This window comes from Pseudomonas sp. SIMBA_067, assembly GCF_046534675.1.
Taxonomy (GTDB): Bacteria; Pseudomonadota; Gammaproteobacteria; order Pseudomonadales; family Pseudomonadaceae; genus Aquipseudomonas; species Aquipseudomonas putida.
This window is the reverse complement of sequence record NZ_JAWRYH010000002.1, coordinates 340,631-396,449: the sequence shown is the minus strand read 5'-3', so window position 1 is coordinate 396,449 and position 55,819 is coordinate 340,631. Positions and strand designations below refer to the sequence as shown.

At 63.7% G+C, this 55,819-nt stretch carries 51 protein-coding genes, 1 other RNA gene and 1 pseudogene (2 of these 53 cut by a window edge); 29 read left to right on the top strand and 24 right to left on the bottom strand.

Annotated features, from left to right (window positions below):
• The 6 genes in view from SB765_RS07090 to lptM are tightly spaced (at most 13 nt apart) and all read right to left on the bottom strand, a layout consistent with a single transcriptional unit that may run on beyond the window.
• Positions 1-541 carry the 5' portion of an HAD family hydrolase gene (locus SB765_RS07090; protein ID WP_197864492.1) on the bottom strand. 155 nt of this gene lie to the left of the window's left edge, so the window shows 541 of its 696 coding nt (coding positions 1-541); it begins with the start codon at positions 539-541; the stop codon falls past the left edge of the window.
• A complete protein-coding gene (xerC, locus tag SB765_RS07085; protein WP_019473713.1) occupies positions 538-1,437 on the bottom strand; it encodes a tyrosine recombinase XerC in 900 nt (299 codons plus the stop codon). The genes SB765_RS07090 and xerC overlap by 4 nt, the downstream gene beginning before the upstream one ends.
• Positions 1,437-2,147 carry a DUF484 family protein gene (locus SB765_RS07080; RefSeq protein ID WP_049273680.1) on the bottom strand — a complete coding sequence of 237 codons (711 nt, stop codon included), beginning with the start codon at positions 2,145-2,147 and terminating at the stop codon, positions 1,437-1,439. The genes xerC and SB765_RS07080 overlap by 1 nt, the downstream gene beginning before the upstream one ends.
• A 13-nt stretch (positions 2,148-2,160) precedes the next feature.
• Positions 2,161-2,991 (bottom strand): diaminopimelate epimerase, encoded by an 831-nt coding sequence (gene dapF, locus SB765_RS07075; protein WP_410931117.1) that lies wholly within the window; start codon positions 2,989-2,991, stop codon positions 2,161-2,163.
• Positions 2,992-2,995: 4 nt separating this feature from the next.
• Positions 2,996-4,243 (bottom strand): diaminopimelate decarboxylase, encoded by a 1,248-nt coding sequence (gene lysA / locus SB765_RS07070; protein WP_258910787.1) that lies wholly within the window; start codon positions 4,241-4,243, stop codon positions 2,996-2,998.
• Between the two features lie 9 nt (positions 4,244-4,252).
• Positions 4,253-4,471, bottom strand: coding sequence for an LPS translocon maturation chaperone LptM (gene lptM, locus SB765_RS07065; protein ID WP_341797088.1), 219 nt, complete (start codon positions 4,469-4,471; stop codon positions 4,253-4,255).
• A 190-nt stretch (positions 4,472-4,661) separates the two neighbouring features.
• Between lptM and cyaY the strand changes: the two genes are divergently transcribed.
• From cyaY to rnk, 3 genes are all read left to right on the top strand, one after another.
• Entirely contained in the window at positions 4,662-4,994 is a 333-nt protein-coding gene (cyaY, locus tag SB765_RS07060; RefSeq protein ID WP_341797087.1) for an iron donor protein CyaY, read from the top strand.
• Position 4,995: 1 nt separating this feature from the next.
• Positions 4,996-5,223 carry a DUF1289 domain-containing protein gene (locus SB765_RS07055; RefSeq protein WP_341797086.1) on the top strand — a complete coding sequence of 76 codons (228 nt, stop codon included), beginning with the start codon at positions 4,996-4,998 and terminating at the stop codon, positions 5,221-5,223.
• Between the two features lie 143 nt (positions 5,224-5,366).
• Entirely contained in the window at positions 5,367-5,777 is a 411-nt protein-coding gene (gene rnk / locus SB765_RS07050) for a nucleoside diphosphate kinase regulator (RefSeq protein WP_016502183.1), read from the top strand.
• Positions 5,778-5,807: 30 nt separating this feature from the next.
• Here rnk and SB765_RS07045 read toward each other — a convergent pair whose 3' ends face one another.
• Positions 5,808-8,657 carry a class I adenylate cyclase gene (locus tag SB765_RS07045; protein WP_410931116.1) on the bottom strand — a complete coding sequence of 950 codons (2,850 nt, stop codon included), beginning with the start codon at positions 8,655-8,657 and terminating at the stop codon, positions 5,808-5,810.
• Positions 8,658-8,823: 166 nt separating this feature from the next.
• Here SB765_RS07045 and SB765_RS07040 point away from each other — a divergent pair, with 166 nt between their 5' ends.
• Entirely contained in the window at positions 8,824-9,276 is a 453-nt protein-coding gene (locus SB765_RS07040) for a YaiI/YqxD family protein (RefSeq protein WP_019473824.1), read from the top strand.
• 28 nt (positions 9,277-9,304) lie between these two features.
• Here SB765_RS07040 and elbB read toward each other — a convergent pair whose 3' ends face one another.
• Positions 9,305-9,973 carry an isoprenoid biosynthesis glyoxalase ElbB gene (gene elbB / locus SB765_RS07035; RefSeq protein ID WP_341797083.1) on the bottom strand — a complete coding sequence of 223 codons (669 nt, stop codon included), beginning with the start codon at positions 9,971-9,973 and terminating at the stop codon, positions 9,305-9,307.
• A 112-nt stretch (positions 9,974-10,085) separates the two neighbouring features.
• Between elbB and SB765_RS07030 the strand changes: the two are divergent.
• Positions 10,086-10,712 (top strand): annotated as a pseudogene (locus SB765_RS07030) (sterol desaturase family protein); the annotation flags it as partial.
• A 501-nt stretch (positions 10,713-11,213) separates the two neighbouring features.
• Here SB765_RS07030 and SB765_RS07025 read toward each other — a convergent pair.
• Entirely contained in the window at positions 11,214-11,858 is a 645-nt protein-coding gene (locus SB765_RS07025) for a DedA family protein (protein ID WP_341797082.1), read from the bottom strand.
• 213 nt (positions 11,859-12,071) lie between these two features.
• Here SB765_RS07025 and ppk1 point away from each other — a divergent pair, with 213 nt between their 5' ends.
• Positions 12,072-14,327, top strand: coding sequence for a polyphosphate kinase 1 (gene ppk1, locus SB765_RS07020; protein WP_049275804.1), 2,256 nt, complete (start codon positions 12,072-12,074; stop codon positions 14,325-14,327).
• On the opposite strand, the gene ppx is transcribed toward ppk1, so the two are convergent.
• Positions 14,314-15,816 (bottom strand): exopolyphosphatase, encoded by a 1,503-nt coding sequence (gene ppx / locus SB765_RS07015; RefSeq protein WP_341797081.1) that lies wholly within the window; start codon positions 15,814-15,816, stop codon positions 14,314-14,316. The genes ppk1 and ppx overlap by 14 nt on opposite strands.
• A 256-nt stretch (positions 15,817-16,072) precedes the next feature.
• Here ppx and trxA point away from each other — a divergent pair, with 256 nt between their 5' ends.
• The 5 genes from trxA (at position 16,073) to SB765_RS06990 (ending at position 21,420) form a co-directional block, all read left to right on the top strand.
• Positions 16,073-16,399, top strand: a complete 327-nt coding sequence (gene trxA, locus SB765_RS07010) for a thioredoxin TrxA (RefSeq protein ID WP_012274768.1) — start codon at positions 16,073-16,075, stop codon at positions 16,397-16,399.
• Between the two features lie 228 nt (positions 16,400-16,627).
• Positions 16,628-17,887 carry a transcription termination factor Rho gene (rho, locus tag SB765_RS07005; protein WP_003253661.1) on the top strand — a complete coding sequence of 420 codons (1,260 nt, stop codon included), beginning with the start codon at positions 16,628-16,630 and terminating at the stop codon, positions 17,885-17,887.
• Between the two features lie 201 nt (positions 17,888-18,088).
• Entirely contained in the window at positions 18,089-19,555 is a 1,467-nt protein-coding gene (gene ubiD / locus SB765_RS07000) for a 4-hydroxy-3-polyprenylbenzoate decarboxylase (protein WP_016489755.1), read from the top strand.
• Positions 19,555-20,523, top strand: a complete 969-nt coding sequence (locus SB765_RS06995; RefSeq protein WP_410931115.1) for a CDP-6-deoxy-delta-3,4-glucoseen reductase — start codon at positions 19,555-19,557, stop codon at positions 20,521-20,523. Before ubiD ends, SB765_RS06995 begins: the two co-directional genes overlap by 1 nt.
• A gap of 246 nt (positions 20,524-20,769) precedes the next feature.
• The gene (locus SB765_RS06990) at positions 20,770-21,420 is read left to right on the top strand and encodes a gamma-glutamylcyclotransferase (RefSeq protein WP_341797079.1); all 651 of its coding nucleotides are present in this window, start codon (positions 20,770-20,772) and stop codon (positions 21,418-21,420) included.
• Between the two features lie 32 nt (positions 21,421-21,452).
• Here the strand turns inward: SB765_RS06990 and SB765_RS06985 are convergent, their stop codons facing one another.
• Complete coding sequence (locus SB765_RS06985) at positions 21,453-22,430, bottom strand: NADPH:quinone oxidoreductase family protein (protein WP_410931114.1); 978 nt, start codon at positions 22,428-22,430, stop codon at positions 21,453-21,455.
• Between the two features lie 146 nt (positions 22,431-22,576).
• Here SB765_RS06985 and SB765_RS06980 point away from each other — a divergent pair, with 146 nt between their 5' ends.
• A complete protein-coding gene (locus SB765_RS06980) occupies positions 22,577-22,981 on the top strand; it encodes a flagellar basal body-associated protein FliL (protein ID WP_016489751.1) in 405 nt (134 codons plus the stop codon).
• Positions 22,982-23,078: 97 nt separating this feature from the next.
• Here the strand turns inward: SB765_RS06980 and SB765_RS06975 are convergent, their stop codons facing one another.
• The 4 genes from SB765_RS06975 to SB765_RS06960 form a co-directional block, all read right to left on the bottom strand.
• Positions 23,079-24,191 carry an ABC transporter permease gene (locus SB765_RS06975; RefSeq protein ID WP_410931113.1) on the bottom strand — a complete coding sequence of 371 codons (1,113 nt, stop codon included), beginning with the start codon at positions 24,189-24,191 and terminating at the stop codon, positions 23,079-23,081.
• A 1-nt stretch (position 24,192) separates the two neighbouring features.
• Positions 24,193-26,913: a ribosome-associated ATPase/putative transporter RbbA gene (gene rbbA / locus SB765_RS06970; RefSeq protein WP_410931112.1), complete on the bottom strand. Its 2,721-nt coding sequence runs from the start codon at positions 26,911-26,913 to the stop codon at positions 24,193-24,195.
• On the bottom strand, positions 26,910-27,869 hold the full coding sequence (locus SB765_RS06965; protein WP_341797076.1) for an HlyD family secretion protein: 960 nt from the start codon (positions 27,867-27,869) through the stop codon (positions 26,910-26,912). Before SB765_RS06965 ends, rbbA begins: the two co-directional genes overlap by 4 nt.
• Positions 27,870-27,964: 95 nt before the next feature.
• On the bottom strand, positions 27,965-28,414 hold the full coding sequence (locus SB765_RS06960) for an EVE domain-containing protein (RefSeq protein ID WP_341797075.1): 450 nt from the start codon (positions 28,412-28,414) through the stop codon (positions 27,965-27,967).
• Positions 28,415-28,593: 179 nt separating this feature from the next.
• Between SB765_RS06960 and SB765_RS06955 the strand changes: the two genes are divergently transcribed.
• Positions 28,594-28,746, top strand: coding sequence for a hypothetical protein (locus tag SB765_RS06955; RefSeq protein WP_016489747.1), 153 nt, complete (start codon positions 28,594-28,596; stop codon positions 28,744-28,746).
• Positions 28,747-28,764: 18 nt separating this feature from the next.
• Here SB765_RS06955 and SB765_RS06950 read toward each other — a convergent pair whose 3' ends face one another.
• The 4 genes from SB765_RS06950 to SB765_RS06935 form a co-directional block, all read right to left on the bottom strand.
• A complete protein-coding gene (locus tag SB765_RS06950) occupies positions 28,765-29,373 on the bottom strand; it encodes a 5-formyltetrahydrofolate cyclo-ligase (RefSeq protein WP_341797074.1) in 609 nt (202 codons plus the stop codon).
• Positions 29,374-29,458: 85 nt separating this feature from the next.
• Positions 29,459-29,638, bottom strand: a non-coding RNA gene (gene ssrS, locus SB765_RS06945) — 6S RNA.
• A gap of 17 nt (positions 29,639-29,655) precedes the next feature.
• Positions 29,656-29,976 carry a cell division protein ZapA gene (locus SB765_RS06940; RefSeq protein WP_049278290.1) on the bottom strand — a complete coding sequence of 107 codons (321 nt, stop codon included), beginning with the start codon at positions 29,974-29,976 and terminating at the stop codon, positions 29,656-29,658.
• Positions 29,973-30,155, bottom strand: a complete 183-nt coding sequence (locus tag SB765_RS06935; protein ID WP_029886233.1) for a TIGR02449 family protein — start codon at positions 30,153-30,155, stop codon at positions 29,973-29,975. Before SB765_RS06935 ends, SB765_RS06940 begins: the two co-directional genes overlap by 4 nt.
• A gap of 181 nt (positions 30,156-30,336) precedes the next feature.
• Between SB765_RS06935 and SB765_RS06930 the strand changes: the two genes are divergently transcribed.
• From SB765_RS06930 to gcvP, 10 genes are all read left to right on the top strand, one after another.
• Complete coding sequence (locus SB765_RS06930) at positions 30,337-30,891, top strand: YecA family protein (protein ID WP_410931111.1); 555 nt, start codon at positions 30,337-30,339, stop codon at positions 30,889-30,891.
• 21 nt (positions 30,892-30,912) lie between these two features.
• On the top strand, positions 30,913-32,247 hold the full coding sequence (pepP, locus tag SB765_RS06925) for a Xaa-Pro aminopeptidase (RefSeq protein ID WP_341797073.1): 1,335 nt from the start codon (positions 30,913-30,915) through the stop codon (positions 32,245-32,247).
• Entirely contained in the window at positions 32,244-33,443 is a 1,200-nt protein-coding gene (gene ubiH, locus SB765_RS06920) for a 2-octaprenyl-6-methoxyphenyl hydroxylase (protein ID WP_410910977.1), read from the top strand. Before pepP ends, ubiH begins: the two co-directional genes overlap by 4 nt.
• Positions 33,440-33,922, top strand: coding sequence for a DUF4442 domain-containing protein (locus tag SB765_RS06915; RefSeq protein WP_016489741.1), 483 nt, complete (start codon positions 33,440-33,442; stop codon positions 33,920-33,922). Before ubiH ends, SB765_RS06915 begins: the two co-directional genes overlap by 4 nt.
• Before the next feature lie 9 nt (positions 33,923-33,931).
• Complete coding sequence (locus SB765_RS06910; RefSeq protein WP_410910978.1) at positions 33,932-35,149, top strand: 2-octaprenyl-3-methyl-6-methoxy-1,4-benzoquinol hydroxylase; 1,218 nt, start codon at positions 33,932-33,934, stop codon at positions 35,147-35,149.
• A 220-nt stretch (positions 35,150-35,369) separates the two neighbouring features.
• A complete protein-coding gene (locus SB765_RS06905) occupies positions 35,370-36,371 on the top strand; it encodes an extracellular solute-binding protein (RefSeq protein ID WP_341797071.1) in 1,002 nt (333 codons plus the stop codon).
• A 163-nt stretch (positions 36,372-36,534) separates the two neighbouring features.
• Entirely contained in the window at positions 36,535-38,157 is a 1,623-nt protein-coding gene (locus tag SB765_RS06900; RefSeq protein ID WP_410910979.1) for an ABC transporter permease, read from the top strand.
• Positions 38,158-38,280: 123 nt separating this feature from the next.
• Complete coding sequence (gene gcvT, locus SB765_RS06895; protein WP_049278298.1) at positions 38,281-39,363, top strand: glycine cleavage system aminomethyltransferase GcvT; 1,083 nt, start codon at positions 38,281-38,283, stop codon at positions 39,361-39,363.
• 51 nt (positions 39,364-39,414) lie between these two features.
• Positions 39,415-39,798: a glycine cleavage system protein GcvH gene (gene gcvH / locus SB765_RS06890; protein ID WP_341797069.1), complete on the top strand. Its 384-nt coding sequence runs from the start codon at positions 39,415-39,417 to the stop codon at positions 39,796-39,798.
• Positions 39,799-39,993: 195 nt separating this feature from the next.
• Positions 39,994-42,867: an aminomethyl-transferring glycine dehydrogenase gene (gene gcvP, locus SB765_RS06885; RefSeq protein WP_341797068.1), complete on the top strand. Its 2,874-nt coding sequence runs from the start codon at positions 39,994-39,996 to the stop codon at positions 42,865-42,867.
• A gap of 30 nt (positions 42,868-42,897) precedes the next feature.
• Here gcvP and SB765_RS06880 read toward each other — a convergent pair whose 3' ends face one another.
• The 3 genes from SB765_RS06880 to SB765_RS06870 all read right to left on the bottom strand — a co-directional run bounded on the left by SB765_RS06880 (position 42,898) and on the right by SB765_RS06870 (position 45,481).
• Complete coding sequence (locus SB765_RS06880) at positions 42,898-43,212, bottom strand: DUF2388 domain-containing protein (RefSeq protein ID WP_016502153.1); 315 nt, start codon at positions 43,210-43,212, stop codon at positions 42,898-42,900.
• Positions 43,213-43,300: 88 nt separating this feature from the next.
• The gene (locus SB765_RS06875; RefSeq protein WP_410910982.1) at positions 43,301-44,974 is read right to left on the bottom strand and encodes a GspE/PulE family protein; all 1,674 of its coding nucleotides are present in this window, start codon (positions 44,972-44,974) and stop codon (positions 43,301-43,303) included.
• A gap of 201 nt (positions 44,975-45,175) precedes the next feature.
• Complete coding sequence (locus tag SB765_RS06870; RefSeq protein ID WP_410910983.1) at positions 45,176-45,481, bottom strand: hypothetical protein; 306 nt, start codon at positions 45,479-45,481, stop codon at positions 45,176-45,178.
• Between the two features lie 126 nt (positions 45,482-45,607).
• On the opposite strand from SB765_RS06870, the gene SB765_RS06865 reads away from it, so the two are divergent.
• A complete protein-coding gene (locus SB765_RS06865; protein WP_016502150.1) occupies positions 45,608-46,078 on the top strand; it encodes an Lrp/AsnC family transcriptional regulator in 471 nt (156 codons plus the stop codon).
• A 172-nt stretch (positions 46,079-46,250) separates the two neighbouring features.
• On the opposite strand, the gene SB765_RS06860 is transcribed toward SB765_RS06865, so the two are convergent.
• Positions 46,251-47,618: a CYTH domain-containing protein gene (locus SB765_RS06860; RefSeq protein ID WP_410910984.1), complete on the bottom strand. Its 1,368-nt coding sequence runs from the start codon at positions 47,616-47,618 to the stop codon at positions 46,251-46,253.
• Positions 47,619-47,733: 115 nt separating this feature from the next.
• On the opposite strand from SB765_RS06860, the gene argE reads away from it, so the two are divergent.
• Positions 47,734-48,876 carry an acetylornithine deacetylase gene (gene argE / locus SB765_RS06855; RefSeq protein WP_410931110.1) on the top strand — a complete coding sequence of 381 codons (1,143 nt, stop codon included), beginning with the start codon at positions 47,734-47,736 and terminating at the stop codon, positions 48,874-48,876.
• A gap of 124 nt (positions 48,877-49,000) precedes the next feature.
• A complete protein-coding gene (gene argA / locus SB765_RS06850) occupies positions 49,001-50,299 on the top strand; it encodes an amino-acid N-acetyltransferase (protein ID WP_016489729.1) in 1,299 nt (432 codons plus the stop codon).
• Between the two features lie 88 nt (positions 50,300-50,387).
• Here the strand turns inward: argA and SB765_RS06845 are convergent, their stop codons facing one another.
• On the bottom strand, positions 50,388-51,764 hold the full coding sequence (locus SB765_RS06845) for a glutamine synthetase family protein (protein WP_016502146.1): 1,377 nt from the start codon (positions 51,762-51,764) through the stop codon (positions 50,388-50,390).
• Between the two features lie 574 nt (positions 51,765-52,338).
• Between SB765_RS06845 and SB765_RS06840 the strand changes: the two genes are divergently transcribed.
• The 3 genes from SB765_RS06840 to SB765_RS06830 all read left to right on the top strand — a co-directional run.
• The gene (locus SB765_RS06840) at positions 52,339-53,697 is read left to right on the top strand and encodes a glutamine synthetase family protein (RefSeq protein ID WP_016502145.1); all 1,359 of its coding nucleotides are present in this window, start codon (positions 52,339-52,341) and stop codon (positions 53,695-53,697) included.
• A gap of 48 nt (positions 53,698-53,745) precedes the next feature.
• On the top strand, positions 53,746-55,107 hold the full coding sequence (locus SB765_RS06835; protein WP_019473410.1) for an aspartate aminotransferase family protein: 1,362 nt from the start codon (positions 53,746-53,748) through the stop codon (positions 55,105-55,107).
• Positions 55,108-55,276: 169 nt separating this feature from the next.
• Positions 55,277-55,819: the 5' end (the start) of a polyamine ABC transporter substrate-binding protein gene (locus tag SB765_RS06830; protein WP_016502143.1), read on the top strand. Its footprint extends 555 nt past the window's final position; only the first 543 of its 1,098 coding nucleotides appear in the window; its start codon is at positions 55,277-55,279; the stop codon falls past the right edge of the window.

Below are 55,819 nucleotides of genomic sequence, written 5' to 3'. Positions count from 1 at the left end.
CGCCGATGTGAACGGCGGCGCTGGCGTCCGCCTCGCCGCGGCGCAGGGCTTCCAGGAACGGTGCCGGGTCCGGCTTGCCGATGCCGAGGTCTTCGGCGCACAGGGCAAAGCGAAAGTAGTCCGCCAGCCCCAGCCGGCTCACATCGGCATTGCCGTTGGTGACCACGCCCAGGGTGTAGTGATGGCGCAAGATCTCCAGTACCGGCTGCACCTCGGGGAAGATCTCCACCTGGTGGCGAGCGTGCAGGAACACTTCAAAGCCTTCGTTGGCAAGCGACTGCGCTTGCTTTTCGCTGTAGCCGACCTCTTCCAGGGCATGGAACAGCACCCGTCGGCGCAGGGCGCTGATGCGGTGCTTGAGGCCGGGCTCGGCCTGCACCAGGCGCTCGCGGATGGCGAACAGGTGCTCCACCGGCACGCCGCCCAGGATCGGGGCGTTGGCTTCGAGCCAGTCGCGCAGCACGACTTCGGCGCTGGCGATGACCGGCGCGGTGTCCCACAGGGTGTCGTCGAGGTCGAATGTGATCAGCTTGATGCTCATGAGTCTGTGCCTTTGCTGCGTTTGGCCCGAGGGTGGGCGCTGTCGTACACCGCGGCCAGGTGCTGGAAGTCCAGGTGGGTGTAGATCTGCGTGGTACTGATGTCGGCATGGCCGAGCATCTCTTGCACCGCCCGCAGGTCCTGGGACGATTCCAGCACATGGCTGGCGAAGGAATGGCGAAGCATGTGCGGGTGCAGGTGCTGGCCCAGCTCGCGCTCACCCGCCTTCTTCACCCGTTGCTGCACAGCCCGTGGCGTGATGCGGTTGCCCTGGCGGGTGATGAACACTGCGCGGTCACGCGGGTTGCCGATGCCGCGCAGGCGGTACCAGGCCTGCAGCGCCTCGCGGGCCTTGCGGCCAACCGGCAGAACGCGGGCCTTGCCACCCTTGCCCAGCACCTGCACCAGGCCGGCGGCGAGGTCGATGTGATCGAGGTCGAGGTTGGTCAGCTCGGACAGGCGCAGGCCAGACGAATAAAACAGTTCAAGAATGGCCTGGTCACGGCGGGCGATGAAGTCGTCGTCGACGCCGCCATCAAGCAGCTGCAGGGCGCGGTCGGTGTCCAGCACCTTGGGCAACCGGCGCTCACCCTTGGGCGCGCTCAGGCCGGTGGCCGGGTCGTGCTGGCACAGGCCTTCGCGGTTGAGGTAGCGGTACAGGCCGCGCACCGCCGACAGCAGCCGGGCCAGGCTGCGTGAAGACTGACCGTGGTGGTGCAGGCGGGCGATCAGCTGGCGCAGTTGCTGGATCTGCAGCGCCTGCCAACCGGCAATGCCGTGTTCCTTGCAGTAGCCGATGACCTTGTCCAGATCGCGCCGGTAGCCCACCAACGTATGCTCCGACACCTGGCGCTCGTTGCGCAGGTGTGCGCAATAAGCCTCCAGCTGGCGTTCCATCAGCGTACCGAGCGCAGGGTCTGGGTAACGCGCGGTACAACGCGGCCGAGCACTTCGGCGATGTAGCCGAGGAACAGGGTGCCGACGCTGCTCTTGTAGTGTTGCGGGTCGCGGCTGCCGATCGCCAGCACCCCATGCAGCCCCTGGTATTCGAGGGTGGCCACTGCGCTGGAGCCCACTTCTCGGCGCTGTTCTTCACCAAACAGGAACGCCAGCTCATGTTCACGCAGGTTGCCACTGACCGTCTTGCCGCCGCCCAGCAGGGCACCGATGGCCTGTTGCGCTTCGGCGTTGCTGACCCAGCGTCCGACCGGCGCAACGTTGTCGCCGAACAGGATGAGGCTGACGAAGGGCACCTGGAATTCCTGGCGCAGGCTGTCTTCGACCGCCATCACAACTTCTTCCAGGGTACCGGCGTCGAGCAGGTCGAGGATCAGCCGTCGGGTCTTGTCGAACAGCCGGTCGTTGTCGCGGGCCACGTCCATCAGTTGCGACAGGCGATGGCGCATCTCGATGTTGCGGTCACGCAGCAGCTTGAGCTGGCGTTCCACCAACGACACGCTGTCGCCACGCTGGTGCGGGATGTGCTGTTCGATCAGCAGCTCGTCGTGCTCGGCGAAGAAGGTGGGGTGGGCGCGCAGGTAGGCGACCACCGCTTCGGCATCGAGCTCGGCGGACTGCTGGGGTACAACCTTGGGCTGATCGGTCATGGCGGTTACTCGCTTAGAGACGAACCTGTCCTTCGTAGACGCGCACGGCAGGGCCGGTCATCAACACGGGCTTGCCGGGGCCGGCCCATTCGATGTGCAGGCGGCCACCGGGCAAGTCGAGGGACACCGGGGAATCCATCCAGCCTTGGCTGATCGCTGCCACGGCCGCGGCGCAAGCGCCGGTGCCGCAGGCCTGGGTTTCGCCCGCGCCGCGTTCCCACACGCGCAGGTTGGCGCGGTGGCGGTCGATGACCTGGAGGAAGCCGGCATTCACCCGCTGCGGGAAGCGTGGGTGGTTTTCGATCTTCGGGCCCAGCTCATGCACGGGGGCAGTATGCACGTCGTCGACGCGCAGCACGGCATGCGGGTTCCCCATGGACACGGCGGCAATCGAATGCAGCTGGCCGTCGACTTCCAGTGGGTAGTTCAGCGCCTGCTTGTCAGCGACAAAGGGGATTTCGGCAGGAATGAACCGCGGTGGGCCCATGTCGACACTCACCTGGCCGTCGTTCTGCACGTCCAGCACGATGATGCCGCTTTTGGTTTCCACGCGGATACGCTTTTTCGCGGTCAGGCGCTTGTCCAGCACGAAACGGGCGAAGCAGCGCGCACCGTTGCCGCACTGCTCCACTTCAGAGCCGTCGGCGTTGAAGATGCGGTAGCGGAAGTCCACTTCCGGGTTGTTCGGCGCCTCGACGATCAGCAACTGGTCGAAGCCGATGCCGGTATGGCGGTCACCCCATTGCTTGGCGTGCTTTGGCTGGATATGCGCGTGCTGGCTGACCAGGTCGAGGACCATGAAGTCGTTGCCCAGGCCGTGCATCTTGGTAAAACGCAGCAGCATGGGCTTACTCCGGCAGCAGGCTTTCGCCAGCGTACAGTTCGGCGATGGTCTCGCGGCGGCGTACTTCGAACGCCTGGTCGCCGTCGACCAGGATTTCAGCGCAACGGCCACGGGTGTTGTAGTTGGAGCTCATGACAAAACCATAGGCGCCCGCGGACTGCACGGCCAGCAGGTCGCCTTCGGCCAGGTTCAACACGCGGTCCTTGCCGAGGAAGTCGCCAGTCTCGCAGATCGGGCCGACCAGGTCGTAGGCACGGCCTTCGCCTTCGCGTGGGATGACCGCGCTGACACCCATCCAGGCCTGGTAAAGGGCCGGGCGAATCAGGTCGTTCATTGCCGCATCGATGATGGCGAAGTCCTTGTGTTCGGTGTGCTTGAGGTATTCCACGCGGGTGAGCAGCACGCCGGCGTTGGCCACGATGTAGCGGCCCGGCTCGAACACCAGGGCCAGGTCGCGCTTGCCTACGCGTTCGCGAATAGCCTTGATGTAGTCGGCCACCAGCGGTGGCTCTTCGTCGCGGTAGCGCACGCCAACGCCGCCACCCAGGTCCAGGTGGCGCAGGTGGATGCCGCAGTCGGCGAGGCGATCGACCAGGTCCAGCAGGCGGTCGAGGGCATCGAGGAACGGTTCCACGGTGGTCAGCTGCGAGCCGATGTGGCAGTCGACGCCAACCACTTCCAGGTTCGGCAGCTGCGCAGCACGCACGTAGATGGCCTCGGCGTCGGCGATGGCGATGCCGAACTTGTTTTCTTTAAGGCCGGTGGAAATGTACGGGTGAGTTCCTGCGTCAACGTCCGGGTTGACCCGCAGCGACACCGGGGCAACCTTGCCCATCTCGGCCGCCACGACTTGCAGGCGCTCCAGCTCGTCGGTGGACTCGACGTTGAAGCAGTGCACACCCACTTCCAGGGCGCGGCGCATGTCTTCGCGGGTTTTGCCGACGCCGGAGAACACCACGCGGTCGGCGCGCCCGCCAGCAGCCAGCACGCGCTCCAGCTCACCGCCGGAGACAATGTCGAAACCTGCGCCCAGGCGCGCCAGCACGTTCAGCACGCCAAGGTTGGAGTTGGCCTTGACCGCGAAGCACACCAGGTGCTCGGTGCCTTGCAGGGCGTCGGCGTAGCTGCGGTACTGGGCCTCGATGTGGGCGCGCGAATACACATAGGTGGGGGTGCCGAAACGTTCGGCGACGGCCGACAGGGCCACCCCTTCCGCGAACAGCTGACCGTCGCGGTAGTTGAAAGCGTTCATCTGGTTTCCTTACTGCGCAGGCGACTGCTCGGGCTCGGACTGCAGCTCGGGCTGCTGCGCTGGCGCCGGGGCCGCGGCCGGCTTGGCTTTGGGCTGGTGCTGGTGCGACTTGTGCGCTTTGCCGTTATCGCCGTCTTCAGGCAGGTACAGCGGGCCTTTCTGGCCGCAGGCCGAAACGAGGCAGGCAACAGCGACCAGCGCCGCGAAGGAGGAAATCAGGCGCTTCATGGGTGAAATCCTTAGAAAAATGCAGTATTGCGCCCGAGTATACCGAGCGACCGGCGGCTTGCCTATGCAAGGGCCGGTCCGCCGGGCGGGCGATTCTTGCCGCCTGCAATGGCTAAACTTTGCATTCGGCGCCAAGCGCCCGTATCTTGCCCGGCTTGCCTGTAACGCAGCCAATTTCGAGGTTCCTGCAATGAGTTTGAGTGAAGCGCGTTTCCATGATCTGGTCGACGCGACCCAACAGGCGTTGGAAGACCTGTTCGACGAGAGCGGCTTGGACCTGGACATGGAGAACTCCGCCGGTGTTCTCACCGTCAAGTTCGAAGGTGGCGCCCAGCTGATCTTCAGCCGCCAGGAACCGCTGCGCCAACTGTGGCTGGCCGACCGTTCGGGTGGTTTCCACTTCGACTACGACGAAGAGAGCAAGAAGTGGGTGTGCGAGAAGAGCGACGAACTGCTGGGCGAAATGCTCGAACGCATCGTCTGGGAGCGGGCTGGCGAGAAGCTGGACTTCGACGAGATCTGACATGAGCAGCGTCCAGGCCCGGCCACCCAAGCCGCTCTACAGCAACGTCAGCCCCGCCGTGCCATCGCCGTGCATCAGCGTTTGCCGGCTGGACGAGCAGCGGGTGTGCACCGGCTGCCAGCGGCATGTGGAGCACATTCGCGAATGGCGTTCAGCCGATGACGAACGGCGTCGGCAGATCTGCCGCGAGGCCCAGGCCCTGCGCGACCAAGCTAAGGCACACTGCTAGCAGGGGCTTGAGTATTTGCCCGGCTGTGGTAGTGTCGGGTTCTGCGTCGGTGACGCCAAAGCCTTCACAAACCCCGCCCTTGGGCGGGGTTTTGCTTTATCTGCACTACGAAAATCGCCTGTTCAAAGGAGTCTGACTGGATCATGAGCACCAAGCCTTCCCTCATCCTCACCCGATTGGACGTACAGCGTCTGGAGCGTCTTATCGACAGCCTCGACGAGAGTACGCCGGGTGTGCTCGCCCTGCAGGACGAGCTGGACCGCGCCGAGCAGGTGGTCGGTCACGAGGACGTGCCAGCGGGCGTGGTGACCATGAACTCGCGCGTGCACTGCCGTGAGGAAGCCAGCGGCAAGGACTACCACCTGACGTTGGTCTATCCGAAGGACGCAGGGCCGGAAGGCAATGTCTCGGTCCTGGCACCGATCGGTTGCGCTTTGCTGGGGCTGTCGGTGGGCGAGCAGATCGACTGGCCGGCACCGGGGGGCAAGACCCTCAAGCTGAAGCTGCTGGAAGTGGAATACCAGCCAGAAGCGGCGGGCGATTACGACCTGTAAGGGTCAAGGGGGCCGCACAGCGGCCCTCGGTCATTCCCCCAGCACCTGCTCCAACCCCTCATTCAACGCCTGCTCCAGCACCCGCTTGTAGCTCAGGTACACCTGCGTCGCGCCCAGCCGGTCATCCAGCAGCTCGGACAAATCCAGGTCGGTGATGTAGCACCGGTACTGTCCGGCACCGCGCCGTTGCCCGATGATCTGCCTGGCCACCACTGCATACAGCTGACCACCATGCTCCAGCTCGGAAAACTCTTGCTGGTCGCAGTACAGCGTCACATGCGCCGCACCCGCCACTCCGGCCTGGATGATGGCCTGCACCGCATAGTAAGGCTGGCCGCTGCCTTCGACCGGAGCCTGGCGCGCCTCGATGCTGCGCGCCTTGCCAGCGCCGGAAGGCAACAGTTGCGCGTAGTGGATGTCCAGCGAGGCAGCGCGCTGGGTATCCAGCGGCAGCCGGGCATCACGGCGCATCACCACTGACCGCAGGAAGCGTTGCAGTGGCAGCAGCAGGTGGGCTTCGTCATGCAGGGGAAGGCGCTGCTGCCACAGGGCATTGTATTCATCCAGCACATACAACTCGGCCCAGCCACCCTGCAGGCGGTAGAACACCTGGATGCAAGCCGGGCGGCCCTGTTCCAGCACCAGGCGCAAGTCGTGGTCCAGCAGTGCGTTGCTATCCAGGTACAGCGGGCTATAGGCGCTACGCTCCTCGCCCAGGTGGGCCAGCAGTGCTTCGTGCTCGGCCAGGGTGGCCAGGCCGACATGCCCGGCCAACAGCTCCAGCACATGGGTGTGTTGGGCCACCTGTAGCAGGTAGCGGTGGTTCAAGCCTTGGTCCAGCAGCAGCTGCACCGTGTCGAAAATTTCCTCCACGCGCTGGCCGATGGCCTGCGCGCGGCTCTGGCAAAAACAGCGCACTCGTACCCGTGGCCGGTGGCCGCGCAGCACCGGGCTGTTGAGGAAGTCCCGCAGGCAGCGCACCAGCGCGTGCTCACCGTCGTAGCGCTGGACCAGCACTTCGTTCCAACTGTTCAGGGTGACCTGGTCCAGGGTCAGCACCAGGTTTTCGCGCACGCCTGCGTAGCTCAACGAATCGGTACGCTCGGTGGTCATCAGGATGTTCAGGTCGCGGTGATGGCGCAGCGGGTCGATGGCGACATTGACCAGCAACAGCACCTCGTCGGCAACGCTGGGCTGCAGCAGGCGCACTTCGCTGACGATTGGCAAGGGCAGGGGAATGCTTTGCTGCAGGCAACCCATCAGGTTGAACAGCTCGAACTCGCTGAGGTCGCTGACGCCCGGGTGCAGCGCCAGGCGCGTGCTGCTGTCGATCACGCCGTTGCGGTGGGCCCAGGCCAGCAGTTCAAGCAGCTCGCGGCAGCGTTTGATCGGGCTGAAGTGCTCCACCTCGTGGGTACTCAGGTTGCCGCTGTACAGCTCCCAGTGGTAGCTGCCGGGCTCCTTGCGGTTGGGCGCCTGGACCAGGGTCAGGGTGCCTTCGGCCAGGTCCGGGGCGATGCCGGGGTTGATCACCTCGACCTTGCCGGCGCGGCGCTCGAAGGCCGCATACAGGCGCCGGCCCAGCACATTGAGGTCGCGCTGGTCGGCGCGGCTGCTGGCGTTCTGGGTGCTGGCAAACTGGCTGAGGAAGCGGTAGCTATGGTTCAGCTCGGCCACCAGTTCGCGGCGCTCGACAGCGACTTGCTGCACTTTCCATTGGCTGCGGCTGTCCAGCAGGGCCAGCTGACGCTCGTCCCAGCCCCACTCGTCTGCCAGGCGCTGCAACAGCCGGCGCTGCCAGCCATTGGCGCGGCCCTGGTCGCTGAGCTTCTTGTTCACCTTCAGGTACAGGCTGCGCCTTACCAGCTCCAGGCGCGCGGGCTCGCCACGTTGCAGCAGGTAACGTTCGATGCGTCGGTACACCATCACATACGGGTCCAGCTCGTCGAGGTCGAGCTGGTTGGCGAACACCGCCTGCTTGTAGTCCAGGCTCAGGCAGCGCACGGTGGGGTGTTCGCTGGCGTAGGCCTCGGTCAGCAGCAGCTTGAGTAGCGACTTGTAGGGCGAATCGATGCCCTTGAACAGTTGCCACAGGCCGGCACCGACGAACTCGCCGGGCGGAACGTGCGCCAGGTTGCCCAGGTCGAGGGCGTCCTGGCTGTGGATGAAGCGCTTGGTCAGCAGGGTCTGGGTGTAGGCGTGGTAATTGTGTTCCTGGTAGATGGGTACCAGCCACCACAGCGGTGTACGCCCTGCCAGCCATAGGGTAGTGCGATAGAACTCGTCCAGCAGCAGGTAGTGTTGGGTGGTGCCGCAGTCGTCGGAGCCCAGCTGGCCATCGCGTTGGCCCTGGGCAAAGCCTTGCGTGTCGATCAGGAAGAAATGCGCCTCGGCGCCCAGGCTTGCCGCCCAATCCTCCAGCAATTGGCACTTGCGGCGCAGTTCTCCCAGCAAGTGCTCGGGCAAGCCGGGCGCATGGCACACCCACAGGTCCATGTCGCTGTGCTCGGCCTGGGCCAGCGAGCCCAGGCTGCCCATCAGGTACAGGCCATGGATCGGGCGTGGCGGGTTGCCATGGCGGGCCTTGTAGGTGAACGAGCGGGCCAGGCGCTGGGCCTCGACCACCAGTTCGGCACCTGGCTCGTAGCCTGATACGCCCGCAGGCGTGCTGCCCGAGACGTAGCCGGGCAACAAGGGGTGGTTCACATGAAACAACAGTGGCAACAGTGTCAGTACCTGTTGCTGGCGTGTCGACAGGCCTTCCATTGCCCGCTGCAGGCGCCCCTCGTTGAGCTGCAGGAAGCGCGCACGCAATGTCGCCAGGACCTTGCGATCAATGCCTTCATTCAGGTCAGGGCGGATTTCGTGAGGGTGGTTCATTGTGCGCTCAGGCAGGCCAGTAAAGCTGTGGCGAGTTTAGCCTGAGTGGCGGGGACGGATAAGCGGTAATTGGTTTTTTGGCGCCATTTTCCCAGCGCCCGCCTGCTCCAGCTTTCGCTGCGCTTCAGGCATGATGGGCGCATTGAGTTCATGTAGAGAATTTCCGATGCGTGTATGGATCGATGCCGACGCCTGCCCCAAGGCGGCCAAGGATCTGATCGTCAAATTCGCCCTCAAGCGCAAGTTTGAGGTGGTGATGGTGGCAGGGCAGGCCGTGGCCAAGCCGGCGTTCGCGATCGTGCGCCTGATCGTGGTACCCAGCGGTATGGACGCAGCTGACGACTACCTGGTCGAACACGCCGTGCCCGGTGAGTTGGTGATCTGCAGTGATGTGCCGCTGGCTGACCGCCTGGTTAAAAAGGGCGTGACCGTGCTGGACCCGCGCGGGCGTGAGTTCGACGAGCGCAACATGGGCGACCGCCTGGCGGCGCGCAACCTGTTCACCGAGTTGCGTGAGCAGGGCCAGGTGGGGGGAGGGCAGGCGGCTTATGGTGAACGTGAAAAGCAGGCGTTCGCCAATGCGCTGGACCGGATCATTGCCCGGCTGAGTAAAACCTGATGCGGGGCTGCTTTGCAGCCCCAAAGGCTTACTGGTCACCCTCGTGCGTGAGTTCCAGGATTCGGTCCACCAGCTTGTAGATCCCGCCCGCCGCTTCGCTGATCGACTTGGCCTCCATGTAAGCCGGGGTAGTCACCAGCTTGCGCTGGGTGTCTTCGACAATGTCGTGCACATCGCACTCTTCATGGGTGCCGCCCATCTTCTCGACAGCCGCCGCAGTGCCTGCGTCGCTACCGATGGTGCAGACCACGCCCGGCCCGTAGATCTTCGCGGCCAGTGCCGGCGAAATGCAGATCAGGCCAACCGGCTTGCAGGCGTCGGCAAAGGCTTCGGCCAGGGCCAGCACGTCCGGGTTGACGCTGCAGTTGGCGCCTTCCACGGCGAAGTTGGACAGGTTTTTCGCCGCCCCGAAACCGCCTGGCACGATCAGCGCATCGAAGTCTTCAGCCTTGGCTTCGCGGATGTCCTTGACCTCGCCGCGGGCAATGCGCGCCGACTCCACCAGCACATTGCGCGACTCGGGCATTTCTTCGCCGGTCAGATGGTTGATGACATGCATCTGCGTAATGTTAGGCGCGAAGCACTGCACCTGCGCACCGCGCTGGTCGAGGCGCAGCAGGGTGATCACGCTTTCGTGGATTTCGGCGCCGTCATACACGCCACAGCCGGAAAGAATCACCGCTACTTTTTTTGTCATGCTCATTACTCCAGTGTCGAGGCGCTAAATGTCCTCTAGTTTGGCAGATGTCGCCATAGGGGTTGCCGCAGGTGCGGCCTAATCTTGATGGATACCGCCTGAGGCCGTACCCATGGACCTGATATTGCTGGCCGTGCCGTTCTTCTTCGTGCTCATCGCCCTGGAGCTGGTGGCCGACCGTGTGCGTGGCCAGCGCAACTTTACCCTGGCCGATTCGATCAACAGCCTGAGTACCGGCGTGCTGTCGACCAGCACCGGGTTGCTGACCAAAGGCGCAGGGCTGGTGACCTATGCCCTGGCGTTCGAGCACCTGGCACTTTTGCGCCTGCCGCCCGAAGCCTGGTGGGTATGGCTGCTGGCCTTTGTCCTGTACGACTTCTGCTACTACTGGCTGCACCGACTGGGCCATGAACGCAACGTGCTGTGGGCCGCGCATTCGGTGCATCACCAAAGCGAGGAATACAACCTCACCACCGCGTTGCGCCAGACCAGTAGCGGGTTCATCTTCTCGTGGATCTTCTACCTGCCGCTGGCACTGCTGGGCGTGCCGCCACTGGTGTTCATCACCGTGGCATCGCTCAACCTGCTGTACCAGTTCTGGGTGCATACCCGGCACATTCCCAAGCTTGGCTGGCTTGAGTGGGTGTTGATCACGCCATCCAACCATCGCGTCCACCATGCGCAAAACCCTGTTTACTTGGATCGCAACTACGGCGGTGTGTTCATTCTCTGGGACCGTCTGTTCGGCACCTTCAAAGAGGAGGACCCGGCCGAGCCTGTGGTGTTCGGGGTAACCACGCCGCTGGCCAGCTGGAACCCTCTGTGGGCCAACCTGCAGTTCTATGCCCAGCTCTGGCATGACGCCCGGCGCACTGCCAGCCTGTGGGACAAGCTGCGCATCTGGTTCATGCCCACTGGCTGGCGCCCGGCCGATGTGGCCGCACGTTACCCACAGGCCAAGCAGGACCTGACGCTTTTTCGCAAGTTCGAGGTTGCCCTGGGCCGCCCGCAACAAGCCTACGTGGCGACGCAGTTCGTGGTTTATGTGGCCTTGGGCAGCTACCTGATGGACGTAGCCGAACGCCTGCCGGCCGCCGCGCTGGTGCTCGGCTGGTCGCTCATGGCGTTTGGTCTGTTCGTGCTGGGCGGGTTGCTGGAGAACCGGCCCTGGGCTGCACGCCTGGAACTGGCGCGGCTTGTGGTGAATGCGCCGGCGCTGTACCTGGCCGGCGCACTGGGCCTAGCGGTGGTCGCGCCGCTGGCCTGGTTCCTGCTCGTGGTCTATAGCCTTCTCAGCCTGTGGGGCCTGGGCCTGGTCCGCCGCCTTGCGCTCCGCGCGCAAGGCGCGGAAACGCCGGCGCAGCCACAACAGGACGCCCAGCCCCACCAGGCCTCCAAGTACCCATAGCTCGTAACGCTTCACGTTGCCCAGCAGGCCTTCGAGAATGGCGCCGAAGTGGTACGCAGCCGCGCCCAGGGCTATTGCCCAGATGGCCGCGCCAAGGCCGTTGAGCAGCAGGTAGCGGCGCGGCGGGTAGCCCGACAGGCCAATGGCCACCGGCATGACCGTACGCAGGCCATAAACGAAGCGGAAGCTCAGCACCCAGATGTCGGGGTGGCGGCGGATGTGGTCCAGCGCCCGGTCACCCATCGCTTGCCAGCGTGGTTTGCGCGCCAGGATCCTGCGCCCGTGGCGGCGGCCCATGAAGTACCACAGCTGGTCGCCGGCATAGCTGCCGAAAAACGCCACCAGGCACACCAGCTTGATGTCCATGTACCCACGGAATGCAAGGAAACCCGCAAGCACCAGGATGGTCTCGCCTTCGAAGAAGGTGCCTAGAAAAAGGGCAAAGTAGCCGAAATCCTGCAGGAATTGTTGAAGCATTTTCTGAGGTGCTGGCGAAATGAACGCGCAGCCTACCCCTTCGCGCGCATTCGTGAAAGTGTCCAAATGTGTCTCGACGTGAACAATTCCTACACAGACAATGCCAGAGGCCACGCGCCATGGCTTGCCCTGGTGTGTAACACAGGCGTCATAATGGGCGCTTATCTTGCCGCTCAATTGATGATAGGGCGTTAACGTCCTCAGGAACGCCAGATGAATAATGAAGTGCTCACCCCTGTCGCGATCAAGGATGCCCAGGAGCTCCCGGAAGAGTTGGTGCAGACCCCGCCAGACCTGCCGCCGGCGCCCGAACCGGAGCCTGTAGAGGAACAGGTCGCCGAGCCTGTGGCCGCGGCGCCCGCGCCCGCGCCGGCCCCGGCAATCACCGTCCCCGGCCTGGACGACAGCAGCCTGTACATTCATCGCGAACTCTCGCAGCTGCAGTTCAACATCCGCGTGCTGGAACAGGCCCTGGACGAGAACTACCCACTGCTCGAACGCCTCAAGTTCCTGTTGATCTTCTCCAGCAACCTCGACGAGTTCTTCGAGATCCGCGTCGCCGGCCTGAAGAAGCAGATCAACTTCGCCCGTGAACAGGCCGGTGCCGACGGCCTGCAGCCGCACCAGGCGCTGGCGCGTATCAGTGAGCTGGTGCACATCGAGGTAGAGCGCCAGTACGCGATCCTCAACGACGTGCTGCTGCCGGAGCTGGAAAAGCACCAGATCCGCTTTATCCGCCGCCGTTACTGGACGCCCAAGCTCAAGACCTGGGTGCGCCGCTATTTCCGCGACGAAATCGCCCCGATCATCACCCCGATCGGCCTCGATCCGACCCACCCGTTCCCACTGCTGGTGAACAAGAGCCTCAACTTCATCGTCGAGCTGGAGGGGGTCGATGCCTTCGGCCGCGACTCGGGCCTGGCGATCATCCCGGCCCCGCGCCTGCTGCCCCGGGTTATCCGCGTGCCTGAAGAGGTGGGCGGCCCAGGTGCCAACTACGTGTTCCTGTCGTCGATGATCCACGCGCACGCCGACGACCTGTTCCAGGGCATGAAGGTGAAGGGCTGCTACCAGTTCCGCCTTACCCGTAACGCCGACCTGGCGCTGGACTCCGAAGAAGTCGACGACCTGGCCCGCGCCCTGCGCGGCGAGCTGTTCTCGCGCCGTTACGGCGACGCCGTGCGCCTGGAGGTGGCCGACACCTGCCCGAAACACCTGTCGGACTACCTGCTCAAGCAGTTCAGCCTCAGCGAAAGCGAGCTGTACCAGGTCAATGGCCCGGTCAACCTCACCCGCCTGTTCAGCATTACCGGCCTGGACAGCCACCCGGAGCTTCAGTACACGCCGTTCACCCCGGCGATCCCCAAGCTGCTGGTGAACGCCGACAACATTTTCAGCGTGATCAGCAAGCAGGACATACTGCTGATGCACCCCTTCGAGTCCTTTACCCCGGTGGTCGACCTGCTGCGCCAGGCCGCCAAGGACCCGCACGTGCTCGCCGTGCGCCAGACCCTGTACCGGTCCGGGGCCAACTCGGAAATTGTCGATGCCCTGGTGGACGCTGCGCGTAACGGCAAGGAGGTCACCGCGGTGATCGAACTGCGCGCGCGCTTCGACGAAGAGTCCAACCTGCAGATGGCCAGCCGCCTGCAAGCGGCCGGTGCGGTGGTGATCTACGGCGTGGTCGGTTTCAAGACCCACGCCAAGATGATGTTGATCCTGCGTCGCGAGCAGGGCGAGATCGTGCGTTATGCGCACCTGGGCACCGGTAACTACCACGCCGGCAATGCCCGCCTGTACACCGACTACAGCCTGCTGACCTCAGACGACGCCCTCACCGAGGACGTCGGCAAGCTGTTCAGCCAGCTCATCGGCATGGGCAAGACGCTGCGCATGAAAAAGCTGCTGCACGCGCCGTTCACCCTGAAGAAGGGCATGCTCGACATGATTGCGCGCGAAACCCAGTTTGCCCTCGAAGGCAAGCCGGCGCACATCATTGCCAAGTTCAACTCGCTGACCGACGCCAAGGTCATCAAGGCGCTGTACAAGGCCAGCCAGTCGGGTGTGAAGATCGACCTGGTGGTGCGTGGCATGTGCTGCCTGCGCCCAGGCATTCCGGGGGTTTCACACAATATCCAGGTGCGCTCGATCATCGGCCGCTTCCTTGAGCACACGCGGGTGTTCTACTTCCTCAATGGCGGCGAAGAGCAGATCTACCTGTCCAGTGCCGACTGGATGGAGCGCAACCTCGACAAGCGCGTCGAGACCTGCTTCCCGGTGGAAGGCAAGAAGCTGTTGCTGCGGGTGAAGAAGGAGCTGGAAGGCTACCTGACCGACAACACCCACGCCTGGACCTTGCAGCCAGACGGGCGCTACGTGCGCATCACCCCGACCGGCAACCAGAACCCGCGCAGTGCCCAGGCGACCCTGCTGGAGCGCCTGAGCAACCCGGTCCTCAACGTACGCTGAGGACGAAGCCGACCCGGGCCAGCCACTCCGCCTCGTTGGCGAAGTCGGCCTGGGTCAGCTGGTTCTGTTCCAGCCAGCCTTCAGGGAAGGCCACATCCAGGCTTGCATCGCCAGCGTTGAGCACCACCTTCGGCATCTGCTGGTTGCCACGGATGTGGTGAAACAGAATGGCGAAGCGCAGCAGCACGCACAGGCGCAGCAGCTTGATGCCTTCGTCACCCAGCTCGGCGAACTTGTCCTTGGGGATGTTGCGGCGGTGGCCGCGTACCAGCAAGGCCATCATCTGCTGGTCCTCGCGGGAGAAGCCCGAAAGGTCGGAGTGCTCGATCAGGTAGGCGCCGTGCTTGTGGTAGTGATAGTGGGCGATATCGAGGCCTACTTCGTGCACTTTCGCGGCCCAGCCCAGCAGATCGCGCCAATTTCCGTCTTTCAGCCCCCACGCATCGGCCACTTGGTCGAAGGCATGCAGTGCCTTGCGTTCCACACGCGCAGCCTGGCCCTGGTCCACGTGGTAACGCTCCATCAACGAGTTGAGGGTGCGTTCGCGCACGTCTTCATGGTGGTGGCGGCCGAGCAGGTCGAACAGCACACCTTCGCGCAGGGCGCCGTCACAGTGGTCCATGCGCTGCAGTTCCAGCGCGTCGAAAATCGCTTCGAGAATGGCCATGCCCGCCGGGAAGATCGTGCGGCGGTCCGGCTTGATGCCGTCGAAGTCGATCTTGTCGACTTCCCCCAGCTTGAACAGCTTGCGCTTGACCCAGGCCAGGCCCTCGGCGTTGACCTCACCATTGCCCAGGCCACCGGCCTTGATGGCGGCGCCGATGGCGCGGATGGTGCCGGACGAGCCGATGGCCTCGTCCCAGGTCAGGCGATGCAGGGCATGCTCGATGCTCATCAGTTCCAGGCGCGCGGCCGTGTAGGCCTGGGCGTAGCGGGCCGGGGTGATCTTGCCGTCGCGGAAGTAGCGCTGGGTGAAGCTGACGCAGCCCATCTGCAGGCTTTCGCGCAGCAGCGGCTCGAAGCGCTGGCCGATGATGAACTCGGTACTGCCGCCGCCGATGTCCGCCACCAGGCGCTTGCCGGGGGTGTCGGCCAGGGTGTGCGACACACCCAGGTAGATCAGGCGCGCCTCTTCACGGCCGGAGATGACCTCCACCGGGTGGCCGAGGATGGCTTCGGCGCGCTGGATGAATTCGTTACGGTTGCGCGCTTCGCGCAAGGCGTTGGTACCGACGATACGCACGGAGCCTGCGGGCATGCCGTTGATCAGCTGCGAAAAGCGCTTGAGGCAATCCAGGCCTCGTTCCATTGCCTCTTCACTGAGTTTGCGTTCTTCGTCGATGCCGGCGGCAAGCTGAACCTTCTCGCCGAGCCGCTCGAGAATGCGGATTTCGGTATGGTGGGCCTTGGCCACGACCATGTGAAAACTGTTGGAGCCAAGGTCGATGGCGGCGATCAGGGACAGGTTCTTCGCGATGGTATGCGGCATGATCTGGTTGTTCTCGGTCGTTAACCCGGCAATCGTGCCACGATAGCAGGCTGACGCCAACGCGTGACACGCAGCCGATGTGCTCGCCTTGATGCAAGGCAATGTGCCATTCGATTCTATGACGGCTGTATGACAGTTTCGATTCGCGGCGTCTTGCACAACTATAGTTACAGTCAATCGTCCGTGGCTTCCTGTCGGCGGCGGGGGCGGCTATGATGGGCAACGTTTTTTATTGCTTACGACCTTGGAGATTTCCATGAGCGACAAAATCAAACACGTCACCGACGCCAGCTTCGAAGCCGACGTACTGCAGGCTCAAGGCCCGGTGCTGGTCGACTACTGGGCTGAATGGTGCGGCCCATGCAAGATGATCGCTCCGGTTCTGGACGATATCGCTGCTACCTACGAGGGCAAGCTGACCGTCGCCAAGCTGAATATCGACGAGAACCAGGAAACCCCGGCCAAGCACGGCGTGCGTGGTATCCCGACGCTGATGCTGTTCAAGAACGGTAACGTCGAAGCCACCAAGGTTGGCGCGCTTTCCAAGTCGCAGCTGGCCGCGTTCCTCGACGCCCACCTGTGATGTGAAAAAAGCCCCGCAAATGCGGGGTTTTTCTTTTCCAGAGCACTAGACGCAGAAAAAAGCAAGTGTTACATTCGGCCTCGCACTGCTTTTCCAGTGCCCTCTACACGCCGTCGCCGAAGCATCCCTAATTCGAATCAGTACGCGATCCTGTCGCCATCTAGCGGCGCGGCCTCATTAAGCCAGAAGCTTAATTCTCCCTTCTTACATGATTACGTCACTCCCCTTATGAACCTGACTGAACTCAAGCAAAAGCCGATTACCGATCTTTTGGAAATGGCCGAACAGATGGGCATCGAGAACATGGCCCGTTCGCGCAAACAGGACGTGATCTTCGCCCTGCTGAAGAAGCACGCGAAGAGCGGCGAAGAGATTTCGGGTGACGGCGTGCTGGAGATTCTCCAGGATGGTTTCGGTTTCCTGCGCTCGGCTGATGCGTCCTACCTGGCCGGCCCGGACGATATCTACGTCTCGCCCAGCCAGATCCGCCGTTTCAACCTGCGTACCGGCGACACCATCGTCGGCAAGATCCGCCCGCCGAAGGAAGGGGAGCGTTACTTCGCCCTGCTGAAGGTTGATACCATCAACTTCGACCGTCCGGAAAACGCGAAGAACAAGATCCTGTTCGAAAACCTGACGCCGCTGTTCCCGAACAAGCGCCTGAAGATGGAAGCCGGTAACGGCTCCACCGAAGACCTGACCGGTCGCGTCATCGACCTGTGCGCCCCGATCGGCAAAGGCCAGCGTGGCCTGATCGTCGCCCCGCCAAAAGCGGGCAAGACCATCATGCTGCAGAACATCGCGGCCAACATCACCCGTAACAATCCCGAGTGCCACTTGATCGTGCTGCTGATCGACGAGCGCCCGGAAGAAGTGACCGAAATGCAGCGCACCGTGCGCGGCGAAGTGGTTGCTTCCACCTTCGACGAGCCGCCAACCCGCCACGTGCAGGTTGCCGAAATGGTGATCGAGAAGGCCAAGCGCCTGGTCGAGCACAAGAAGGACGTGGTCATCCTGCTGGACTCCATCACCCGTCTGGCGCGTGCCTACAACACCGTGATCCCGAGCTCGGGCAAGGTGCTGACCGGTGGTGTCGACGCCCACGCCCTGGAGAAGCCGAAGCGCTTCTTTGGCGCCGCGCGTAACATCGAGGAAGGCGGTTCGCTGACCATCATCGCCACCGCGCTGGTCGAAACCGGCTCGAAGATGGACGAAGTGATCTACGAAGAGTTCAAGGGCACCGGCAACATGGAGCTGCCGCTGGACCGCCGCATCGCCGAGAAGCGCGTGTTCCCGGCCATCAACATCAACCGTTCCGGTACCCGCCGCGAAGAGCTGCTGACTGCCGACGACGAACTGCAGCGCATGTGGATTTTGCGCAAGCTGCTGCACCCGATGGACGAAATCGCTGCCATCGAGTTCCTGGTCGACAAGCTCAAGCAGACCAAGACCAACGACGAGTTCTTCTTGTCGATGAAGCGCAAGTAAGTTTCGCCAGCAGGAATCGATTGGGGCTGCTTCGCAGCCCATCGCGGCACAAGGCCGCTCCTACAGGATTACGCACTACCTGTAGGAGCGGCCTTGTGCCGCGATGGGGCGCGAAGCGGCCCCAAGTCATTTTTGGCCATTAGGTGCCGAACGGCGCTACACTCTGCACCCCGACCGATACGGCCAACACGAGGCTCATGCATGCAGTATCGCGACTTGCGCGACTTCATCCGTGGCCTGGAGCAGCGCGGCGAACTCAAGCGCATCCAGGTTCCGATCTCCCCAGTCCTGGAAATGACAGAGGTCTGCGATCGCACCCTGCGTGCGAAGGGCCCGGCATTGCTGTTCGAAAAGCCCACCGGCTTTGACATCCCGGTGCTGGGCAACCTGTTCGGCACCCCCGAGCGCGTGGCCATGGGCATGGGCGCCGAGTCGGTCGATGAACTGCGCGAAATCGGCAAGTTGCTGGCCTTCCTCAAGGAGCCCGAGCCACCCAAGGGCCTGAAGGACGCCTGGTCGAAGCTGCCGATCTTCAAGAAAGTCGTGTCGATGGCACCGAAAGTGGTCAAGGACGCGGTATGCCAGGAAGTGGTGGTCGAGGGTGACGACGTCGACCTCGGCGCACTGCCGATCCAGCACTGCTGGCCAGGCGACGTGGCGCCGCTGATCACCTGGGGCCTTACCGTCACCCGCGGCCCGAACAAGGACCGCCAGAATCTGGGCATCTACCGCCAGCAGGTCATTGGCCGCAACAAGGTCATCATGCGCTGGCTGAGCCACCGTGGGGGCGCCCTCGACTATCGTGAGTGGTGCGAGAAAAACCCCGGCCAGCCGTTCCCGGTTGCCGTGGCCCTGGGTGCTGACCCGGCAACCATCCTCGGTGCCGTGACCCCGGTGCCGGACACCCTCTCCGAATATGCCTTCGCCGGCCTGCTGCGCGGCAATCGCACCGAGCTGGTCAAGTGCCGTGGCAGCAACCTGCAGGTACCGGCCACCGCCGAAATCATTCTGGAAGGCGTGATCCACCCGGGCGAAATGGCCCCGGAAGGCCCGTATGGCGACCATACCGGCTACTACAACGAAGTGGACAGCTTCCCGGTGTTCACCGTCGAGCGCATCACCCACCGGCAGAAGCCGATCTATCACAGCACCTACACCGGCCGCCCGCCAGATGAACCGGCGATTCTCGGTGTGGCGCTGAACGAAGTGTTCGTGCCGATTTTGCAGAAGCAGTTCCCGGAAATCACCGACTTCTACCTGCCGCCGGAAGGCTGCTCGTACCGCATGGCGGTGGTCACCATGAAAAAGCAGTACCCGGGCCACGCCAAGCGCGTGATGCTGGGTGTGTGGTCGTTTCTGCGACAGTTCATGTACACCAAGTTCGTTATTGTCACCGATGACGATATCAACGCCCGTGACTGGAACGATGTGATCTGGGCCATCACCACGCGCATGGACCCCAAGCGTGATACGGTGATGATCGACAACACGCCGATCGACTACCTGGACTTCGCGTCGCCGGTATCGGGGCTGGGGTCGAAGATGGGCCTGGACGCCACGCACAAGTGGCCGGGCGAGACTACACGCGAATGGGGGCGGGTCATCGTCAAGGACGAAGCCGTCACCCGCCGTATCGATGAGCTGTGGGATCAGTTGGGAATAGATTGATGCAGGTAACGTTGCAGCCGTCCGGGGCGGTGCTGGCGCTCGAACCCGGGGAACGGATCCTGGATGGAGCGCGGCGGTTGGGCTATGACTGCCCGAATAGCTGCCGCAATGGCAATTGCCATGTCTGCGCCGCGTTGTTGGTCGAAGGGCGGGTACGCCAGGACGGCGAAGTCCGTGACCATGGCGAGCTGTTCACCTGCATTGCCGAGCCGCTGGAGGACTGTGTGTTGCTCTGGGATGGCGTGCTCGCCCTGGGCGAGCTGCCGGTGCGCAAGCTGGCGTGCAGCGTCACTGAATGCGTCGACGTGGGTGGCGACGTCTGGCGGGTGCGCCTGCGTGCGCCAGCCGGCAAGCCACTGCGTTACCACGCCGGGCAGTACCTGATGATCGAGCGCGAAGGCGGCAAGCCGGCCGCGTTTTCGCTGGCCTCCGCACCCCACGCCGGGCGTGAGCTGGAGCTGCACGTGCTGGCGCGTGAGCCCAGTGCATTGCAACTGATCGGGCAGCTCAAGCGTGACGGCCTGGCACGCATCGAAATGCCGTTTGGCGACACCCACCTGGCCGAGCTGCCCGACGGGCCGCTGGTATTGATTGCCGCCGGCACCGGCATGGGCCAGATGCACAGCCTGCTCGAGCATTGCCGAGCCAACGGTTTCAAGTACCCGGTACACCTGTACTGGGGTGTGCGCCGGCCCGAAGACTTCTACCAGATCGAGCATTGGGACGAATGGCAGCGCCTGCCCAACCTGTTCCTGCACCGGGTCGTCAGTGACCTGTGCGGCTGGGAGGGCCGCTGCGGCATGCTGCATGAGGCGGTCTGCGAGGACATCGCCGACCTCAATACGGTGCATGTGTATGCCAGCGGTTCACCGAACATGATCTACGCCACCCTCGACGCCCTGGTCGAAGCCGGCATGGATGCACACCGCATGCGTGCGGATGTGTTTGCCTACGCGCCACGCGGTTAATAACCGAAGTTGCAACAAGTGGGTATAAGGCGGTAATTGTTACCGCCTTGGCTAATAACTTTAACCGTTGCCGAAACAGTACTTCCCCAGTCGTCGGAACCGCGCATTAAAGTATTGCCGCAGGGCTTGAGTATTCCTGCATTTCTAGCCTATGGTTACTGCAAGCGCCCTTGGTACAAGGCTTGGGGCCGCAGTTTGAGCGAATCTCGCTACATCTGTAGTTCACAGGGATAATGGCGGCAGCTTATGTCGGCAATTGAAAGTATGTCTTGGCAAGTTTCATATCCTCCGGCACTCGACTTTGGTCAGCAACATACTCGCGACCAGTTGTTCAACTCCATGAAGACGACCATGTCTCGGCATCAGGGCGGGCCGGTGTGGCTGTTTGCCTATGGTTCGCTGATCTGGCGCCCGGAGTGCAATTCGGTGGAGCGCCAGCGCGCACGGGTACATGGTTATCACCGCGGCTTGTACCTGTGGTCGCACGAACATCGTGGCACCCCGGAAACCCCCGGCCTGGTGTTTGGCCTGGACCGCGGTGGTTCTTGCAGCGGTTTTGCCTACCGGCTGGATGAGAGCAACCTGGACGACTCGCTGATGGCCTTGTGGCAACGCGAGATGCCGTACCCGGCCTATCGGCCGCATTGGCTCAACTGCCGGCTGGGCGATGGCAGCAAGGTACAGGCCTTGGGCTTTGTGCTGGAGCGGCATTTGCCGTGCTACGCGGGCAACCTGCCGGATACCCTGCTCAGCCAGATCCTGGCCAGTGCCAAGGGGCGTTATGGCACCACCCGCGACTATGTCGAGCAGACCTTGAATGCCTTGCGCAGCCACCAGATGCCAGATCGCAACCTGGAGGCGCGGTTCAGGCGTTGCCATAACCTGCGTGAAGTTTGAGTTTTTGGGGCCGCTGTGCGGCCCCAGAATAATCAATGCATCAACACCACCAACTTACCCACAGCCTGCCGCTGCCCCAGCTTCTCGATGGCAGCCCCGGCCTCGGCCAGTGGATAAGTCTGCGACACCAGCGGCTTCAACTTACCTTCGGCATGCCAGGCAAACAGCTGCTTGAAGTTGGCCGCGTTATCCTCGGGCTGGCGCTGTGCAAACGCCCCCCAGAACACCCCCAGCACCGCCGCGCCCTTGAGCAGCACCAGGTTGGCCGGCAGCTGTGGAATGCTGCCGCTGGCAAAACCCACCACCAGCAGCCGGCCATTCCAGGCCAGCCCGCGCACTGCCTGCTCGAACAGCTCGCCCCCCACTGGGTCGTAAATGACGTCCACGCCCTGGCCACCGGTCAGCCGCTTGATTTCTTCGCGCAGGCTGGCCTGGGTGTAGTCGATCAGCTCATCTGCCCCGGCCGCCTTGGCCACGGCCAGTTTCTCGGCACTGCTGGCTGCCGCGATCACCCGCGCGCCCATGGCCTTGCCGATTTCCACCGCCGCCAGACCGACCCCACCGGATGCGCCCAGTACCAGCAGCGTCTCGCCTGCTTGCAGTTGGCCGCGCTGGCGCAGGGCGTGCATCGAGGTGCCATAGGTCATGCCGAAGGCGGCAGCGGTGGTGAAGTCCATGCTGGCCGGGATCGGCAGTACGTTGTAGAAAGGCACCGCCACCTGCTCGGCGAAAGCACCCCAGCCGGTGAGCGCCATGACCCGGTCGCCGACCTTCAGCGCGCCGGCTTTTTCCCCGACCGCGGCCACCACGCCTGCGGCTTCGCCGCCGGGTGAGAACGGCAGCGGTGGCTGGAACTGGTATTTGCCTTCGATGATCAGGGTGTCGGGGAAATTGACACCGGCGGCCTGCACATCCAGCAGGATCTCGTTTTTCCTGGGCTGCGGGCTGGCCACGTCTTCCAGTACCAGATCGCGCGCCGGACCCAGGGTTTTGCACAACACAGCTTTCATCGGGGCTATTCCTTTGCGGGTAGTGGCCGATAAGTGTAGGAGGGCCGCTTGCCGGGTCAACGAGCTGATGGGCCGGCATAAGCCCGGGCTTGGGTTTGAGCGGCGTGCTGGGTAAGCTGGCGCCAACTGTATTGAGGAGCGAATTCGTGAAAGCGTGGATCTTGATGGTACTGGCGCTGCTGCTGCCGGCTGCGGCCATGGCCGAGGAAGCCAAGGAAGGGGCGCCCAAGGTCGCCTACATCAGCCTGAGCCCGCCCTTTGTCGGCAACTATGCCCTCGACGGCGGCCCGCGGCTGCGCGTGTACAAGGCCGACGTGGCCCTGCGCGTGACCGGTGACGAAGCGGCCAAGGCGGTAAAGCATCACGAACCGCTGATCCGCAACCAGCTGGTAGCACTGTTCACCCAGCAGACCGTGGACAACATGAGCAACGTCGAGGCCAAGGAACACCTTCGCCAGGAGGCTTTGAAGCAGGTGCAGCAGGTGCTGGAAGCGGAAGAAGGCAAGCCGATCGTCGAAGACCTGCTGTTCAACAACCTGATCGTGCAGTGATCAATGTGGGAGCGGGCGGCGCGGTGAATGGCACCGGCTTCGCCGGTGTTCGCGGGCTTGCCCGCTCCCACAGTTGCCGATCATAGATCCTGAGGTGTCAGGACGCCAGGCTACGGCGAAACCGCGCCAGGGCGACGCTGAAAAACACCAGGCCAATCAGCGCCAGCGCCAGGATATCCGGCCATACCACCGCCCAGCCGGCATCCCGGAACAGGATCGCAGTGCCCAGGCTGACAAAGTGCGTCGACGGTGACCCCTGCATCACCCATTGCAGCCATTGGGGCATGCTGTCCAGGGGTGTGCTGCCGCCAGACAGCAACAGCATCGGGATGATCACCGGGATTGCCAGCAGGCCGAACTGCGGCGTCGAGCGTGCCAGGGTGGCGAGGAAGATGCCCAGCGCGGTACTGGCGAACAGGTACAGCGCGGTCACGGCCAGAAACAGCCCCATCGAGCCGGACAGCGGCACACCCAGCGCGCCTTTCACGACCACCACCAGCGAAACCCACGTGCAGATCACCACCACCAGCGCGTTGCTGCCGATTTTCGCCAGCATGATTTCCAGTGCGGTGAGCGGCAGAACCAGTAGGTGGTCGAGCGTGCCATGCTCACGCTCGCGCAGCAGCGCGGTGCCGGTGAGGATGATCGCCAGGATGGTGATGTTGTTGACGATCTGGATCACCGCCAGGAACCAGCCCCCCTCAAGGTTGGGGTTGAACAGCGCCTTGGGGTTGATCAGCACCGGGCTTTGCACGTTGCCGCGCTGGCTGTAGTCGAGCAGCTCGCGCTCGAAGATGCGGCCAATGTAGCCGGCGCCCATGAACGCCTGGCTCATGGCCGTGGCGTCGACGTTGACCTGCAGCTCCGGCGAGCGCCCGGCCAGCAGGTCGCTCTGGAAGTTCACCGGTACGTTGATCACGAAGGTGTACTCGCCGCTGTCCATGGCCTGGTCCAGGCGTTCTGCGGGCAGCGGCACGGCTGGCTGGAACTCGGGCGGTTGCAGGGCTTCGCTGAGCTTGCGCGAGAGCAGGCTATGGTCTTCATCCACAACCGCCACGCTGGCGTTGTGTACGCCGATCACCGAGCCGGCTGCCGGCATGTAGATCGCCACGCTGAAGGCATATAGCAGGAACAGCAGCAGGACGCTGTCATGGCGCAGGCTGGTCAGTTCTTTCAGGCCCAGGCGCAGGGTGTGGTTCAGGCGCGACATGTCAGGCCTCCTGCTTCTTCAACATGGCCAGGCTCAGGCCCGTGAAGGCAGCGAAGAAGCCCAGCAGGATCAGGCACTGCGGCCACAGCTCACGCAGCCCCAGCGCCTTGGTGAAGGTGCCGACCGCGATATCGAGGAAGTAGCCCGCCGGGAACAGCTGACCCATCACCGCCGCTGCGCCATCCAGCGACGAGCGTGGCACGATCAGCCCGGAAAACTGGATGGTTGGCAGGCTGGTGATGATCATGGTACCCAGGATGGCCGCGATCTGGGTGCGGGTGAAGGCCGAGATCAACAGCCCCAGGCTGGTGGTAGCCAGCAGGTAGGCCACGCCACCACAGGCCAGGGCCAGCACGCTGCCCTTGAGCGGCACGGCGAACAGCCAGCGGTTCATGGCCACCAGCAGCGCCAGGTTGACCAGGCTCACGGCCAGGTAAGGCATCTGCTTGCCAAGCAGGAACTCCAGGCGAGTGAGGGGGGTGGCGTAGAAGTTGGTGATGGAGCCGAGCTCTTTCTCGCGGACAATGCCCAGCGCGGTGAGCATGGCGGGGATGAAGGCCAGGATCAGCGCCATCACGCCGGGGCCGATGGCATTCACGCTGACCACGTCCTGGTTGTAACGAAAACGTGTTTCCAGGCGTACCAGCTCCTGACGCGGCTGCGGCTCTGGGCTGGCCTTTGCCAGTTGCTCAAGGTTGGCCTGGTGCACGGCTTCCACGTAGTTGCGGCTGGTTTCTGCGCGGAACGGCATGCCGCCGTCGAGCCAGGCCGCCACCACCGGTTGGCGCCCGGCGTACAGGTCGCGGCCAAAGCCGGGCGGAATCTCCAGCGCCAGTTTGATTTCCGAGCGTTGCAAGCGCTGGTGCATCTCGCTGCTTTCACGAATCGGCGCCTGTTCGGCAAAATAGCGTGAGCCACGGAAGGCCTCAAGGTAGGCCCGGCTTTGCGGGCTCTGGTCCTGGTCGTACACGGCGAAGGCAAGGTTTTCTACATCCAGCGAAATGCCGTAGCCGAAGATCACCATCATGAACAGCGCGCCTGCCAGGGCGAAGGCCAGGCGTACCTTGTCGCGCAGCAGTTCCTTGCCCTCACGGCTGGCCACCGCCAGCAGGCGGCGCAGGCTGAAGCCCTGGCGCAGCGGCGGAGCGGGCGTGGCTGCCTGCTCCAGCACGGCGTTGTCCGTGGCTGGCGGCGCGAGCTCCTGGGCCTGCTCCAGGCAACGCACGAACGCGTCCTCCAAAGTGTCACCGTGGTACTGGCGCTGGAGGGCATCGGGGGTGTCGCAGGCCAGTACCCGCCCGGCATGCATCAACGAGATGCGGTCGCAGCGCTGGGCTTCGTTCATGAAGTGGGTGGAGAGGAAAATGGTCACGCCCTGTTCGCGTGACAATTGCACCAGCAGGCGCCAGAAGTCGTCGCGAGCGGCTGGATCGACGCCGGAGGTCGGTTCATCGAGAATCAACACTTCCGGGCGATGCAGTACCGCCACCGCCAATGACAGGCGCTGGCGCAGGCCAAGGGGCAGGGCGCCGGCCGGTTGGTCGGCAATAGCGGCGAGGTCGAAGCGCTCGATCAGCTCATCGATGCGTTGGGCGCTCTCGGCTTTGGGCAAGTCGAACAGGCGGGCATGCAAGGCCAGGTTCTGCCGGGTGCTGAGCTCGCCATACAGCGAGAAACTCTGCGACATGAACCCGACCCGCTTGCGCGTGCCCAGGTCACTGGCGTCCACCGGGCGGCCGAGCAGGCTGGCGCTGCCCTCGCTGGCGGGCATCAGCCCGGTGAGCACTTTCATGGTGGTGGTCTTGCCGCAGCCGTTGGAGCCAAGGAAGCCGAAGATCTCGCCACGGCCAATGGCGAAACTGACCTTGTTCACCGCCGTGAAGTCGCCAAAGCGCAGTGTCAGGTCGTGGGCCTCGATGGCGACCGGGCCATCTGTGGCCGGGCGCGGCGGGATGTGCAAGGGTTGATGCTGCGCCTTGCCCGCACCTTGGTAATGGGTGAAGGCGTCGTCCAGCTTGCCGCTGGGGGTGACTGCGGCCAGTTCGTGGCTTGGCCCTGCGGCCAGCAGTCGGCCGCCATCGAGCATCAGGCAATGCTCGAACTGTTCGGCTTCTTCCATGTAGGCGGTAGCCACCAGCAGGGTCAGTTGCGGGCGCTGTGCGCGAACCTGCTCGACCAGCTCCCAGAAGCGCCGCCGCGACAGCGGGTCGACGCCGGTGGTGGGTTCGTCGAGGATCAGCAGGTCCGGCTCGTGGATCAGCGCGCAGCACAGCCCCAGCTTCTGCTTCATGCCACCTGACAGCTTGCCGGCCGGGCGCTCGGCAAAGCGTTGCAGGTCGGTGGCCTGCAGCAGGTTGGCCATGCGCTGTTCGCACTCGCTGCGGCCCAGGCCGAACAGGGTGGCGAAAAAGCGGATGTTCTCGCTGATCGACAGCTCCGGGTACAGGTTATTGCCCAGCCCCTGCGGCATGAACGCTACTTTCGGGTACAGCGCCGCGCGATGACGGTGCTGGCGGATCGAGCCACCCAGCACCTGCAGCTCGCCCTGTTGCAGGCGTTTGACGCCGGCGATCAACCCCAGCAAGGTCGATTTGCCGGCGCCGTCAGGGCCGATCAGCGCGCAGCGGGTGCCCGCAGGCAGGCTGAAGCCGAGGGTGTGCAGGGCCACCAGGTCGCCGTAGCGGTGGCCGATGCCCTCGGCCAGCAGTGCCGGGGCGTTCATTGCAGGTTGGCCGGCCAGTCCACCTCAGCCGTGCGCACATACCCGGCGCCTGGCATACCCGGTTTGGCCTGCGGCACTGCGCCGGGGTCGGTCAGGCGAAGCTTGACGCGGAACACCAGCTTTTGCCGCTCGTCGCGGGTTTCGACCTGCTTGGGGGTGAACTGGGCCTTGGCTGCGACAAAGGCCACCTTGGCCGGCAAAGCGCGCTCGGGCAGAGCGTCGAGTACGATGCGCGCCTGGTCGCCTACGGTCAGCGTGCCGCTGGTGGAAGCCGGCAGGTACAGGTTCATGTACTGGTCGCTGGGGTCGATCAGCATCAGCACGCGGCCGCCGGCACCCAGCACTTCACCGGGCTCGGCCAGGCGCAGCTGGATAATGCCGTTGATGGGCGCACGCAGGCTGCTGTCGTCGATTTCGCTGGTGAGCTGGGCCACCTGGGCTTCGGCTGCGCCGATGGCGGCTTTGATCGCTGCCAGCTGGGCGCGGGCGGCGACCACGGCGGCGTTGGCGGTGTCAAAGCGTGCCTGTTGCTGGTCGAGCAGTTGCTGGCTGGCGTATTTGCGCTGGAAGATTTCGCGCACGCGCTTGAGGTCCTGGCTGGCTAGCAACAGTTCGCTCTGGCGCAGCTGCACGCTGGCCTGGGCCGCGGCGTAGTTTTCCCGCGCGCGCAGCACTTCGGCTTCGGCCTGGGTGCGCTGGGCTTCCATGGTGCGGGTGTCAATGCGCGCCAGTAGCTGGCCGCGGGTGACTTTGTCGCCTTCGTCGACCAGCACTTCGGCCAGGCGGCCGGGGACCTTGCTGGCGATCTGCACTTCGGTGGCTTCGAGGCGGCCGTTGCCCATGCTCAGGCCTTCGGGCAGCTGGTCGTGGAGCGACTTCCAGTACCCCAGCCCTGCGGCTGCAGCGAGCAGGGCGATCAGCGCGGTGGCGAAGATTCTGGGGGCGTATCGGTTCATCGATCTGCATCCTTGCGGTTTTGCACACCACATCATGTCGCGGGGCCATTCGTGGCGTGTTGATATCGGTCAAACCCTTGACCTTAGCCACTGTTTCAAAGCAACGCGACAATCACCGCCCATTGTTCGGGTGTCACGGGCATCACCGACAGGCGGCTGCCTTTCTGCACCAGCGGCAGCTCGGCCAGCCCGGACTGCTGCTTCAACCTGCCCAGTTCCAGCACCCGTGGCAGGGTTTGCACATGGGCCACATCCACCGCACTCCACGGGTTCTTGTCGGCCGTGGCCTTGGCATCGTAGTAGTGGCTTTGGGGGTCCAGCGCGGTGGGGTCGGGGTACGCCGCGCGGGTGACTCTGGCAATACCGGCGATGCCCGGTTGCGGGCAGCTGGAGTGATAGAAGAAGAATTCGTCACCCACATTCATGGCCCGCAGGAAATTACGCGCCTGATAGTTGCGCACGCCGTCCCAGCGCGCTTCGCCAAGGCGGCCGAGGCCCTCGATGGAGAGTTCGTCGGGCTCGGATTTCATCAGCCAGTAGGCCATGGATGCTGCTCCTGAAAAGGTTTGAAATAACCTGTTGCACGAAACCGACAGCCGGTTGGCGTCAAGGTTTGCGTGCGGACGCAGGTTGTCGGAAAATGCGCCCCGTTTAAAGCGCGATGCGCTGGCGATACCCAGAAAATCGCCAAGCACTGAACAGTTTGCCTGGGGGGCAATCTTCAATGAATCAACGCAAAAAGCCGGATCTGCTGTGGATCCTGGTGTTCATTTTTGGCCTGGGTGTGGTCACTACCGGTTATGCGCAGGGTTTGTGGGAGCGCAAGCTGGACAGCGCCTACCAGATGCCGGTCGACGCCAGCCAGCCACAACGTTGATGCCCCCGCTGGCGCCGCTCAACGCGGTGCCAGGTACCAGCCACGGTCCGAGACCGTCCCCTGCAGTGGTACATCCCAGCTGGCCTGCGCCAGCCGCTCGACTTTCTGGCATTCGTGCGCCAGCCCCAGCAGCAATGGTTTTTTCCAGGTTTGCCGACGCGCCTGGTAGGCCAGGCTGCGATCATAAAAGCCGCCGCCCATTCCCAGACGCCCGCCCACTTCGTCAAAACCGACCAGCGGTAGCAGGACCAGGTCCAGCGCCCAGACCGGTCGCTGCCGCTTGCGGTCGGTCACCGGCTCGGGAATACGGAAGCGGTTGGGCTTGAGCTTTTCGCCCTGCTCGAACCGCTGGAATACCATGCGCGTGCGCGGCCAGGCGTGCAGCACCGGCAGGTAGGTACGCTTGCCCCGACGCTGGGCTTCGCGCAGCAGCAGGCAAGGGTCGATTTCGCCGTCGTTGGGCAGGTACAAGGCAATGTGGCGGGCGCGGCGGAACAATGGGTGTTGCGCCAGCTGGCGGTACAGGCCGAGGGTGGCCTTGCGTTGCTGGGCAGGGGTAAGGGCGCGGCGGGCATTGCGAAGCAGGCGACGGAGCTGGGGGCGGGTAAGCGGCGCGGTGTCGGTCATGGCACGGGCGATCCCAGATGTACTGGCCGGCACTGGACGGTCGGCCAAAACGAATTGCCCGCCTGAAGGGCGGGCAAAAAAATTCAGGCTCCCCGATCAGACCGCTGTCGGTGTAGCCCTTGAACCCGAAAGTTCAAGGTGGAGATTGCAGGGGGCGTTAAGGCTTTCCGTCGGGCGGACATGCACACCGGCCCCAGCGTGCAACCCCCGTGGTTGTGCGTATCGGCTCAGGGACATAACCGACTGGCGCATCCACCAGGGAGTGGCGCCAGTATACCAATCTCAGCCGATTTTGGTATCCGTGTCGTCGGACAAAGCCTTGTCTACCCGATCCAGCAGGTCACGCACCTGTTCGCGGTTGGCGCCGCTGGCCGGGGCTTCGGCGCGGTCTTCCTGGCGATGCAGCATTTCGTGGGTAATGTTCAATGCCGCCATGACCGCGATGCGGTCGGCGCCAATCACCTTGCCGCTGCTGCGGATCTCGCGCATCTTGCCGTCCAGGTAGCGCGCGGCGCTGACCAGGTTGTTGCGCTCTTCCGGCGGGCAGATGATCGAGTATTCCTTGTCGAGAATCTGCACGGTGACGCTATTGCTTGAACTCATGAGTCTTGCTCCAGAGCCTTGAGGCGTAAGATCATCGACTCGACCTTGCGCTTGGCGATCTCGTTCTTTTCGATGAGGTGGGCGCGCTCTTCGCGCCAGGATTTTTCCTGAGCTACTAGGAGTGCATTTTGCCGTTTTAGTTGCTCGACGCGTTCGATCAGCAACTCGAATCGGCTCATCAGTGCCTGAAGGTCGTTCTCTTGCGTGGGTTGCACTCGATTCGCTCCGTCGTTGAGTCACCTGGCGATGATGCCTCTCCCTGGGCGGCGACGGCCAGTGCCGATGGTCTTGGCGCGCCTGCCGGTGCTAGGATACAAGGTCTCCATTCTAGTCATTGCGCCGTCTGGCGCCTAGCTGCCCATGCCCAATACCCAATCGCCTTACATCGCCTTCGCCATGCTGCTCTCGAGCAATGGTCATCCTGTCACCCCGGCCGAACTGCACGGCCTGCTGGTCGGCCGCAGCTGCGCCGGCGCCGGCTTCGACGCCGATGCCTGGCTGGCCGATGCCGCCCAGCTGCTGGAAAACGAGCCCGGTGACACCGTGCGCAACGCCCTGATCGGCCTGCAGGAAATGGTCAAGGGCGAGCTGACCAGCGACGACATGGCCATCGTCCTGTTGCTGCCTTCCGACGACGCCGCCCTGAACGACCGCGCCACCGCGCTGGGCCAGTGGTGCCAAGGCTTCATTACCGGTTTCGGCCTGAATGCCGGCGGCAAGGACTTGTCTGACGAAGCCAAGGATGTGCTGCAGGACCTGGTGGCCATTTCCCAGGTACAGGAAGCCCTCGAAGAGTCCGAGGACGGCGAGAGCGACTACATGGAAGTCATGGAGTATCTGCGCGTGGCGCCTCTGCTGCTGTTCTCCGAGCTGGCCAAGCCGGCCGCACCCGCGCCCAAGCCATCGCTGCACTGATCAACCGGGGGTAGTCTGCCCATGAGCCACATTCCCAAGGGCGAGTATGCCCGTCGGCGCAAGGCGCTGATGGCGCAGATGGTCCCCAACAGCATCGCCATCCTGCCCGCCGCCGCTGTTGCCATCCGCAACCGCGACGTCGAGCACGTGTATCGACAGGACAGCGACTTCCAGTACCTCAGCGGCTTTCCGGAGCCTGAGGCGGTCATTGCGCTGATCCCGGGGCGTGAACATGGCGAGTACGTACTGTTTTGCCGTGAGCGCAACCCGGAGCGCGAACTGTGGGACGGGCTACGGGCCGGCCAGGAAGGCGCGGTGCGCGATTTCGGCGCCGACGATGCCTTCCCCATCACCGACATCGACGAGATCCTGCCGGGCCTGATCGAAGGCCGCGAGCGAGTGTACAGCGCCATGGGCAGCAACCCCGAGTTCGACCGGCGGCTGATGGACTGGATCAACGTGATCCGCTCCAAGGCCCGCCTGGGCGCGCAGCCGCCGAACGAGTTCGTTGCGCTGGATCATCTGCTGCACGACATGCGCCTGTATAAATCGGCAGCGGAAGTGAAGGTGATGCGTGCCGCCGCAGCCATCTCGGCGCGGGCACATGTGCGGGCCATGCAGGCCTGCCGGGCCGGGCTGCACGAATACAGCCTGGAAGCCGAACTGGATTACGAGTTCCGCAAGGGCGGCGCGAAGATGCCGGCCTACGGCTCGATTGTCGCGGCCGGGCGCAATGGCTGCATCCTGCACTATCAGCAGAATGACGCCCCGCTCAAGGATGGCGACCTGGTGCTGATCGACGCCGGTTGCGAAATCGACTGCTACGCCAGCGACATCACCCGCACCTTCCCGGTCAGCGGGCGCTTCTCGCCCGAGCAGAAGGCCATCTACGAGCTGGTGCTCAAGGCCCAGGCCGCGGCGTTTGCCGAAATCGCCCCGGGCAAGCACTGGAACCACGCCCACGAGGCGACCGTGAAGGTCATCACCGAAGGCCTGGTCGAGCTTGGCCTGCTTTCGGGCGAGGTGCAGGCGCTGATCGACAGCGAGGCCTATCGCGCCTTCTACATGCACCGTGCCGGGCATTGGCTGGGCATGGATGTGCACGACGTGGGCGAGTACAAAGTGGGCGGTGAGTGGCGGGTGCTGGAGCCCGGCATGGCGCTGACCGTCGAGCCGGGCATCTACATAGGCGCCGACAATCAGGCCGTGGCCAAGAAATGGCGCGGCATTGGCGTAAGGATCGAGGACGACGTGGTGGTGACCAGGCAAGGTTGTGAAATCCTGACTTCGGGCGTGCCGCGCACGGTTGCCGAGATCGAGACGCTGATGCAGGCCGCCCGCAAGGACGCGGCATGAACCGCGTGAACCTGGCGATCATTGGCGGTGGCCTGGTGGGCGCAAGCCTGGCCTTGACCCTGCAGGCCGGGGCCAAGGCGCGCGGCTGGAAGATCTTGCTGATCGAGCCGTTCGCCCCTGGCGACAGCTTCCAGCCCAGCTACGATGCGCGCTCTTCGGCGTTGTCGTTCGGCACCCAGCAGATCTACCAGCAGCACGGCCTGTGGCAGGCTATCGGCCGCCGTGCCGAGCCGATTCGGCAAATTCACGTTTCCGACCGTGGCCGTTTCGGCGCCACCCGCCTGGATGCCCTGGAAGAAGGCGTACCGGCGCTGGGCTACGTGGTGGAAAACGCCTGGCTTGGCCAGTGCCTGTGGCAAGGGCTGGACAGCGACGTGGTGAGCTGGCGATGCCCGGCGGAAGTGACCTCGATGGAGGCGATCGAAGGCGGTTACCGCCTGGGGTTGAATGACGACACCCAGCTGGAATGCGACCTGGCGGTACTGGCCGACGGTGGCCGTTCCGGCCTGCGCGAGCAGTTGGGGATTCACGTGCGTCACACGCCCTACCAACAGAGCGCGTTGATTGCCAACATCACCCCGGGTGAAGCCCACGGCGGCCAGGCGTTCGAGCGCTTCACCGAAGAAGGCCCCATGGCCCTGCTGCCGTTGCCGGAAAACCGCTGTGCGCTGGTGTGGACCCGCCAGGGCATGGATGCGCGGCGCCTGGCCGACATCGATGAGCGCAGCTTCCTGCGCGAGCTGCAAGGCGTGTTTGGCTATCGCCTGGGCGCGTTGCGCCAGGTCGGCGCCCGGCACCTTTATCCCCTGTCACTGATCGAGGCCCAGGAACAGGTGCGGCCGCACCTGGTGGTACTGGGCAATGCCGCGCACAGCCTGCACCCCATTGCCGGCCAGGGCTTCAACCTGTCGCTGCGTGATGTGCAGGCGCTGGCGGACGCGTTGCTGGCCGGGCCGCAGCAGCCCGGTGACCTGGCCACGCTGCAGGCTTACGCCCAGCGCCAGCGCCTGGACCAAGCGATGACCATCGGCTTTTCCGACCAGGTCACCCGCCTGTTCGGCAGCAACCAGCCGTTGCTGGCCGCCGGGCGCAACCTTGGCCTGCTCGGGCTCGACCTGCTGCCGCCGGCCAAAAGCTGGTTCGCCCGCCAGGCCATGGGCCTGGGCACCCGCCCCGATCCGCGGGGGCAGGCATGAGCAACCCGCGTAAACTGGCACGTCGTGCGCGCATGTTGCGCTGGATGCTGAACCTCTACCCGCCGTACCTGGGGGCGGGCATCCGCGTGCAGTCCATCAGCCCCGACCTGCGCAGCGTCAAGGTGGCGATGAAGCTGACCCGCTGGAACCGCAACTATGTCGGTACCCAGTTTGGCGGCAGCCTGTATTCGATGGTCGATCCTTTCTACATGCTGCTGCTGATCGAGCAGTTGGGCCGCGACTACATCGTCTGGGACAAGGCCGCCAGCATCGATTTCATCTCGCCGGGCAAAGGCCCGGTGTATGCCGAGTTCCACGTCGATGACGCGCTGCTGGACGACATCCGCCAGCAGACCGCCACCGGCAAGAAGTGCCTGCCGCGATTGCAGGTCGATATCCGCGATGGCGCCGGCGAGCTGGTGGCGCGGGTCGATAAAACCCTATACGTGCGGCTCAAGCCGCAAGCGAGGCTGGCGTAAGGCATGGAAATGCGCGCAGATCTGTTGATTGTCGGTGCCGGTATGGTTGGCAGCGCACTGGCCCTGGCGTTGCGCCACAGTGGCTTGCAAATCCTCTTGCTCGATGGCGGCCCGCTAACGGTCAAGCCCTTCGACGCCCAGGCGCCCTTCGAACCGCGTGTCAGCGCGCTGTCGGCGGCCAGCCAGCGCATCCTCGAGCGCCTCGGCGCGTGGGACGGCATCGCCCAGCGGCGTGCTACGCCGTATTCCGACATGCATGTGTGGGATGGCAGCGGCACCGGGCAGATTCACTTCTCGGCCGCCAGCGTGCATGCCCAGGTGCTTGGCCATATCGTCGAGAACCGGGTGGTGCAGGATGGCCTGCTGGAGCGCCTGCACGACAGCGACATCGGCCTGCTGCCCAATGCGCGGCTGGAGCAGTTGCGTCGCTCGGGGGACGAGTGGTTGCTGACCCTGGCTGATGGCCGTCAACTGCGTGCTCCACTGGTGATCGCCGCCGACGGTGCCAATTCGGCGGTACGGCGCCTGGCCGGTTGCGAAACCCGCGAATGGGATTACCTGCACCATGCCATCGTCACTAGCGTGCGCTGCAGTGCCGGGCACCAGGGCACGGCCTGGCAGCGCTTCACCGATGAGGGGCCGTTGGCGTTTCTGCCGTTGACCCGCGATGGCCAGCAGGATTGGTGCTCGATTGTGTGGTCGACCACCCCGGAGCATGCCGAGCAGTTGATGGCACTGGATGAAGCCGCCTTCCTGCAGGCCCTGGAGCGGGCCTTCGAGGGGCGCCTGGGTGACGTGCTGCAGGCCGACCCGCGGGTGTGCGTGCCGCTGCGCCAGCGCCACGCCAAGCGCTATGTGGACGAGGGCCTGGCCTTGATCGGCGATGCTGCGCACACCATCCACCCGCTGGCGGGGCAGGGCGTCAACCTGGGCTTCCTCGATGCTGCGGTGCTGGCCGAAGTGCTGGTCAATGCCTGCGAGCGCGGTGAGCGGCTGGCAGGTGTGAAGGTGTTGAGCCGTTACGAGCGGCGGCGCATGCCGCACAACCTGGCGCTGATGGCGGCAATGGAGGGCTTTGAGCGGTTGTTCCAGGCCAACCCGCTGCCGTTGCGCTGGTTGCGTAACAGCGGGTTGAAACTGGTGGAGCAGATGCCGGAGGCCAAGGCGCTGTTTGTGCGCCAGGCGCTGGGTTTGAGTGGTGATCTGCCGGATCTGGCCAAAGCCTGAAGGCTGTGCGCGATGCTTTGTAGGAGCAGCCTTGTGCTGCGAAGAGGCCAGTGAAACCAGCCAGTTTTGCTCGGTTGGCTGCCGGCCCTTTCGCAGCGCAAGGCTGCTCCTACAATGGGCGGTGCAAGCTCTGCAACATCCGGTAACTGCTAGGTAGATGAGCCAGAAAATGGGATTCACTACCATTCGCACCTCTCATACGATCCGAGGAGTGCTTCCCATGTTGCCACGCAAGCCCCTACTGGCCGCCCTGGCCCTGACCCTGTTCGGCGGCACTGCCCAAGCGGCGGACGAAGTGGTGGTGTACTCCTCGCGCATCGACGAGCTGATCAAGCCGGTGTTCGATGCCTATACCGCCAAGACCGGGGTCAAGATCAAGTTCATCACCGACAAGGAAGCCCCGCTGATGCAACGCATCAAGGCCGAGGGCGACAACGGCGTGGCCGACCTGCTGTTGACCGTCGATGCCGGCAACCTGTGGCAAGCCGAGCAGATGGGCATCCTGCAGCCGATCAAGTCCGACATCATCGACAACAACATTCCGCCGCAGTACCGCGCCTCGTCCCATGACTGGACCGGCCTTAGCCTGCGCGCCCGCACCATCATCTACTCCACCGAGCGGGTCAAACCCGAGGAGTTGAGCACCTACGAAGCCTTGGCCGACAAACAGTGGGAAGGCCGCCTGTGCCTGCGCACGGCCAAGAAGGTGTACAACCAGTCGCTCACCGCGACGCTGATCGAGACCCATGGCGAGGCGAAGACCGAGCAGATCGTCAAAGGCTGGGTCAACAACCTGTCCACCGACGTGTTCTCCGACGACAACGCGGTGATCCAGGCCATCGAGGCCGGCCAGTGCGACGTGGGCGTGGTCAACACTTACTACTACGGCCGCCTGCACAAGCAGAACCCGAACCTGCCGGTGAAGATCTTCTGGCCCAACCAGGGAGACCGTGGCGTGCACGTCAACCTGTCGGGTATTGGCCTGACCAAGCACGCGCCACACCCGGAAGCGGCGAAAAAGCTGGTGGAATGGATGACGGGCGAAGAAGCGCAGAAGCTGTTCGCCGACATCAACCAGGAGTTCCCGGCCAACCCGAAGGTGAAGCCTTCCGAGGAAGTGGCGGCGTGGGGCAGCTTCAAGGCTGACAGCATTCCGGTGGAAATTGCCGGCAAGCGCCAGGCCGAAGCCATCCGCTTGATGGATCGCGCTGGCTACAACTAAGCGCCAGGCCGTATCCTTCCGGGGCCTGCAAGGGCCTCTTCGCGGGCATGCCCGCTCCCATAGGTTTTGCACTGCCTTTGAGGGTTGTGCGGCCCCTTGTGGGAGCGGGCATGCCCGCGAACGACCGCAAAGCGGTCGCACATCAGCCACAGAGACATAGAACTTGCCCCACACCCCCCAACGCCGCTGGTACCTCCCGGTCTCCCTGATCGCCGCCCTGGTGCTGCTGCCCCTGAGCGTCCTGCTGCTGTCCTGGCAGTCGATCGATACGCAGATCTGGTCGCACCTGCTCGACACCCAGATGAGCCGCCTGTTGGGCAATACCCTGACGCTTGTGGTGGGCGTAGGTATCGGCGTCACCGTGCTAGGCGTGAGCCTCGCCTGGCTCACCAGCCTCTGCGAGTTCCCAGGCCGGCGCTGGCTGGACTGGGCGCTGATGCTGCCGTTCGCCATCCCTGCCTATGTGCTGGCGTTTGTCTTCGTCGGCCTGCTGGACTTCGCCGGCCCGGTGCAAAGCGCCCTGCGTGAGGTGTTCGGGCCGATGCGCCTGCCGCGGGTGCGCTCCACCGGCGGGGTGATCATCGTGCTGGTGCTGGTGTTCTACCCCTACGTCTACCTGCTGGCGCGCACGGCCTTCCTGGCCCAGGGCAAAGGCCTGATGGAAGCGGCGCGCGTACTCGGGCTATCGCCCTTGCAAGCGTTCTGGCGCGTGGCCCTGCCCATGGCGCGGCCGGCGATCGGTGCCGGCATTGCCCTGGCCTTGATGGAAACCCTGGCCGACTTCGGCGCGGTGGCCGTGTTCAATTTCGACACCTTCACCACCGCCATCTACAAGACCTGGTACGGCTTCTTCAGCCTGTCCAGCGCCGCCCAGCTGGCCAGCCTGTTGCTGCTGGCGGTGATGCTGGTGCTGTACGGCGAGCGCCGTGCCCGGGGTGCCAGCCGCAGCGGCAACGAGCGACCGCGGGTGCAGGCGTTGTACCACCTGCGTGGGGTGAAGGCGTTGCTGGCCAGTGGCTGGTGCCTGCTGGTGTTTGCTTGCGCCTTCGTCATCCCGCTGCTGCAGCTGCTGGCGTGGTTCTGGCAACGCGGCCGGCATGACCTGGACGAGCGCTATGTCGGTCTGGTGTTGCACACCTTGTACCTGGGCAGCATGGCGGCACTGGTCACGGTGAGCGTGGCGCTGTTGCTGGCCTTTGCCCGGCGGCAGGCGCCGACGGGGGGTATCCGCGCCGGGGTCGGCCTGGCCAATCTGGGCTATGCCTTGCCCGGCTCGGTGCTGGCAGTGTCGATCATGCTGGCCTTCAGTTACCTCGATAACCACTTGGTCATCCCGCTGTCCAGCTGGTTGGGCGGGGCAGGCAAGCCGCTGCTGCTGGGCAGCCTTGCGGCCTTGCTGTTGGCCTATCTGGTGCGTTTCATCGCCGTGGCCTACGGGCCGCTGGAAAGCAGCCTGGAGCGTATCCGCCCGTCACTGCCCGAGGCTTCCCGTAGCCTGGGCGTGAGTGGGCCAAGATTATTTTTCAAGGTGTATCTGCCGCTTCTGGTGCCCGGTGCCCTCAGCGCCGCCCTGCTGGTGTTCGTCGATGTGCTCAAGGAGATGCCGGCCACCTTGCTGATGCGACCGTTCGGCTGGGACACCTTGGCGGTACGGGTGTTCGAGATGACCAGCGAGGGCGAATGGGCACGTGCCTCGCTGCCCGCATTGACGCTGGTGCTGGTGGGTTTGCTGCCGGTCATCGGCCTGATCCGCCGTTCGGCACATCGACCCGGTTACAGTCACTGAGGGTGCCAGCCTGCGTCCTTGCGGCTACAATGCGCGGCATTCGCGTGGTGGGTCCTACAAGAAGAGCTGACGATCAAACGTCATCGACCGCCGCCGCTTCGCCACGCCCGGAAGGAGAAACCCATGGGACAGCGCACGCTTTTGTATGACCTGCACCTGGCGCTTGGCGCCAAAACGGTCGATTTCGGTGGCTGGGACATGCCCCTGCACTATGGCTCGCAGGTCGAGGAGCACCACCAGGTGCGCAGCGATTGCGGGGTTTTCGATGTGTCCCACATGACCGTGGTCGATGTCGATGGCAGCGACGCAACTGCCTGGCTGCAGCGTTTGTTGGCCAACGACGTGGCCCGCCTCGAAGAAACCGGCAAGGCGCTATACAGCCCGCTGCTCCATGAGGAGGGCGGGGTGATCGACGACTTGATCGTCTATCGCACGGAAAACGGCTACCGCCTGGTCACCAACGCCGCCACCCGGGCCAGAGTGCTCGATTGGCTGCAACAGCAGCGGGCCGGTTTTGCCGTGGACTTCCAGGTCCGCCCCGATCTTGCCATTCTCGCCATCCAGGGCCCGCGTGCCCGCGAAAAGGTGGCAGCCCTGCTCAGCCCCACGCGCGCAGCACTGATTCGCGAACTGCGCCCGTTCGAAGGCGTTGCCGAGGGCGACTGGTTTATTGCCCGCACCGGGTATACCGGTGAAGACGGCCTGGAGATCATCTTCCCGGGCGATCAGGCGGTGGCATTCTTCAACGACCTGGTCGGCGCCGGCATCGCCCCCAGTGGCCTCGGCGCCCGCGACACCCTGCGCCTGGAAGCCGGCATGAACCTGTACGGCCAGGATATCGACGAAGCCCACACCCCGCTGACGTCCAACCTGGGCTGGAGCATCGCCTGGGAGCCAGCCGAGCGCGACTTCATCGGCCGCGCCGGCCTGCTGGCGGAAATCGAACAGGGTGTGCAGGAAAAACTGGTCGGCCTGGTACTGGAAGAGCGCGGCGTGCTGCGTGCCCACCAGGTGGTGCGTGTGGCAGGGATTGGCGAAGGGGAGATCACCAGTGGTAGTTTCTCACCTACGCTGAGCAAGTCCATTGCCCTTGCGCGCGTACCCATGGCCACCGGCGACCGGGCCGAGGTGGAAATCCGCGGCAAATGGTACCCGGTGCGGGTGGTCAAACCGACCTTCGTGCGCCACGGCAAAATCCTGATCTGAACATTTTTAAACCGGCGGGCCTACCGCTGAGCCAATCGAGGAATTCAAGACATGAGCAATATCCCCGCCGAACTGCGTTTTGCCGAAAGCCATGAGTGGGCTCGCCTGGAAGCCGACGGCAGTGTGACCGTGGGTATCAGCGATCACGCCCAGGAAGCCTTGGGTGATGTGGTGTTCGTCGAGCTGGCTGAAGTCGGCAAAGTGTTTGGCGCTGGCGACGCTGCAGGTGTGGTGGAGTCGGTCAAGGCCGCTTCGGACATCTACGCCCCTATCGGTGGCGAAGTGATCGCAGTCAACGAAGAGCTGGCCGACAGCCCGGAGCAGCTCAACGAAGAACCTTACGGCGCGTGGATCTTCAAACTGAAGCCAAGCAACCCGGCCGAGCTGGACAAGCTGCTGGATGCTGCTGGCTACAAGGCCGCTATCGGCGAGTAAGACCGCGTCGCCTGCTTCGCGGGCGCGCCCGCTCCCACAGGGATAGCGCCCGCCGCTGGCCTTTGATCAACCTGTGGGAGCGGGCATGCCCGCGAAGAGGCCGGTACTGACCAAGCAAGTTTCCCCGCAGAATCTGCAATCCCTTCCTAGACTTGTAAGTCTCCATGAGACCTGGTCTAGGAAGAGAGCGTCGTCATGTCCCAGTCGCCATCCCTGCATCAACTGCAAGAGCTCAACCCTTTCCTGCGTCGCCACCTGGGCCCCGATGCCGCAGAGCAGCAGGCCATGCTCAACGTGTTGGGTGTTGCCAGCCGCAACGAGCTGATCGAGCAGACCGTACCGCCAGACATCCGCCTCAATCGCCCCCTCGACCTGCCAGCGGCGCTGGACGAACAGGCCGCCCTGGCCAAGCTCGCCGGATACGCCGAGCAGAACCAGGTCTGGACCAGCCTCATCGGCATGGGCTACCACGGCACCATCACCCCCACGGTCATCCTGCGTAACGTGCTGGAAAACCCCGGCTGGTACACCGCCTATACGCCGTATCAACCCGAAATCGCCCAAGGCCGGCTGGAGGCGTTGCTGAACTTCCAGCAAATGGTCATCGACCTCACCGGGCTGGCGCTGGCCAATGCCTCGCTGCTCGATGAAGCCACCGCCGCCGCCGAGGCCATGGCCTTGGCCAAGCGGATGGCGCGCAACAAGAGCAACGCCTTCTTTGCCGACCAACACTGCCACCCGCAGACACTGTCGGTGCTGAAGACCCGCGCCGAGGGCTTTGGCTTCGAACTGATCGTCGACGCTGTGGATAACCTTGGCAAACACGCGGTTTTCGGCGCGTTGCTGCAGTACCCCGACACCCACGGCGAGGTGCGCGACCTGCGCCCGCTGATCGACCATCTGCACAGCCAGCAGGCGCTGGCCTGCGTGGCTGCCGACCTGCTCAGCCTGGTGGTGCTGGCGCCCCCCGGCGAGCTGGGCGCCGATGTGGTGCTGGGCTCGACCCAGCGCTTCGGCGTGCCGATGGGCTACGGTGGCCCCCACGCGGCCTACTTCGCCTGCCGCGACGACTACAAGCGTGCCATGCCGGGGCGCATCATTGGCGTGTCCCGCGATGCCCGTGGCAACACGGCGCTGCGCATGGCCCTGCAAACCCGCGAGCAGCATATCCGCCGCGAGAAGGCCAACTCCAACATCTGCACGGCCCAGGTGTTGTTGGCCAACATTGCCGGCTTCTACGCGGTGTATCACGGCCCTGAAGGCCTGCAGCGCATCGCCCAGCGCGTGCACCGGCTGACCTTCATCCTGGCGGCTGGGCTGGAAGCCAAAGGCATCCAGCGGCTCAACCAGCATTTCTTCGACACCCTCACCCTGGATGTAGGCGGTGCCCAGGCGGCCATTATCGAAAGCGCTGAAGCCGCGCACATCAACTTGCGCATTCTTGGCCGGGGGCACCTGGGCGTGAGCCTGGACGAAACCTGTAACGAGCACACGGTGTTGCGCCTGCTCGACATCTTTCTCGGTGTGGACCACGGCCTGCAGATCGCTGCCCTCGATCAGTTGGCCCTGCCCGAAGGCATTCCTGCTGGCCTGGTGCGGCGCACGCGGTTTCTCGCTCACCCGGTGTTCAACCTGCACCACAGCGAAACCGAGATGCTGCGCTACCTCAAGCAGTTGGAGAACAAGGACCTGGCCCTGAACCAGTCGATGATCCCGCTGGGCTCGTGCACCATGAAGCTCAACGCCACCAGTGAGATGATCCCCATCACCTGGCCCGGCTTTGCCCGGATGCACCCCTTTGCCCCGGCGGCCCAGGCCACAGGTTACAAGGCGATGATCGATGAACTCGAACGCTGGCTGTGCGCGATTACTGGCTTCGACGCCATCTGCATGCAGCCCAACTCCGGTGCCCAGGGCGAGTACGCAGGCCTGATGGCCATTACTCGCTACCATCGCAGCCGCCACCAGCCACAGCGCACGCTGTGCCTGATTCCGTCGTCGGCGCACGGCACCAACCCGGCGTCGGCGCAAATGGCGGGCATGGAGGTGGTGATCGTGGATTGCGACGAGCACGGCAACGTCGACCTGGCGGACCTCAAGGCCAAGGCCCACGCGGCCGGGGAGCGCCTGTCATGCCTGATGGTCACGTACCCGTCCACCCACGGGGTGTACGAAGAGGGTATTCGCGAAATTTGCGAAGTGGTCCATCAGCACGGCGGCCAGGTGTACATGGATGGCGCCAACCTCAATGCCCAGGTGGGCCTGACGCGTCCGGCCGACATTGGTGCCGATGTCTCGCACATGAACCTGCACAAGACTTTCTGCATTCCCCACGGCGGGGGTGGCCCCGGCATGGGGCCGATCGGTATCCGCGCGCACCTCACGCCGTTTGTAGCCAGCCACCCGGTGGTACCGGTGCCCGGCCTGGACCCGAACAACAGCGCGGTCAGCGCTGCGCCCTGGGGTAGCGCAAGCATCTTGCCGATCAGCTGGATGTACATTGCCATGATGGGGCCGCAGTTGGCCGATGCCAGCGAGGTGGCGATCCTTTCGGCCAACTACCTGGCCAGCCAGCTGGGCGGCGCCTTCCCGGTGCTCTACCGCGGGCGCAACCAGCGGGTGGCGCATGAATGCATCCTCGACCTGCGGCCGTTGAAGGCACTGACTGGCATCAGCGAGGAGGACGTAGCCAAGCGCCTGATGGACTATGGCTTCCACGCCCCGACCATGTCGTTCCCGGTGCCGGGTACGCTGATGGTAGAGCCAACCGAAAGTGAGTCGAAAGCCGAGCTGGATCGGTTCGTCGAGGCGATGCTGGCGATTCGTGCAGAGATTGGCGAGGTGCAGGAAGGCAACTGGCCAGCGGAGAACAACCCGCTCAAGCACGCGCCGCATACCCTGGCTGATGTACTGGGGGTGTGGGACAGACCGTATAGCCTGGAGCAGGGGGTGGCGCCCAGTGCTCACGTGCGCCAGCACAAGTACTGGCCGGCGGTGAACCGGGTGGACAACGTGTATGGGGACAGGAATCTGTTCTGTGCGTGTGTTCCGGTGGAGGCATATCGCTGAGAACAGGGGCCGCAAAGCGGCCCCAAGGAATTACTCGGCTACCGCATTCTTGGCCAGGATGGCATTGGCCAGCTCCATGTCGGAAGCCTGCATCCCTGGGTGCTCTGCCCGCGCCTGGCGCATGGCCGCTTCCAGGAACGGCCCGCGGATCGCGCCTTCGCTGGCGACGAAGCTGCTAGCGTCATCCTGCGCGGCCACAACCAGTTTGTGATCTCGCGAGGTCAGGTAGCTCGATGCCGTGGTTGCACCGGAAGTCATCACGTTACGCCAGAAGGTATCGGCCATGGCCGAGCCAATGGGCAGCGAAAGCAAGGCAGCGGCAGCGATGGCGGTTTTGAGACGCATGTTGAAACACCTCGAAGGGTGAGGGTTGAAGATGCGCGATTGGATCTTTCCGGGCAAGGCAAGTTCCTTGAATACAAAGGACTTTTCGTCAGCTGCAGACGCGCAGCACTTCCTCCGCTCGGGTCTGCCCGCAAGCCACTTTGGCCTCGCCGCAACGGCGCAGGTCAACCAGGCCATCGTCAAGCGCCTGGCGCCGCAAATGGGTCAGGTCGGCGTTCGGGCCAATCAATGCACGCAGGCTTTCGCTGGGCTGCAGCAGCTCGAACAGGCCCGTACGCCCATGAAAACCGGTGCCACGGCAGGTCGGGCAACTGGCTGATGGATTCGCCACACAGTCTGGGCACACAGTACGCACCAGTCGCTGGGCCATGACCCCGACCAGCGTGGCCTTGATCAGGTAGTCGGCCACACCCAGCTCTTGCAGGCGGGTGATTGCAGCGCAGGCGTCGTTGGTATGCAGGGTCGACAGTACGAGGTGCCCGGTCAGGGCCGCCTGCACCGCCACCAGCGCCGTTTCGCGGTCGCGGATCTCGCCGATCATGATGATGTCCGGGTCCTGGCGCAGCATGGCCCGCACGGCGCTGGCAAAACCCAGGTCTAGCGCGGGCTGTACCTGCAGCTGGTTGAAGGCCGGCTCCAGGCGCTCGATAGGGTCTTCGATGGTGCACAGGTTGACCTGCGGTGTGGCCAGCAGCTTGAGGCTGGCGTACAGCGTGCTGGTCTTGCCGGAACCGGTGGGGCCGGTGACCAGGATGATTCCTTGGCGCTGGCGCAGCAGGCCTTGCCACTGGGCCAGTTGTGGCCCCTCTAGACCGAGGCGCTCGAAGCCCTCGTGCAGTTGGTGCGGGTCGAACAGGCGCAGTACCAGCTTTTCGCCGAACGGGGTCGGCAGGGTCGACAGCCTTAGCTCCACTTCGCCGCCACCTGGTAGCCGGCTTTGCAGGCGGCCGTCCTGCGGGCGGCGCTTTTCTGCAACGTCCAGGCGGCCCAGGTGTTTCAGGCGGCTGACCAGCGCCAGGGTGACCCCGGCGGGGAAGGCATACACGGTGTGCAGCAGGCCATCGATGCGGTAGCGCAACTGGCCCTGTGCGCGTCGGGGTTCCAGGTGGATATCGCTGGCGCGCTGATCAATGGCGTACTGCAGCAGCCAGTCGACGATATGCACGATGTGCGCGTCGTCGGCGCTGGCCTCGGCCTGGCGCTTGCCTAGCTCCAGCCACTGTTCGAGTTCGCCCAGGCTGGTCGATTGCTGGTGCTGCGCGCCCTTTACCGACTGGGCCAGGCGGTGAAACGACTGCCCTGACTGGCGGATCTGCAACGGGTTGGCCAGCACGCGGCGGATCGGCCGACCCAGGCTGCGGGCCAGGTCAGCCTGCCAGTCGTCCTGGTAGGGCTGGGCGCTGGCCACGGTGATGCCGGAGGGGTCGTCGGCGACGATGAGGATACCGTGGCGCTGGGCGAAAGCAGGAGATACCAGGCCGGCGACCTGGGGCAGGTCGAGTTGCATGGGGTCGATACGCAGGTAGGGCTGGCCGACCTTATTGGCCAGCCATTGGCAAAGGTGGTCCAGCTCCAGCAGTCGGCCAGGTTGCCGGCGGTCTTCCAGGCAGCAGGCGGCGATTTGTTCCAGCGGGTGGCCAGTGGGGTGGGTGGCGGCGTGTTCGAGCACTTGCAGGATGTCGGTGGCGTGCAGGTACTGGTCGGCGAGCAGGGCCTGTAGCATGTGCTTCAGGTCGAGTTCCAGGTTGTCGGGGGTGTGCATGGTTGGCGTCCGTGCCTGATGGGGAGTGCTGATCAAGGCTAGCCGGGCAGCGGAAGAGCATCGGAGGTGAAGGGTTTCAGGAATTTGCTATTTCTGTACCGGCCCCATCGCCGGCAAGCCAGCTCCCACAGGTACTGCGCAATGTTCGAACCTGTGGTGATCCTGTGGGAGCTGGCTTGCCGGCGATGGGGCCGCAAATATTCATACAACCGCCAGCTCCACCCGGTGCATGTTGGTCAGGCTCACCTCACCCACACACACCAAATTACGCAGTTTCTGCGCAATCACTTCGGCCCGGTGCCAGCTCAGGCCGCCAATGCCGACTTCGATATCCAGCCAGTCTTCCTGCTGGCTGACGTGCACGCTTTGCGGGGTCAGGAACTGCAGGGCAAACAGGTTTAGCACGCGGCACAGGCTGTCGGGCTCGGCGTCGGCCTGCAGGCGGTAGTGCACGGTGCTGTGGGCGTTGCTGGCGGCCCAGGCGTCGGTACGGGGTTGTGCGTTCATGCTGGTCTCCGCAAATGTGGGAGAAATTCTTGCACGTCAGTGGCGGCATTTTTTCGCTATGATCTGATCATTTCGCTGTATTGATGAATTGATCAATTCAAATAACGCCGCTCAGGAGATTGAACAATGCATAGCGAGCTGGACGCCTACGACCGCCGCATTCTCGAACTGCTGCAAGAGGATGCTTCGCTGTCCAGCGCGCAGGTCGCCGAACGCGTAGGGCTGTCGCAATCGCCGTGCTGGCGGCGCATACAACGCTTGAAGGAAGAGGGGGTGATTCGCGGGCAGGTGACATTGCTGGACCGCAAGAAGGTCGGCCTGAACACGCAGATTTTCGCCGAAGTAAAGCTCAATGCTCACGGGCGCTCCAACTTTACCGAATTCACCGAGGCGATCCGCGGGTTTCCGGAGGTACTGGAGTGTTATGTGCTGATGGGGGCGGTGGACTTTCTGCTGCGCATCGTCACGTCGGACATCGAGGCCTACGAGCGGTTCTTCTTCGAAAAGCTGTCGAACGTGCCGGGCATTCAGGAAGTGAACTCGATTGTGGCGCTGTCGGAGATCAAGTCCACCACCAGCCTGCCGCTGTCGCGGTAGGACACACATTACAAGGCAGATGCGGTAACTGTAGGAGCAGCCTTGTGCTGCGAAGGGGCCGGTCTGACATGAAAAAATCTGTGGCAAAACGGGCCTCTTCGCAGCACAAGGCTGCTCCTACAGGGATTGCGTCCACCTGTAAGCCTTGTGCTGCGAAAAAGGCGATGTGGTATCAAGCCTTGAGCAGGTGCTTCCAGCCGCGGCTCTGGTCTACCGCCCGGGCCTGTTCGATACGCGCTTCCAGCACTTCATCGCTGATCGGCAGTTCGGCCAGCTCGTGCAGCTTCTTCAGGTCGCCATACAGGCGGTCCATCTGCGGCGCTTCCAGCACCTGACGGGCGTGGTGCAGCCAGCCCAGCAGTTGCTCGATACGTGGCAGCTGCTCGGCCAGGTCCTCTGGGCGCTGGGTGTACAGCGGCAGCTTCAACGCACGGCCTTCTTCGCCCAGCAGGTGTGCCAGCCAGCTGGCCAGCTGCGCCTTGCCCTGGCGTTCGCCACGGCCCTTGCGCTCCACGGTCCAGGTACGGGCCAGCAGCCAGCGCGAGGTTTCCAGCGAGAACTGGCCCCAGCGCACGTCTTCCAGCTCTTCGGCAAACTGCTCGGGCGCGGCGCGGCGGATGTCCTCGTCGTCGTTGCCGGCCTGCACCAGCGGGCGCCAGTCTTCCAGCAGGGCATCGAGGCTGCTGCGCAGGTCACGGGTGCTGGCACGCGGCGCGGCTTGGCCCAGGCTGGCGGTGAGTGCGCGCAATTCGCTCAGGCACTCGACCCAGTCCTGCAGCAGGCGCCAGTGGCCGTTGTGGCGGTACTGCTCGGCCAGGCGCTGGCTGCTGCCCAGCAGTTGCCAGGCCAATGCGGCGTAGGCGTCGTCCAGGGCCATTTCGGCTTCCAGCTCGGTGTGCGGCAGGCCCAGCTCGTAGCTGTCCGGCTCCAGCAGGCGGTAGCCACGCTCGGCCTTGCTGATGTCGCAGGGCATCAGCGGCAGGCTGGCGGCCAGCTCGGCGGCCAGCTCCAACAGCGCTTGCGGGTCACCTTCGCGCAGTTCCAGTTCCAGCTCGCAGATCTCTTCCTTACGCTTGCCGGCAATCACGAAGCCCTGGTCCAGCGCGGCCTCGATCACTACTTTGCTCTTGCCACGGCCCCAGGCGATTTCGGCGTATTCACGGCTGAAGTCGGTGGTGAACAGCGGCTTGATGGTTTTCTTGTCCAGGCCTGCCAGTTGCTCGGGCCAGCAGGTGGCGTCCAGCTTCTTCAGGTCGAGCTTGACCTTGTCCAGGTTCCATTCGTACTCGTTGCGCTCGGACAGGCCGGCCACGCTGGTGCCGCGGCACTTGAGGGTCTGGATGACGGCATCGCCATCGCGGCGCAGGCGCAGGGCGACACGGGCAGCGGCCAGCTCACGCTCGGGGGTGTCGAAGTACTGGTTGAGCAGTTCACGGGTCTGCCAGCCGGACTTGTTGCGCTTTTTCAGCAGAGGGTGCTCGCGCAGGGCGGCAAGGGTCTCGCGGCTGGCGCGGAGCTTCAGTTCGGTTTCTTTGTGCATCACAGACTCGAAAGAGGGGCGTGGTTGGCGGAGAGTCTACAGCAGTCAGCCGCCAACGGTTTATTCCAGACGGCGGATAGTCCTATGATGGGCAACGCTTCCGAGGAGTATGTGCATGCCGTTGCCGACGCTGAAAGACCAGTTTGCCGCCTTGATCGCCGCGCCTTCGGTCAGTTGCACCCAGCCCGCGCTGGACCAGTCCAACCGCCAGGTCATCGACCTGCTGGCGGGGTGGCTGGGCGACCTGGGGTTTACATGCGACATCCAGCAGGTCACTGCAGGCAAGTTCAACCTGCTGGCCAGCCGTGGCAGCGGCCCGGGTGGCCTGGTGCTGGCCGGGCACAGCGACACCGTCCCCTATGACGAACAGCTGTGGGCCAGCGACCCGTTGAAGCTGACCGAGGTCGATGGGCGCTGGGTCGGCTTGGGCAGCTGCGACATGAAGGGCTTTTTCGCCTTGGTCATCGAAGCCGTCATCCCGCTGTTGGAGCACGACTTCAAGCAGCCACTGCTGATCCTCGCCACCTGCGACGAAGAAAGCTCCATGTCCGGTGCCCGCGCCCTGGCCGAGGCCGGCCAGCCGCTGGGCCGTGCTGCGGTCATCGGCGAGCCTACCGGGCTGCGGCCAATCCGCATGCACAAGGGCATTCTCATGGACCGCATCGACATCCTCGGGCGCAGCGGCCATTCGTCGGACCCAAGCCTGGGCCGCAGCGCCCTGGAGGCCATGCACGCGGTGATGGCCGAGCTGATGGGCTTGCGCCAGCAATGGCAGCACACCTATCGCAACCCACAGTTCACCGTGCCGACCCCGACCATGAACTTTGGCTGCATCCACGGCGGCGACAACCCCAACCGCATCTGCGGCCAGTGTGCGCTTGAATTCGACCTGCGGCCGTTGCCGGGCATGGATGTAGAGCAACTGCGCGCAGCCATTCGCGAGAAGCTGGTGCCCGTGGCCGAGCGCCATGAAGTGCGCATCGACTACGCGCCACTGTTCCCGGAGGTGCCGCCGTTCGAGCAGGCTGCCGATACCGAGCTGGTGCAAGTGGCGGAACGCCTGACCGGCCATCGCGCCGAAGCGGTGGCGTTTGGCACCGAAGCGCCTTATCTTCAGCAGCTGGGCTGCCAGACCATCGTGCTGGGCCCTGGCGACATCGCCTGTGCCCACCAGCCCGGCGAATACCTTGAAATGTCACGAATCGAGCCTACCGTGCGTCTATTGCGTGACCTGATCCGGCACTATTGCCTGCACTAAACGTCAATCGAGTTGATTCGTTCCTGCCTAGAGGAGACCGCGCGTGACCGCAAGCCTGTTCCGACGATGATCTTGAACGCCCCTTGTATCGCCGTTCTCCGTCCACTTATCCACAGGCCCTGTCATGCCCGACTACGTCAACTGGCTGCGTCATGCCTCCCCGTACATCAATGCCCATCGCGACTGCACCTTCGTGGTCATGCTCCCCGGCGATGGGGTGGAACACCCTAATTTCGGCAACATCGTCCACGACCTGGTGTTGCTGCACAGCCTTGGCGTGCGCCTGGTGCTGGTGCATGGCTCGCGCCCGCAGATCGAAAGCCGATTGGCCGAGCGCGGGCTGACCCCGCACTACCACCATGGCCTGCGTATCACCGATGCCGCCACCCTGGACTGCGTGATCGATGCCGTTGGCGCCCTGCGCCTGGCCATCGAGGCGCGCCTGTCGATGGACATCGCCGCTTCGCCGATGCAGGGCTCGCGCCTGCGGGTGGCGTCCGGCAACCTGGTCACCGCGCGGCCGATCGGCGTGCTTGAAGGGGTGGACTACCACCACACCGGTGAAGTGCGCCGGGTCGACCGCAAGGGCATCAGCCGCCTGCTCGACGAGCGCTCCATCGTGCTGCTATCGCCGCTGGGCTACTCGCCCACCGGGGAAATCTTCAACCTGGCCTGCGAAGACGTGGCCACCCGTGCCGCCATTGAGCTGGGGGCCGACAAGTTGCTGCTGTTCGGCGCCGAGCCGGGCCTGCTGGACGCAGACGGCAAGCTGGTGCGGGAACTGCGGCCGCAGCAGGTTGCCCCGCACCTGCAGCGCCTGGGCAGCGACTACCAGGGTGAACTGCTGGACGCCGCCGCCGAGGCCTGCAAGGGCGGCGTGGCACGCAGCCACATTGTCAGTTATGCCGAGGACGGCGCGCTGCTGACCGAGCTGTTCACCCGTGGTGGTGGCGGTACGCTGGTGTCGCAGGAGCAGTTCGAAGTGGTGCGTGAGGCGACCATCGAGGATGTAGGCGGCTTGCTGGAGCTGATCAGCCCGCTGGAAGAACAGGGCATCCTGGTGCGCCGCTCGCGTGAAGTGCTGGAGCGGGAGATCGAGCAGTTCAGCGTGGTCGAGCGCGAGGGCATGATCATCGCCTGTGCGGCGCTGTACCCGATTGCCGAATCCGAAGCAGGGGAGTTGGCGTGCCTGGCGGTGAACCCGGAATACCGCCACGGCGGGCGCGGGGATGAATTGCTGGAGCGCATCGAGAGCCGGGCGCGACAGATGGGTTTGAATACCCTGTTTGTGCTGACGACGCGTACTGCGCACTGGTTCCGTGAGCGCGGTTTTGCACCCAGCGGCGTGGAGCGCCTGCCATCGGCGCGGGCATCGCTGTACAACTACCAGCGCAACTCCAAGATTTTCGAGAAGCCCCTGTAAGCCTGTGCCGGCCTCTTCGCGGGCTCGCCCGCGAAGCAGGCGACACCGGTCTCAAGCAAAAACGCCGCCCTTGTGGGCGGCGTCTTGTTTACACGGTGTGCAGGTACCAGTTGTACTCGAGGTCGGAGATCGAGTGTTCGAACTCCTCCAGCTCGCTTTCCTTGCACGCGACAAAGATGTCGATGTACTTCGGATCGATGTACTTGTTGAGGATCTCGCTGTCGTCCAGCTCGCGCAGGGCATCGCGCAGGTTGTTCGGCAGGCTCTGCTCCAGCTGTTCGTACGAGTTGCCTTCGATCGGCTTGCCCGGCTCGATCTTGTTGGTCAGGCCATGGTGCACGCCAGCCAGCACGGCCGCCATCATCAGGTACGGGTTGGCATCGGCGCCGGCTACCCGGTGCTCGAGGCGCACGGCATCGGCAGAGCCTGTTGGCACACGCAGCGCTACGGTGCGGTTGTCCAGGCCCCAGCTTGGCGCGTTCGGTACATAGAACTGCGCGCCAAAGCGGCGGTACGAGTTGACGTTCGGGCAAAGGAACGCCATGGACGCGGGCAGGGTCTCGAGCACACCGCCGACAGCGTGACGTAGCGCGGCGTTCTGCTCGGGATCCTCGCTGGTGAAGATGTTGTGGCCATCTTTGTCCAGCACGGAAATGTGTACATGCAGGCCGTTGCCTGCCTGGCCCGGGTAGGGCTTGGCCATGAAGGTGGTATCCATTTCATGGTCGTAGGCGATGTTCTTGATCAACCGCTTGAGCAGTACTGCGTAGTCACAGGCCTTGAGCGGGTCGGGCACGTGGTGCAGGTTGACTTCGAACTGCGCCGGGGCGCTTTCCTTGACGATGGCGTCGGCCGGGATGCCTTGTTCTTTCGCGCCTTCAAGGATGTCCTGCAGGCAGTCGGCATATTCGTCGAGGTCGTCGATCAGGTACACCTGGGTCGACTGCGGGCGTTTACCTGAAATTGGCGAGCGCGGCGGCTGTGGGCGGCCGTTCACGTTCTCCTGGTCGATCAGGTAGAACTCCAGCTCGAATGCAGCGCAGATGGTAAGGCCCAGTTCGTCGAACTTGCTCACTACCTGACGCAGCACTTCACGAGGGTCGGCGAAGAACGGCTCGCCTTCGATCTCGTGCATGGTCATCAGCAGTTGGGCAGTGGGGCGCTTTTGCCACGGCTCATTACAGAGCGTGTCGGGGATCGGGTAGCAGATGCGGTCAGCATCGCCGATGTCCAGGCCAAGCCCGGTGCTTTCGACGGTGGAACCGTTGATGTCCAGGGCGAAGAGGGAGGCCGGCAGGTTGATGCCTTTCTCGTAAACCTTGTGGAGGCTGGTGCGCTCAATGCGCTTGCCACGCACCACACCATTCATATCTGCAATCAGAAGGTCAACGTAGAGAACCTCAGGATGTTCCTTAAGGAACGCGTTCGCTTCGTTAAGCTGAACGGCACGCGGGGGTACCGACATGATGCAACACCTTTGTTGTTAAAAATATCAATCAAGGGGGGCTTGCAGGACCAGTCAATCGAAAAGCCATACTGATGTCAAGCCAACCCCATGATGCCCTGAAATGGCACATCTACGGCAGATTTGCTGCAAATCGGGGCGTGCCATTATCCGCTATTTCTCGTGTGAAGGGCTATCTCAAGCGTACCGTCTTTTATTTTTTACGCGGGTGTTGTGTAAAAAAATGAACAAGGCTAAGCTCGGTCACAACCCAGAACACAATAATACGAGGGTCACATGGTCCGCTTGCCGCGACCTGAAAGCACTGCCTGCGCAGTGCCAACGGGTACTTCTGTCGTTTTTGCAAGCTTCGTCGATGGCGTGGTCGCCCTGGCCGCAATAATTGACGTTTGGCGTTTTCGGGCCCGCCCTCGTAGCGGCTTGCCGCCCTTCGCTTCGTCTTCCTGCCCTTCGAACTCATTACGGACACACTTGTTTTCAGTGTATCCACTGCGGCGCTGCGCGGGGGTTTTTGCTTTAGCAATCTACTCCATCCAGAATCAATGCGCGGCCCACCTTACCTCCTGAGGTATTTATGAGTAACAACCTCGACCAGCTCACCGATTGGTTGAAAGAGCACAAGATCACCGAAGTCGAATGCATGATCAGTGACCTGACCGGCATCACGCGCGGCAAGATTTCGCCCACCAACAAATTCATCGCCGAAAAAGGCATGCGCCTGCCCGAGAGCGTGCTGCTGCAGACCGTGACCGGCGACTACGTCGACGACGACATCTATTACGAACTGCTCGACCCGGCCGACATCGACATGATCTGCCGCCCCGACGAGAATGCCGTGTTCCTTGTACCGTGGGCCATCGAGCCGACTGCGCAGGTGATCCACGACACCTACGACAAGAAGGGCAACCCGGTCGAACTGTCGCCACGCAACGTCTTGAAGAAAGTCCTCAAGCTCTACGCCGACAAGGGCTGGCAGCCGATTGTCGCGCCTGAGATGGAGTTCTACCTGACCAAGCGCAGCGAAGACCCGGACTTCCCGTTACAGCCTCCGGTAGGCCGTTCGGGCCGCCCGGAAACCGGCCGCCAGTCGTTCTCGATCGAAGCCGCCAACGAATTCGACCCGCTGTTCGAAGACGTCTACGACTGGTGCGAACTGCAGCAGCTGGACCTGGACACGCTGATCCACGAAGACGGCACGGCGCAGATGGAAATCAACTTCCGTCACGGCGACGCCCTGCACCTGGCCGACCAGATCCTGGTGTTCAAGCGCACCATGCGCGAGGCGGCGCTCAAGCACAACGTGGCTGCCACCTTCATGGCCAAGCCGATGACCGGCGAGCCGGGCAGTGCCATGCACCTGCACCAGAGCGTGGTCGACGTGGCCACCGGCAAGAACATCTTCAGCAATGAAGACGGCAGCATGAGCGAGCTGTTCCTCCACCACATCGGTGGCCTGCAGAAGTTCATCCCCGAGGCGCTGCCGCTGTTCGCCCCCAACGTCAACTCGTTCCGCCGCTTCCTGCCCGACACTTCGGCGCCGGTGAACGTGGAGTGGGGCGAAGAAAACCGCACTGTCGGCCTGCGCGTACCGGATGCCGGCCCGCAAAGCCGCCGGGTCGAGAACCGCCTGCCGGGCGCCGACGCCAACCCATACCTGGCCATTGCTGCCAGCCTGCTGTGTGGCTACATCGGCATGGTCGAAGGCATTCAGGCCAGCGCGCCGGTACAGGGCCGTGGCTACGAACGCCGCAACCTGCGCTTGCCGCTGACCATCGAAGACGCCCTGGAGCGCATGGAAAACAGCCGTGCGCTGGTGCAGTACCTGGGCAAGAAGTTCATCACCGGCTACGTCGCAACCAAGCGCGCCGAACACGAAAACTTCAAGCGTGTCATCAGTTCCTGGGAGCGAGAGTTCCTGCTGTTCGCTGTCTGATAAACCCTGGGGCCGCTGGAGCGCGGCTGTCGAACAACGGAGAAGCACATGAGCACCAACAACCCGCAAACCCGTGAATGGCAAACCCTGAGCGGGGAGCACCATCTCGCACCTTTCAGTGACTACAAGCAGCTGAAGGAGAAGGGGCCGCGCATCATCACCAAGGCCCAGGGGGTGCATTTGTGGGACAGCGAGGGGCACAAGATCCTCGACGGCATGGCGGGCCTGTGGTGCGTGGCGGTCGGTTACGGCCGTGAAGAGCTGGTGCAGGCAGCAGAAAAGCAGATGCGCGAGCTGCCGTACTACAACCTGTTCTTCCAGACGGCCCACCCGCCTGCACTGGAACTGGCCAAGGCCATTACCGATGTGGCGCCCGAGGGCATGACCCATGTGTTCTTCACCGGCTCCGGCTCCGAAGGCAACGACACCGTGCTGCGTATGGTGCGCCACTACTGGGCGTTGAAGGGCAAGCCGCACAAGCAGACGATCATCGGCCGTATCAACGGCTACCACGGCTCCACCTTTGCTGGTGCTTGCCTGGGCGGCATGAGCGGCATGCACGAGCAGGGCGGCTTGCCGATCCCGGGCATCGTGCACATCCCGCAGCCGTACTGGTTCGGCGAAGGCGGTGACATGACCCCGGATGCGTTCGGTATCTGGGCGGCCGAACAGCTGGAGAAGAAAATCCTCGAAGTCGGCGAAGACAACGTCGCCGCCTTCATTGCCGAGCCTATCCAGGGTGCAGGCGGCGTGATCATCCCGCCAGAAACCTACTGGCCGAAGGTGAAGGAGATTCTCGCCAAGTACGACATCCTGTTCGTTGCCGACGAAGTCATCTGTGGTTTCGGCCGTACCGGCGAGTGGTTCGGCTCTGACTACTACGACCTCAAGCCCGACCTGATGACCATCGCCAAGGGCCTGACCTCCGGTTACATCCCCATGGGCGGTGTGATCGTGCGTGACAAAGTGGCCAAGGTGATCAGCGAAGGCGGTGACTTCAACCACGGCTTCACCTATTCGGGCCACCCGGTAGCGGCCGCGGTGGGCCTGGAAAACCTGCGCATCCTGCGCGACGAGAAAATTGTCGAGAAGGCGCGTACTGAAGCGGCACCGTATTTGCAAAAGCGTTTGCGTGAGCTGCAGGACCACCCGTTGGTGGGGGAAGTGCGCGGCCTTGGCATGCTTGGCGCGATCGAACTGGTGAAAGACAAGGCCACCCGCAGCCGTTACGAGGGCAAGGGCGTGGGCATGATCTGCCGCACCTTCTGCTTCGAAAACGGCCTGATCATGCGTGCGGTGGGTGACACCATGATCATCGCGCCGCCGCTGGTCATCAGCCATGCGGAAATCGACGAACTGGTGGAAAAGGCACGCAAATGCCTCGACTTGACCCTTGAGGCGATTCGGTAGGCATTTGCTAGGCTAGCGATGTGACATTAAGTCGTTACAAGGCTCTGCTTTCCTTGAAACAGAGCCTCGTAACTTGCCAGACTAGCGACTGATTCAGTCGCCGCGCGCTCTGCACCGTAGGTCCTGGCTGCTGAACAGATGGCTAAATAAAAATTCTGGAGCATGACGCATGAATAAAATGGGCAAGACGTTGCTGGCCGCAGCCCTGATGGGTGCCATGGCTACTGCTGCACAGGCTGACGACAAGGTGTTGAACGTCTACAACTGGTCGGACTACATCGCGCCGGACACCATCGCCAAGTTCGAGAAGCAGACCGGTATCAAGGTCAAGTACGACGTATTCGACAGCAACGAAACCCTCGAAGCCAAGCTGCTGGCAGGCAAGTCGGGCTACGACATCGTGGTGCCGTCCAACAACTTCCTGGCCAAGCAGATCAAGGCGGGGGTTTACGAGGAACTGGACCGTTCCAAGCTGGCTAACTGGAAAAACCTCGATCCGGACCTGCTCAAAGCCGTTGGCGATGCCAGCGACAAGGACAACAAGCACGCCTTCCCTTACATGTGGGGCTCGATCGGCATCGGCTACAACCCGGAGAAGGTCAAGGCCGCGCTGGGCGTGGACAAGATCGACTCGTGGGACGTCGTGTTCAAGCCTGAGAACATTGCCAAGCTCAAAAGCTGCGGTGTGAGCTTCCTGGATGCACCGACCGAA

What these genes read in the sequence shown, in the direction of transcription:
- xerC (WP_019473713.1), bottom strand. Translation starts at nt 1,437, where the DNA reads ATGGAACGCCAGCTGGAGGCTTATTGCGCACACCTGCGCAACGAGCGC.
- SB765_RS07080 (WP_049273680.1), bottom strand. Translation starts at nt 2,147, where the DNA reads ATGACCGATCAGCCCAAGGTTGTACCCCAGCAGTCCGCCGAGCTCGAT.
- dapF (WP_410931117.1), bottom strand. Translation starts at nt 2,991, where the DNA reads ATGCTGCTGCGTTTTACCAAGATGCACGGCCTGGGCAACGACTTCATG.
- lysA (WP_258910787.1), bottom strand. Translation starts at nt 4,243, where the DNA reads ATGAACGCTTTCAACTACCGCGACGGTCAGCTGTTCGCGGAAGGGGTG.
- lptM (WP_341797088.1), bottom strand. Translation starts at nt 4,471, where the DNA reads ATGAAGCGCCTGATTTCCTCCTTCGCGGCGCTGGTCGCTGTTGCCTGC.
- cyaY (WP_341797087.1), top strand. Translation starts at nt 4,662, where the DNA reads ATGAGTTTGAGTGAAGCGCGTTTCCATGATCTGGTCGACGCGACCCAA.
- SB765_RS07055 (WP_341797086.1), top strand. Translation starts at nt 4,996, where the DNA reads ATGAGCAGCGTCCAGGCCCGGCCACCCAAGCCGCTCTACAGCAACGTC.
- rnk (WP_016502183.1), top strand. Translation starts at nt 5,367, where the DNA reads ATGAGCACCAAGCCTTCCCTCATCCTCACCCGATTGGACGTACAGCGT.
- SB765_RS07045 (WP_410931116.1), bottom strand. Translation starts at nt 8,657, where the DNA reads ATGAACCACCCTCACGAAATCCGCCCTGACCTGAATGAAGGCATTGAT.
- SB765_RS07040 (WP_019473824.1), top strand. Translation starts at nt 8,824, where the DNA reads ATGCGTGTATGGATCGATGCCGACGCCTGCCCCAAGGCGGCCAAGGAT.
- elbB (WP_341797083.1), bottom strand. Translation starts at nt 9,973, where the DNA reads ATGACAAAAAAAGTAGCGGTGATTCTTTCCGGCTGTGGCGTGTATGAC.
- SB765_RS07025 (WP_341797082.1), bottom strand. Translation starts at nt 11,858, where the DNA reads ATGCTTCAACAATTCCTGCAGGATTTCGGCTACTTTGCCCTTTTTCTA.
- ppk1 (WP_049275804.1), top strand. Translation starts at nt 12,072, where the DNA reads ATGAATAATGAAGTGCTCACCCCTGTCGCGATCAAGGATGCCCAGGAG.
- ppx (WP_341797081.1), bottom strand. Translation starts at nt 15,816, where the DNA reads ATGCCGCATACCATCGCGAAGAACCTGTCCCTGATCGCCGCCATCGAC.
- trxA (WP_012274768.1), top strand. Translation starts at nt 16,073, where the DNA reads ATGAGCGACAAAATCAAACACGTCACCGACGCCAGCTTCGAAGCCGAC.
- rho (WP_003253661.1), top strand. Translation starts at nt 16,628, where the DNA reads ATGAACCTGACTGAACTCAAGCAAAAGCCGATTACCGATCTTTTGGAA.
- ubiD (WP_016489755.1), top strand. Translation starts at nt 18,089, where the DNA reads ATGCAGTATCGCGACTTGCGCGACTTCATCCGTGGCCTGGAGCAGCGC.
- SB765_RS06995 (WP_410931115.1), top strand. Translation starts at nt 19,555, where the DNA reads ATGCAGGTAACGTTGCAGCCGTCCGGGGCGGTGCTGGCGCTCGAACCC.
- SB765_RS06990 (WP_341797079.1), top strand. Translation starts at nt 20,770, where the DNA reads ATGTCGGCAATTGAAAGTATGTCTTGGCAAGTTTCATATCCTCCGGCA.
- SB765_RS06985 (WP_410931114.1), bottom strand. Translation starts at nt 22,430, where the DNA reads ATGAAAGCTGTGTTGTGCAAAACCCTGGGTCCGGCGCGCGATCTGGTA.
- SB765_RS06975 (WP_410931113.1), bottom strand. Translation starts at nt 24,191, where the DNA reads ATGTCGCGCCTGAACCACACCCTGCGCCTGGGCCTGAAAGAACTGACC.
- rbbA (WP_410931112.1), bottom strand. Translation starts at nt 26,913, where the DNA reads ATGAACGCCCCGGCACTGCTGGCCGAGGGCATCGGCCACCGCTACGGC.
- SB765_RS06965 (WP_341797076.1), bottom strand. Translation starts at nt 27,869, where the DNA reads ATGAACCGATACGCCCCCAGAATCTTCGCCACCGCGCTGATCGCCCTG.
- SB765_RS06960 (WP_341797075.1), bottom strand. Translation starts at nt 28,414, where the DNA reads ATGGCCTACTGGCTGATGAAATCCGAGCCCGACGAACTCTCCATCGAG.
- SB765_RS06955 (WP_016489747.1), top strand. Translation starts at nt 28,594, where the DNA reads ATGAATCAACGCAAAAAGCCGGATCTGCTGTGGATCCTGGTGTTCATT.
- SB765_RS06950 (WP_341797074.1), bottom strand. Translation starts at nt 29,373, where the DNA reads ATGACCGACACCGCGCCGCTTACCCGCCCCCAGCTCCGTCGCCTGCTT.
- SB765_RS06940 (WP_049278290.1), bottom strand. Translation starts at nt 29,976, where the DNA reads ATGAGTTCAAGCAATAGCGTCACCGTGCAGATTCTCGACAAGGAATAC.
- SB765_RS06935 (WP_029886233.1), bottom strand. Translation starts at nt 30,155, where the DNA reads ATGAGCCGATTCGAGTTGCTGATCGAACGCGTCGAGCAACTAAAACGG.
- SB765_RS06930 (WP_410931111.1), top strand. Translation starts at nt 30,337, where the DNA reads ATGCCCAATACCCAATCGCCTTACATCGCCTTCGCCATGCTGCTCTCG.
- pepP (WP_341797073.1), top strand. Translation starts at nt 30,913, where the DNA reads ATGAGCCACATTCCCAAGGGCGAGTATGCCCGTCGGCGCAAGGCGCTG.
- ubiH (WP_410910977.1), top strand. Translation starts at nt 32,244, where the DNA reads ATGAACCGCGTGAACCTGGCGATCATTGGCGGTGGCCTGGTGGGCGCA.
- SB765_RS06915 (WP_016489741.1), top strand. Translation starts at nt 33,440, where the DNA reads ATGAGCAACCCGCGTAAACTGGCACGTCGTGCGCGCATGTTGCGCTGG.
- SB765_RS06910 (WP_410910978.1), top strand. Translation starts at nt 33,932, where the DNA reads ATGCGCGCAGATCTGTTGATTGTCGGTGCCGGTATGGTTGGCAGCGCA.
- SB765_RS06905 (WP_341797071.1), top strand. Translation starts at nt 35,370, where the DNA reads ATGTTGCCACGCAAGCCCCTACTGGCCGCCCTGGCCCTGACCCTGTTC.
- gcvT (WP_049278298.1), top strand. Translation starts at nt 38,281, where the DNA reads ATGGGACAGCGCACGCTTTTGTATGACCTGCACCTGGCGCTTGGCGCC.
- gcvH (WP_341797069.1), top strand. Translation starts at nt 39,415, where the DNA reads ATGAGCAATATCCCCGCCGAACTGCGTTTTGCCGAAAGCCATGAGTGG.
- gcvP (WP_341797068.1), top strand. Translation starts at nt 39,994, where the DNA reads ATGTCCCAGTCGCCATCCCTGCATCAACTGCAAGAGCTCAACCCTTTC.
- SB765_RS06880 (WP_016502153.1), bottom strand. Translation starts at nt 43,212, where the DNA reads ATGCGTCTCAAAACCGCCATCGCTGCCGCTGCCTTGCTTTCGCTGCCC.
- SB765_RS06875 (WP_410910982.1), bottom strand. Translation starts at nt 44,974, where the DNA reads ATGCACACCCCCGACAACCTGGAACTCGACCTGAAGCACATGCTACAG.
- SB765_RS06870 (WP_410910983.1), bottom strand. Translation starts at nt 45,481, where the DNA reads ATGAACGCACAACCCCGTACCGACGCCTGGGCCGCCAGCAACGCCCAC.
- SB765_RS06865 (WP_016502150.1), top strand. Translation starts at nt 45,608, where the DNA reads ATGCATAGCGAGCTGGACGCCTACGACCGCCGCATTCTCGAACTGCTG.
- SB765_RS06860 (WP_410910984.1), bottom strand. Translation starts at nt 47,618, where the DNA reads ATGCACAAAGAAACCGAACTGAAGCTCCGCGCCAGCCGCGAGACCCTT.
- argE (WP_410931110.1), top strand. Translation starts at nt 47,734, where the DNA reads ATGCCGTTGCCGACGCTGAAAGACCAGTTTGCCGCCTTGATCGCCGCG.
- argA (WP_016489729.1), top strand. Translation starts at nt 49,001, where the DNA reads ATGCCCGACTACGTCAACTGGCTGCGTCATGCCTCCCCGTACATCAAT.
- SB765_RS06845 (WP_016502146.1), bottom strand. Translation starts at nt 51,764, where the DNA reads ATGTCGGTACCCCCGCGTGCCGTTCAGCTTAACGAAGCGAACGCGTTC.
- SB765_RS06840 (WP_016502145.1), top strand. Translation starts at nt 52,339, where the DNA reads ATGAGTAACAACCTCGACCAGCTCACCGATTGGTTGAAAGAGCACAAG.
- SB765_RS06835 (WP_019473410.1), top strand. Translation starts at nt 53,746, where the DNA reads ATGAGCACCAACAACCCGCAAACCCGTGAATGGCAAACCCTGAGCGGG.